Origin of the sequence: Bacillus sp. GBSW19, assembly GCF_002998655.1 — a bacterium.
Lineage (GTDB): Bacteria > Bacillota > Bacilli > Bacillales > Bacillaceae > Bacillus.
The window spans coordinates 230,686-287,710 of sequence record NZ_PVRF01000004.1; the positions used below are offsets into that span (position 1 = coordinate 230,686).

A 57,025-nucleotide genomic window follows, 5' to 3' on the forward strand; every position below is an offset into this window, starting at 1 on the left:
CTGGATCAGTTATCGGAAACTTACTGCTTGTGGCGGGGCTGTCTTTTTTCGTTGGCGGATTAAAATATAAGCGCCAAGTGTTCAATGTCCACGATGCAAGGCACAACTCGGGCTTGCTCATGTTTGCCATTATTGTGGCGTTTGTCATTCCAGAAGTGTTTTCGGTGGAGATGGCTGAGGATAAACAATTTGTTTTAAGCATTGGAATTAGCATTGTGATGATTTTGCTTTATGTCGCAGCGCTCTATTTCAAACTGGTCAGCCACCGCGGAGTCTATGTTGCCAAGCTGGAGAGCATGGACGTGGAAGCGGAGACGGAAGAAGAAACACCTGAATGGTCTGGTAAGTTTGCCACTGTGATTTTGCTGCTTGCGACGATTGCCGTTGCGTACATTTCAGAGCGCCTCGTCCATACATTTGATACGGTGGGAGAACAATTTGGCTGGAGTGAGCTGTTTATCGGAGTCATTATTGTGGCCATCGTCGGAAATGCCGCAGAACATGCCTCAGCTGTCATCATGGCGTATAAAAACAAAATGGATGTCGCGGTGGAAATTGCTTTTGGCTCAACGCTTCAGGTTGCCATGATGGTCGCGCCAATCCTTGTCATCAGCTCTCTTTTTTTCAATAAGCAGATGCCGCTCATTTTCTCTTTACCAGAGCTCATTGCGATGGCATCCGCTGTGTTACTCACGGTCATTTTATCAAATGATGGTGATACAAACTGGTTTGAAGGCGCCACATTACTTGCTGCCTATTTCATTATGGCGATTGGATTTTTCCTTTTATAATCTTTTGTGGATAAGGGACGTCTTTGCGGAAAATACTATGGAAAAATGAATGAGAAAGAGTGATGATATGAAAAAGATGCCCCGCATCATGTTTGTTGTTCTCTTATCCTTAAGTTTTCTATACAGCTTTCCAGCGAAGGCGGCGAAGCCATTTAAGGTGCCATCGTCTGTCGCTAGTATCTCAAAGGAGAATACGTATCCGAACGCGTCACAGGATCAGCCCCTGCTCCAGCCGAGCGAGCTGACAGCTGAATTGTTCAAAACAACGAATGTACCGATTGAAAATACCCATTTGATCAAAATGCTGAATGAATCCAGCATTTCAGGGACGCCATTAGCGGTTGGATACCGCGCGACCATTTTCCTTGGAAGATGGGCACTGAGCTACGATTCAAACGAAACGGTTGCCAACTGGGAATACAAAAAAGTGAATACGAACCACATTGATAATAGAGTCGGCAACAAAACTGCCATTGGAAAATACGTTCAAAAGCAGCAAGTGAAAGTGAGCGGCGGGCTCACAGCAAAGGTGCCAAACCCGGAAGATGTGAAAACATTGATGATGCAAAAAGCCATTCAAAAAACAAAGCTGCCCCTCGCTTTTGACACAGTGATTGGCGCAGGAACAAAACGAGATCAGTCGTACCATGTATCTCCGAAAAAAGCAGCTTCGCTTCATGCCTATGCACCAGCGATTAACGAAAAAGGAAAGGTGACATACGGAGAAGTGTACCTTGTGCTCAAAGGAAATAAACGCAAACTCGTCGTAAAAAACGTGACCTCACAAGGAATCGGCGCTTGGATTCCTGTGCAGGATCACCTGACGTTTGGATTTCAAGGGATGAATTAAAACAGTCGTCTCCTCTTATCAAGGGGAGATGACTGTTTTTTGCTAATTGGTTTTATCATTTTTCCCTTTCAATTCACTTTTGTAAAAGTCAAAGATGTTATATAAATACCATGCGATGAAGAGAAAGAAGAAAATTTTTGTTACTATCATGAAGTTGCTGAAAATAAAACTTAGCCCAAGAATAGGAATGATCATAAATCCATAATAAGAAAACCACCATGTTTTAAAAATGAAGCTCAGCTCCTTAAAGAGTTGTAGAAATTAACATTTTATTTATATATTACATGTTTTGAGAAAATAAAAAAGCCATAGCAGCAGTTGAATGAACCCAACCACTACTATGGCTTAAATTTTTATTCCCCTAAATCCACATTATGATAAACCTGCTGCACATCTTCAAGCTCTTCTAATACATCGATTAGTTTCTCGAATTGTTCTTTAGATTCATCATCTAATGTCACTTCATTTTGAGGAAGCATTGTGATTTCAGCGACAGTAAATTCTTCAACGCCGGCTTGTTTGAATGCTTCTTGTACTTGATGGAATTGATCTGGTTCAGCGTATACAATCACTGTTTCATCTTCTTCCATGATGTCACGTACATCAACGTCTGCTTCCATTAAAAGCTCAAGCGTTTCTTCTTCACTTTTTCCTTCGACACCGATGACAGCTGTTTGGTCAAACATATAAGCAACAGAGCCGCTTACGCCCATGTTTCCACCGTTTTTCCCAAATGCTGCTCGAACATCTGAAGCTGTGCGGTTGACGTTATTGGTGAGGGCATCAACGATCACCATTGATCCGTTTGGACCAAATCCTTCGTAGCGCAGCTCATCGAAATTCTCTTCCGCACCGCCTTTTGCTTTTTCAATGGCACGGTCTACAATGTGTTTTGGGACACTATATGTTTTTGCACGTTCTAGGACAAAACGAAGTGCTTGGTTTGATTCTGGGTTTGGCTCACCTTGTTTGGCAGCCACATAGATTTCACGCCCGAATTTTGCGTAAATACGACTTGTACTGGCATCCTTTGATGCTTTCTTTTCTTTAATGTTGTTCCACTTACGACCCATCTTATTCACTCTCTTTCACTTAGTAAATACACAGTATGAGGGTCCCCATGCTGCATGAAATCATTCTGCCTTCTATTATACATGAATCAGTCAAGAGGATAGAAGTAAGAGGGCTGAAATGAAGAGATTTCTCAGTTGATGTGTCCAAGCTGTTCAAGCGTTTCATGCTGCTTGTGAGATTTCGTCAGCTCGTCGCACCGAATGATCCTGCCATCTAATAACGTGAAAAGAGCCATGACATCAATTAAACCCCGGTCCCCGCTTGCGAGTTCCACATGTACAGTGTAACGAAAACACCCTTGCTGCGTATCTTCATCAAATAACACATCATGAAAAGCGGGGATCTCAAGCTTTTTTGTTATTCCTTTTAATGTGGATAGATGCTTTTTAAACTCATCAAGTGTCGAAACCTTTCCATCGGTCACTTGCTGATAGTCAGGTGAAAAATAAGCCTCCACTTTTTCTATATTGAATTTGATTAATACCTCTTCATACATCTCTTTAATAAATGATATCGCTTCTTTTTTTGTCATGAATCAACATCCTCTCTTTTTGTTAACCAGTTAACTATAATCCATTATAATTAACTGGTTAACAAAAAACAATCAAAAAAATAACCCCATCATAAATGAGGTTATTTTGCAGGCTGGGGATAAACGAGATCTTCAAGCAATTTGACATCATGCTGATGAAGTTGTTTGATCATTTCTTTTCGGACAGCGAGGGCAGCATCGAAGTATTTTTCGTCTTCGACCATTCCTTTCACTGTGATCTCAATCCCGCGGTTCAGCTTGTTCAGGCCCATAATGCCATGGACTTGAAACGGTTCAATGGCATGTTGAAATTCATCTTTTTTGAGAAAATCATGATGCATCTGATTTAAATGGTCACAGGCCGTTTCGAGTGCTTGAAAGGCTGTGTCTGGGTTTTGATTCGCACTAATTAATACAGACTCCGTAATCCGCATGTAGTGCATGTTATAGTTTTGAATTTGCCGGATGTCTCCGTTAGAAATGGTTAACAGCTTGCCGCTCCATTCTCTAATTTGCAGAGAGCGGAGACCAATCTCTTCAATCGTTCCATTAAAGAGGTTATTCACTGTCACATAATCCCCTTTATGAATCTGACGTTCATAGATCAGAAAAATGCCTGCTAAAATATCGCGAATCAGTGTCTGGGCGCCAAAACCGATGACGATCCCAGCAACACCAGCACCTGCAAGGATTTTTCCGAAATCATGAAAGAAGAGAGAAATGACATACATTACAAAGCAAATCGAAGCGGTGTATTTTGTAACAGATTTGACCAAGCTCTCGATCGTTTTTTTCTTCTTGTCCTCTATAAACTCCGTTCGTTTAAAGAAAATTTGAAGCGCTTTGTTAATCATAAAGACGGCAAGCCAAAGAACGAGTCCCACAAGGAGAATTTCAATGTATTTGTTCTTGACTATTGTCAGAAAAGTATCGTCCATCTATCGGTTACCCCCTGGCTGTACGAGAAGTAAAATCAACATCTTGATAATAGCTGTTTTTCACAAGAACATTCGGACCGAGGCATTGTACGCTTGGACAATGGCAATTCAGCTCTTTTGCTAATTTTGTGTCCATCCAGCGTGAATAAGCAGATTGCAATGTATCAGTAGCAATGTTTCCAAGCGGCGGTGTATCGCCAAAGTCTGTCACAATAATATTCCCATCAAAAATATTCACATTCAAACGTGAGCGGCCGTCAGGGTCATTTCGTACCGTGACATGTTTCTCCTGACGCAATCGCTTGAGGAGGCGCTGATCTTCTTCATCTGTGCTGCAAGAATAAAATGGCAAGGTGCCAAACAGCATCCATGTGTCTTGATCACGAATATCAAGCAGCTGATGAATCGCATCACGCATTTGCGGAAGCGTCAATGATTCAAGGGCGCTGGCAAAATCACTTGGGTACATTGGGTGAACTTCGTGGCGCTGGCATTTCATTTCCTCCACGATTTGCCGGTGGATGTGTTCAATATATGGAAGCGTGCGTTTATTAAGCATGGTTTCAGCAGATACGGTAACACCTGCTTTGACAAGTGCCCGGCTATTTTCAATCATGCGGTTAAATAATTTCTCGCGCTGCTCAAAGGTTGGTTTTCTGTCCATCATCGCAAAACCGACCGTTGCAAACTCTTCGACAGTTCCCCAGTTATGTGAGATGTGAAGGACATCTAAGTATGGAATAATTTCCTCATATCGCGCCAAATCAAGTGTTAAGTTTGAATTGATCTGTGTACGGACGCCGCGTTCATGGGCATACTTTAATAAAGGGACGACATATTCCCGCACAGATTTGAGAGAAAGCATAGGCTCTCCGCCTGTAATACTGATTGAGCGCAGAAGCGGAACTTCATCTAAACGGCGAAGCAGTAAATCAAGCGGCAGTGCATTCGGGTCCTTAGGCTGTAAGGTATAGCCGACCGCACAGTGCTCACATCTCATGTTACACAACGTCGTTGTTGTAAATTCGATATTTGTCAGCTTCATCTCTCCGTAATCCTGCACATCGAGATAGGCTTCCCAAGGGTCGTATGCAGGTGTAATCGGACGAAGTGCTGTTTTTTGGTTCATGGTATCTATCTCCTTTTCATTCGGGCAAACGTAGACCCGCCAACAGTTAATTTTAAGCCCCATCACCGTTATACGCAAGTGGGGCATCATTGATTTACAAGGGGAAAAAAGATAAGCTAGAAACAAATGCTAAAGGGAGTGTATCTATGGGCAAGGCAGCAGACAGCAAAGAGCAGCAGGTTGATTATTTAAAGAACCGATTAGATATGTTTATGAATGTGATTGATTCATTAGATCCTGAATCAACAGATGTTGAGGATATAGACAGACTGATCCAGATGATTGACGACCTAGAAGCGAAATATGAACGGTTTAAAAATGATTGGAAGGAAGAATAGCTCGCGCAGTGCGGGCTTTTTTCTTTAATTTGGCAGGTGAATCAGTGTATGAGTCTCGGTCTTATTCTGCACAATAGAAGAAAAACCGGGAAGTGACGTAAATGAAAAAATACATGCTCATCTGTTTATGTGCGCTTTTTGTATCCATGCCTCTCTCAGAAGCGGAAGCCGTGTCTAATAAGCCCGTCCACTGGGGATTTGCGAAAAGCAAAGAACACAAGCCAGCAGATGCGGGTAAAGAATTGAACGTCCTTTTAAAAAAGTATGATGCCTTTTATTTAGGAAACACGAAAAAGAAAGAGATTTATTTTACCTTCGACAATGGCTATGAAAATGGGTACACGCCGAAGATCTTAGATGTGCTGAAAAAACATCAAGTACCAGGCACCTTTTTTGTGACAGGGCACTTTGTAAAAGATCAGCCTGAGCTCGTCAAACGTATGGCAGAGGAAGGTCATATCATTGGCAACCACTCCTATCACCATCCAGATTTAACAACAAAGAGTACGAAAGAAATCAAAGAAGAGCTGGACCGTGTCAATGAAGCCGTGTACAAAATCACTGGAAAACAAGACAACCTCTATCTTCGTCCGCCGCGCGGTGTATTCAGTGAAAGAGTGCTGAAGGAAACAAAAGAGCTCGGCTACCAAACCGTTTTCTGGTCAGTAGCGTTTGTGGACTGGCATATTCATCATCAAAAAGGAAAACAGTATGCCTACGATCAAATGATGAAGCAGGCGCACCCAGGTGCCATTTACTTACTTCATACCGTCTCAAGGGACAATGCCGAGGCATTGGATGATGCCATCACGGCTCTGAAAAAACAAGGATATTCCTTTAAAAGCCTAGACGATCTCATGCTTGAAAAAGTATGGCATCTGCCTCAGCTATAGAAAAAAGCTTGCAGAAGACCTGCGAGCTTTTTCTTTATCCTTCTCTTATTTTACGCTGAAACAAAATCGGGTGATGACGCGTAAAAGAGTCAATCAAGCCCTCACCGAAAATCGTGATTGTTTGCTCCCAAGGATGTCCTAGCAAGCCCCAATGCATCTCCTTTGATAAAAAGAAATCATAATCCCCGTTAGGAAGCACAGGGACTCTCCATTCCCCAATTTCATCTTTTTCAAATGACCCGTATGGAGTGATCCAGTAGCATTCGTGCTGCCAATCGAGTGCCAGCATATATTCGTCTGTTCTCATATGCTCCTGAAAAGCAAGTAACGCTTTCTCTTCAAGGTCTTCCTCCGCATGTAGAAGGGAAGGGTCCTCAAAATAAACAGAGATATCATATGTAATATAAGGAGATGGTACGTGGAATGAGGGAAAACGAGAGATGCTTGGATTAAATTTGAAATCTCGATAGAGCGTCTCCCATACCAGCTTTAGTTCTTGATGAGTCAATGGAATCCAGTTTTCCACCTTAACCGCCCCCAAGCTATTCTCTCAACAAATTATTTGAAAATGCGGAACCACCCTTTATGCTTAAACCACAAAAGCATACCCGAGACGAGCAGACCCATGAAAATCAGCACCCCAAAATAGCCATACTTCCAGTGTAATTCAGGCATGTTATCAAAGTTCATTCCGTACACCCCAACAATAAAGGTGAGTGGGATAAAAATGGTCGACACAATGGTCAATGTCATCATGATCGCATTCATTCGATTGGAATTCAGCGTCTGATAGCTGTCTCGTAAATCGGCCGTCATATCACGGTTTGACTCGACGATCTCGGTTAGTTTCAAAAGGTGATCATAAATATCATTGAAATATGCTTGCCGGTTCGTATCGCTTCTCATCGTATTTGTGTTGACAATACGATATAAAAGGTCCCTCATCGGGATAATCGTTCTTCGCAGCTTGAGCAAATCGGATCGAATTCCGAATACTTCGTTCATCAGCGTTCCATATGTTTTATGACCTTCTTCATCCTCAATTTCATTCAGCCTGTCCTCAATTTGATAAATGATTGGGAAATAATCATCGGTAAGCTGATCAATCAGCATATAAGCAATATGCTCAGGTCCGCTATTTCGGGTTTTGTCAGATTCTTTGAGCTTTCGAATGACACGATCAATGTATGGTGCTTCCTTCAAATGAAAGGTCACGATATAATTGTCACCGACAAACAGATCGATTTCCTCAGATCGAAGCGTCTTTTGATTCAGGGCATGAAGCACGAAAAATAAATACCCTTCATAAAAATCAAGCTTCGGCCGCTGTAAATAATGGAAGCAATCCTCAATCGCAAGCGGATGGAACTGAAAGTATTCCTTCAAAAGCGCTGCTTCCTTTTCCGTTGGCGCATGGAAATCAATCCAGTACCAGGCGATATCGGGGCTTGAAAGCTGCTGTAATGTTGCATGTTCAATCAAGTCGCCGTTTTTTGTCACTGCAATTTTTTTCAGCATGTGCACCCCTCCAGACTTGCATTATATCATGAAGCAGCACCGGTGAACTTATACGTGTTCTGCATAAAAAAGCCGATCTCATTACTGAGATCGGTCCAATGTGCGTGTATGATTGATGGATAAAACCGAGAATTAAGGACGACGGAAGTTGACGAAACCACCGTTACGGTCGAACCAGCCTCTAAATGCCCAGTTGATGTAGCCGCCGTCACCTTTGTTTGTGAAAGATCCATTTTCAAATACCCAAACTCCGTAAGTAATGCTTCCGTATTTCACAGTAGCAAACGTTTTGACTCCGTTGAAACGAGTCTCATAACCTTGGCTTAAGTTAAATACCATGACATTGTATTTTGAGCCCGCAGCATAGAAAGCAGACTCCATTAGTCCTTTGACAAAGCCTTCACGGTTTGTGTTAGCATTTGCAGCATTGATTAATGCATTAGCTATACCAAGTACGTCAAAGTTAATATTAACGTTTCCTGCGGTTGTAGATGCTTTACTTTCAACAGCTTTGTTTAAAACAGTTTGCTGAACAGTAGTTGAAACTGGAGTAGTTTTTTGTTCAGCAGCGTCAGCGAATACTGGTAGTGTCGAAGAAACAGCAGTGGCAAGGGCAACAGAAAGAATGGTTTTTTTCATTGGTCGGATCTCCTTTGTTTTTAAATTTTGGGTCTTTCTTTTCGTAAAAAGTGAAACTAGGTGAAGCCGGTTATCAATGAGGTAAAATATGGTCCTGCAAGATAAAACAAATGATTGCCTAATCAGCTAATTCCTTTGTTCACCTCCTTGATATGTCATAATTATACAAATGTTTTCGGAATAGAAGATATCACCCAGAGGTTCTATTTCTAATTTAAGGTAAATGATCCTAAAATATTGAAGGATGCTGTCGAATTTTAGCTGAATTCGACTAAAAATGTTCCTTCATCCAAAAGGAAAATGACCGTAAATAAGGAAGATATAACTGATAAATTCTTGTACTCTTTATGTTTAAAAGTATTCAATATGGAGAATCATTCATGCAAAGTGAAACAATCGCATCTGCGTGTTTGCAGAAAGGAAGAGTAAAACATGTGGGAAAAAGAGCTGGTGGTGGAGCCGCCGTATCATTTCGATCAAGTGCTCAGACGCTTATCAAGTGATCCATTAAAAGCAGTCGATTTGAATAAACGAGAAATCAAAGTACCAATTAGGTTAGAACAAAAACCATACGTTGTCGTCGTTCAAGCCACCGGAACAAAAGAAGCGCCCACGTTTCGGGTGCAAGGAAAAGGTCCTGAGGAACCTCTCATATGTGAGGTGAAGCGGATATTTGGCATGAAGCATCAATTACACGCTGTGCATGAGCATTTTTCTCAAACGAATTTAGCGTCCATATTTGAGCGTCATGTCGGGACACCGCTCATGCTGGATTTTCACTTATATCATTGTTTGATGAAATGCATCATTCATCAGCAGCTCAATCTGGCGTTTGCTTATGAGCTCACGAAACGGTTTGTTCATACGTACGGTGAGCAAATAGAAGGTGTTTGGTTTGATCCTTTACCGGAAGCCATCGCCTCACTTGAAACAGAGGATTTGAGAAAGCTCCAATTTAGTCAGCGGAAAGCGGAATATGTCATCGATGTATCGAAGCGAATTGTGAGCGGCTCTCTTTGTTTAGAAGAATTACACGATTTAACTGATCTGGAGGTAGAAGAACGTCTGCTTCCGATTAGAGGGATTGGCCCTTGGACAGTTCAAAATGTGCTCATGAATGGGCTTGGAAGACCAAATCTCTTTCCGATGGCAGATATCGGTATTCAAAACGCCATCAAGCGGCACTTTGACCTGCCTGAAAAGCCGACAAAAGAAGAAATGGCAGCATTAAGCAAGGAGTGGACCCCGTATTTAAGCTACGCTTCTTTATATTTATGGAGAAGCATTGAGACAGATAAATAAATGAAAGGGATTTTCTCTCTTTGTCCAAGTCATGATATACTAATGAGATGGAATAAAATGAAGACAACCTATCAAGGGTTCAGATAGAACGGAGAGAATGAAGTGAAGGAAAAACAGCAAGGTGCCCTTTTACAAAAGGGACAGCAGTTCCCGCTTACCATTAAACGCCTTGGCATTAATGGGGAAGGGGTCGGTTATTTTAAAAAGCAAGTGGTCTTTGTCCCGGGTGCGCTTCCAGGCGAAGAAGTGGTTGTGGAAGCAACGAATGTCCAAGCAAAATATGCAGAAGGTACGGTTAGAAAAGTCCGAAAGCGCTCCGAGCATCGAGTGAAACCGCCATGCCCAGTATACGAGCAGTGCGGAGGCTGTCAGCTACAGCATTTGGCATACGAGCAGCAGCTAAAGGAAAAACGAGATATTGTCATTCAATCAATAGAACGACATACGAAGCTATCAGTTGAAAAACTAGATATTCGACCAACGATCGGTATGGAAGATCCGTGGCACTACCGGAACAAAAGCCAGTTCCAAGTAGGGCGTTCTCACAGCGGTGACATCATTGCTGGGCTTTATGGACTGAACTCTCATAAGCTTGTACCGATCAAGGAATGTATCGTGCAGCATCCAAATACGAACAAAACAACGGGCGTTGTCCGCAAAATCTTAGAGAAATTCGGTGTATCGGTCTACAATGAACGGACAAGAAAAGGCGACGTACGCTCAATTGTCGTGCGTGTCGGCTTTGAAACAGGGGAAGTACAAGTCGTCCTTGTCACATCGAAACCTGAATTTCCAAAGAAAAAAGAAATCGCCGAAGCCATTCAAAAACGTCTGCCAGAAGTGACGTCCATTATGCACAATGTCAACGGTGAAAAAACGTCGGTCATCTTTGGCCATAAGACATCTCACCTAGCTGGCAACATGGTCATTCAAGAATTTTTAGGAGACGTCTCCTTTGAACTGAGTGCACGTGCTTTCTTCCAATTGAATCCGAAGCAAACGCTAAAGCTTTACGACGAAGCGAAAAAAGCGGCCAAACTGACTGGCAAAGAAAAGGTTGTCGATGCGTATTGCGGCGTTGGAACGATTGGGATGTGGCTTTCAGATGGTGCCAAAGAAGTACGAGGAATGGATGTCATCAAAGAATCGATTGATGATGCCAAGAAAAATGCCAAAAAACACGGCATGAAAAACGCGACCTATGTGACAGGAACAGCGGAACATTGGCTGCCAAAATGGGTCAAAGAAGGCTTCCGTCCTGACGTCATCGTCGTGGACCCGCCAAGAACAGGCTGCGAGCGCACCTTCTTAGACACTGTCAAACAAGTCAAACCAAAACGTCTTGTCTACGTCTCTTGCAACCCATCCACACTAGCAAAAGACCTTGAATACATGTCAAAAGACTACAAAATCGAATACATGCAGCCAGTGGATATGTTTCCGCAAACGGCGCATGTGGAGACAGTTGTATCAATGGTTAGAGTATAAAAAGTGAAGTGAATAAAGACTGTCCGTGATTTGAATACTGGTGTCTAGCTGGTAGGATGATCACGGATTTTTTTATACTGATCCATAGGTGTCGATCAGAGTAAACCATATAAAGGAGATAGAGGAGGATGAAAATGAGTCAATTCGATATTCTAACAAAATACATACCGCTGCTTCAGGAAGATCATATTGGAGAATGGGTAATCGATCAAGAAAATGATGGCACAGCTGAACATCCGATTCAGATGCCCTTTGTGAATTATTCCGAAACGGTTCGTCACTTGATCGAAGATGTTTATACCTTTGCAAAACAACATCAAGAGCTGGAGCTTACCCGCTACAGAGAGATCCTCAAAGAAAATGGGATTGAAGGTGGACCGAACGATATGGAGAATGTGGACATTTCAAATTTAAATGCGCAGTGTGTGCTTGCTCTCATGATGGGGGTTGTAAGAGCCGAACGGTTTAGCGAGGGTGCCATATTCAATTTCTTTAAAAGTGGAGATATTGTAAAGTGCCTGAAAAGATTGGATTGTTTGGGGTAAATGAATAAATTCAAGGGGTGATGGCATGTGCTCCGCTCTTATCAGAAAGCATTCTTTTAAAAGTGAATCGAAAACCTTCGTTTTAGGCACTATTTGAAAATAGTGCTTTTTTGTTTCTACTGAAGCGAATCGACATTTTTAAATTCTTCAGTTGACCTTCCCCTTAACTGAAAGGTTTATACTTTGATCAGATCAACAAAACGGAGGAGATGCAGGATGTTCAAGATCGGCGATTTTTCTATGTTAAGTAAAGTGCCTGTTAAAACCTTAAGATATTATGACCAAATTGATTTATTAAAGCCTAAGCAGATTGATCAAGATTCGGGATACCGATATTACTCAGCTGAGCAGCTGCTTGAGGTCAATCGAATTTTTCTGTACAAGGAATTGGGCTTTACGTTAAAGCAAATGGCTCAGCTTCTTCGGGAAGATATTTCGGTAGAGCAGATTCAGGGCATGTTTCTGCTGAAAGAAAGTGAGATTCAGCAATTGATCGAGAGAGAACAACAGAAATTAGCGCGTATTAAGGAGCGGATGCACCTCATTAAACGAGAGGGGTGTGTTGAAAAAGAACAGGAGGTCATTATCAAATCTGTTGAAAGCAAAAGCATCATGTCTTTTCAATCCAACGGAACTGTTGACGAAATTCCTTCATTCTTTCAAACGTTTCATCATTTATTACTTAAAATTCAACAAGAATTGATCTCGGGACCACAAGTGGTGCTGTGGAGGGAATCAATGGAAAAAGAAAGTGAGTTCGAATTTGAGGTGGGGTATTCCGTCAAATCGTTAAGGGGCACTCTTCCTCAAGGAATCAAGATACGTACGTTACCTGCAGAAGAAACAATGGCGACACTGTTATTTCATTCACATTCTCCATCCGCACAAACTGCTTGTATTGACCTGGCGACATGGATTGAAAATAACGGATACCGCGTGAAAGAAGACCAGCCGGGCCGAGAGATTTATTACCCTTTGTCTGAAAATGAAGAAGGCAGACTCATTGAAATTCAAATTCCTATTATAGATGAAATCAAATCGTAAACATTGCCCAAAGGAGAAACGTCACGATGAAAAACAAAACCGTTGTCTATTTACTTGCTTTAGCAGCCTTTTTAATTGGAACGATTGAATATATCATTACAGGCATTATCCAGATGGTCGCAGATGATTTACATGTCACGACGTCTGCTGCTGGATTATTGGTCACGTCTTTAGCGCTCTCAGCAGCCATCGGCGCACCGATTGTCATTGCACTGACGATCAATATGGACCGCAGAAAAATATTATCATGGATGCTGATCATTTTTATTTTAAGTAATTTCATCACAAGTGTCAGCCATTCGTTTGAAATGGTGATGATGACAAGGATTTTACAAGGAATCAGTGGGGGGACGGCTATTGTAGTGGCAATGGCTGTTGCGACTCGTCTTGTAGAACGTGAAAAAAGAGGAACAGCCATTGGCATCATTTTAATGGGATTAAGCAGCTCCTTGGTTTTAGGTGTTCCAATCGGGACATTTCTAAGCAGTATGATTGGATGGAAAGCATTATTCGCAACCATTGGATTGATCACGCTTATTCCGCTGATTGTTGTGTATAGGCGAATTCCGTCTATGAAAGAACAAGAACCGGTGACACTTGGTATGCAATTATCGATTTTAAAAGATAAGCGAATATTACTTGCGGTGGCAGTGACGCTATTCTATGTAGGTGGATATTCCACGTTATTTACCTATTTAACGCCCTTCCTGCAAGCATCAGCAAACCTTAGTATCACAGAAATCAGTGGCATTTTATTACTAGCTGGAATATGCAGCTTTTTGGGCTCCAGCCTTGGAGGGATTGCAGCAGATAAAAAGGGCCCAATATTCACGATTTTCTCTGGAATCATTCTGCAAATCATCATGCTCATGCTGCTAGCATTTGTCACAGGGAATCTCGTGGTCATGGTGGCTGTCATCATGATATGGATGATCGCTACATGGAGCACATCACCAGCTCAGCAGCTATATCTTGTAACACTTGTACCAAAATCTCCTGATATCGCATTAAGTGTCAATACATCATTTATTCAATTCGGATTTGCCTTAGGCTCTGGTGTAGGAGGGATTGTGTTAAGCGAAACATCTATATTAAACCTAAGCTGGATCAGTGCTGGAACCGTTTTTCTCGCTTTACTCATGACCATTCTAATGGTGGCGTTTGACCGTTTTTCTCAGCATAAGAGTTTGAAGGTGATCGAACAAGGAAGCTAACTTAAATTCAATTTTGTATAGAAGGAACTACTTATTTCGGGTAGTTCCTTTTTGATTTGAAGAATGAACCAGTGAAGTTGTTTATTTGCTACAATAGGAGTCAATATCCAAAGAATGAAGGCATCAACAAATTTCTTTTAAAAACGATGAATGTCTAACAAAAGAACTGCTAGACGAGGAGAGAAAATAGAATGCAAATAAGTGAGGATATCATCAATCGAAAAGGCGCTCGAAAGGGGACTGATATCCCTCGTGACGTCTGGACCCTTTTGAATCAGGGAGAGATCGAAAGTGTGAATTTAACTGAATGGCTGGCTGTCAATCATATGACGCTAATACAGCATGTTTTGCCGTCCGTTGGTTTAGACCATTATATAGACGATATTTCATCTGAGATCACTAAACAAAAAGCTGAATCAGGAATGAAAGCAATTCGTCTCATCGGTCAATTGTTAGATGAAGTGCTACACGAAGAGAATGAGGAAAAACAAGCGGAAGTACTACAGGCATTTGCTCACCACGTATCTGATAGCGTTCGCTGTTGGGCTGCTTATATGAACAAACAACACTTATCAACTCTGGAAGAGAAACTTGCGTACATTAAGCCATTTGCAGCTGATCATCATTTTGGTGTACGAGAAATTGCGTGGATGTCAGTGAGAGAAAGCCTCAGTCATCAGCTTGATCAAAGTATAGAATATTTAACAGAATGGGCAAAAAGCGGGGATGAAAATATTCGCCGGTTCTCTGTAGAGTCGATCCGTCCTAGAGGGGTATGGACAAAGCATATTGAGTTATTAAAACAAGAGCCAGAGAGGGCACTGCCTATTCTAAATTTACTCAAATCCGATCCATCAACATATGTTCAAGATACTGTAGGAAACTGGCTCAATGACGCTAGTAAAACACAGCCAAATTGGGTCATGAACCTTTGCGAACAGTGGTCTAAGGAATCTGATACAAAAGCGACTAGCAGAATTATCAAGAAAGCGAAGAGAACGATTTGTGAAGGGGAATCTGTGAATAAGAGCTTGAACTGAAATCCTTTTTTGAGGGGATTTCTATCTATAAATCATTCAGAAAGAAAAGTCTCAAAGCGAGCTCAGTAAACAGATTGCCCCATTTCGTGGGATATAGTCTCTTCAATTCTGCATTCTATATATATCTTATCCTCTCATTGTCATACTTTTGAATGAAATTGACTCAATAGAATTGACGCAAGAGCCATGAATAGGTGAAGATGAAATAAACTGTAAGATAAAGGGAGACAAATGATGATACATATCGTATTTGGGGCAGCACCTGCCGGTAGTTTAAAACAAGCATTACGTGAAATGAAGCAAGATCAAGTAAATAATATTATCGCCTTTGATGACATTTATTCGATTGGACCCCTTTTGCATTTGCATGAACATGAAGGACAGGAGAAGCGTATAGAGTGGCTGCGTAACGTGATATCAAATGAATTTGGCTATTTTGATGACATGGTCAACGATCAGCATAGAATGCTTCAACAAATAAAAGATATAAAAGATGGTACGCGTATCCTCATCTGGACAGGCAGTAATGCACATGAGCAAATTGGTTTACGATATGCCATCTATTTATTAAAAGAGAAAAACATTGAATTGACTCTACTCAATACAACGACTGCATTTGATCAGCTGTTCAATACAAATACAAGACGAATGGATATTCGCCATGCCGGGGAAATTACAACTGAAAAATTGAAGGTTTTGTACAGATGTAAAGAGCACATTCACGCAGTATCAAAAGAAGAAAGAGAGAAATTACAAAACGAATGGCTTTCATTTGCTAAAGAAAATCATACGCTGCGGATATGGCAAAAAGGAAAAACGATCAGTGTACCAGAAGATGAATTTGATGCTTATTTAGTGAAAATGGCTAAGCGGCTTCATCAGTCCGAGCCAGAAGAGGAGTACATCGTAACTCCACGCTTAATAGGAGAAGTCATTGGTCATTTAGATCAGTATATCGGTGATGATTTTATCGAGTATCGGATAAAGAGATTAATTGATCAAGGCATTTTTGACATGATAGGACGACGAACTTCCATACGTTATTACTCAATTAAACTGACAGAATTCGGTCAGCACTTCAAAAAATGGGTGTGCTGCCGTGAATTTGAGGATCATCCTTTTGTGAAAATTGAAGGAGATTACGGTGGTGAACCTTTTCATTGTGGGTATTGTCAATGTCATCTAGAAAGAGATGATATACCAATGAGCGATACACTTTTCTCAAAGATTTGGAATTGGAACATACAGTATGGCCGCTGGTTTGACGAAGAGACAGATGATTTGGTGCCAAATGGCGCAGACATGGAAAAGAAATTCAATCAAGAAGGAGAGCGTATCACTGAAGAAGTGAAACGAGCCTTATCCCCTGCGTTTCAAATTGAATACAGCCCAAGTAAATACACGCAACACATCATTTAAAGAATGAATTTCAATTGCTCTGCACAAAATAAAGCTTTACATGTTCTATCATCATCATGTAAGATATGGAGAAATTAAAAGCGAAGAAAAGGACATGAGCCATTTTTACTGGTTACCAGAGAGGGAAGTCACGCTGAAATCTTCCTAACGCAGAAAAGTGTCTTACCACCTTTGAGCTGTATTGGGGAAATCATAGTATCCAATATCGTCTACGCCACGTTACGGCACCAGAGCCATAAAGCGAATACGCGTTATGGGAATTTGGGTGGAACCACGGATCACACATTCGTCCCTCTATGAGGGATGGGTGTGTTTTTTTGTTCACTCCTATATCATCATTGCTTTGAAAAGGACATGAGCAGCTTTTATCGGTTACTAGAGAGGGAAGTCACGCTGAAATCTTCCTAACGCAGAAAAGTTGTCTTACCACCTTTGAGCTGTATTGGGGAAAATTGAAGTATCCAATACCGACTATGCCACGTTACGGCACCAGAGCCATAAAGCGAAAATGCGTTATGGGAATTTGGGTGGAACCACGGATTACACATTCGTCCCTTTATGAGGGATGGGTGTGTTTTTTTATATCAAAAAATGAAAGGTGTGTCAGTCATGAAAGAAAACATGGTGAAGATTCAATTTCCAGATGGAAAGATAAAGGAGTTTTCTGCAGGTACGACTGTCGCAGGTGTTGCCTCCCATATTAGCCCGAGTTTAAGGAAAAGAGCAGTGGCAGGAAAGATCAATGATCAATTGGTCGATTTAAGTCACCAGCTGGACAACGATGCTGGGCTGTCTATTGTCACACTCGATTCAAAAGAAGGGCTTGAAGTGCTGCGCCATACATCTGCACACGTATTAGCCCAAGCGGTGAAAAGGTTATATGACAATGTCACACTTGGAATCGGACCTGTCATCGAAAATGGATTTTACTATGATATGAAGCTAAATCAAACATTAAGCGTAGAGGATTTGGCAGAGATTGAAAAAGAGATGGAAAAGATCATAAACGAGAATCATCTCATCCAAAGAAAGGAGGTCTCTTACAAAGAAGCTGAATCGTTGTTTGCACATGATCCATATAAGCTGGAGATTTTAAAACGACTCCCATCTGAAGAAGCCATCACAGTGTATCAGCAGGGTGAATTTATCGACTTATGCCGCGGGCCTCATTTACCTTCTACTGGGTTCGTAAAGTCATTTAAACTAACACGTGTTGCAGGTGCTTATTGGCGGGGTGACAGTCATCAAGATGTATTGCAGCGAGTGTATGGTGTAGCGTTTCAACATCCAAAATATCTAGCTGAGTATCTTCATTTCATGGAAGAAGCAAACAAGCGTGATCACCGGAAATTAGGGAAACAATTATCTCTGTTCATGTTTTCGGAAGAAGCGCCAGGTATGCCGTTTTATTTACCAAAAGGTCAGCTTGTCAAAAATGAATTAATGGCTTTTTCTAGAGAAGTGCGAGGCAAAGCGCAATATGAAGAAGTGAGCACACCGTTTATGATGAACCAAGAGCTTTGGGAAAAGTCGGGACATTGGGATCATTATCATGAAAATATGTATTTCTCAGAAGTAGACCATACAAGCTTTGCTTTAAAGCCTATGAATTGTCCAGGACATATGCTCATGTTTAAAAACAGCTTATTTTCATACAGAGACCTTCCGATCAGGATGGCTGAGTTTGGTCAGGTGCATCGTCATGAATTTAGCGGAGCATTAAATGGATTGTTCAGGGTCAGAACATTTTGCCAAGATGATGCCCATATTTTTTTGAGAGAAGATCAAATTGAAGCTGAAATCAAACGGATTTTCCAATTAGTTGATCATGTGTATCGGACATTTGGGTTTGAGTACTCTGTGGAACTATCCACTCGTCCTGAAAAAGCGTTAGGCGATGATGCCATTTGGGATATCTCTGAATCAGCGCTAAAGAATGTGCTTGATCGGCTAAAAGTCGATTATCAGCTAAATGAAGGAGATGGGGCATTTTATGGCCCGAAAATCGATTTTCATATAAAAGATGCCTTGCAGCGGAGCCATCAGTGCGCCACAATTCAGTTAGATTTTCAAATGCCTGAGAAATTTGATTTAACATATATCAATGAAAAGAATGAAAAGGTACGGCCAGTTGTCATTCATAGTGCCATTTTCGGTTCTCTGGATCGTTTCCTTGGCATTCTCATCGAGCATTTTGCAGGCGCCTTCCCGTTATGGCTGGCACCAGTACAAGTACAAATCATCCCTGTCTCAACGGTTCACCTTGATCACTGCCTTGAGGTGCAGCAGCAATTAAGAAAGATCGGAATAAGAGTGACAATCGATGAACGGGATGAAAAACTCGGCTATAAAATGAGAGAAGCACAAATGCAAAAAATCCCTTATATCGCTGTCATTGGCGATACAGAAATGGAAGAAAAAACACTGAACATCAGACAACATGGAGAAAAGACATCTAGACAGCTGTCTGTTAATGACTTTAAACACCTGGCAGCCCACCAAATAAAAAACAGATCAGCTGTTCAAATATGATGTGCTGATTTCATGAAGAAAGATAAGACGTTCATTGAATGATGGGCGTCTTTTCATTTTCGAAAAAAGCCGAATTGACAGTAGAAAGGGAAAATATTGAAACATTTTTTCGGTAAAATCGTAATAAAGATAGAGCGTTCAACAGAAACATTTAAAACGGAGAGGAGTATTACATGGAACAAGCTGCACTGAAAAAGATGAGGACGAAACAAATAGCTGTCTCTAATTTAATAGCCGCTATCATAATCGTCGCTTTTTTTATGTTGATCCAAATTGTTGAAATTCGATTTACACATTTCTTTCTTTGTTTAGGAATTTTAATGCTCCTTCAAAGCATTTATGGTTTTATTAAAAAAGGATCAACAAAGTCTTTCATTCCAATTTTCGAGCAGATAGCTATTTATGAAAAAGAAAAATTGGGGAAAGAGTGGGAGAAAGAACAGAAGATGGATAATGTTTGGAAACTGATATTGAGTGGGCTTATGTTCTTTCAGTCTTTTAGCTTCCAAGATGTATCGAACCCATTCTTTGATATCCAACCTTTATTTCTACTTTTCTTATTGATTATGGCTCTAGCTCTTATCAATATAAGCATGCTTTTTCGCTTTAGAAAAATCGACCGATCGACTGATGGAGAATTAACAGGCTATACAAAAGAGTCAAACATAATGGGAATTGCTTTAGGATTCTTGTCAGTAATCATCATCTTCATCTTTATCGTTATTTTTGTTCTTCCATAAAACTTAACCAATTTGAGGTGAATCCATTGAATGCAAACATACAACAACTGATTGATCAGACAAAGGCGAAATTTGGCTTAGATCTTTATCATCTAAAAAGACACAGCTTTCATCGTTACGTCAACATGTTTAATGAAACGATTTATAGATTCAATATGGAATGGTTCCCCTCTCATGAAACGGAACCTGAGGACGACGATTTAAACCCAGACGGCACAGCCATTATTGAAGTGAATTTGAATACGGGACAGGTGGAAACAGTTATTTTTGTCATGGACAAAACCTATGCGCAGCATGGTGTCACATTTAAGAGACCATATCCAGCTCATGTCATTCAATGGATCGAACAAGAAACAGGGTTAATCTATGGTGAGCATTTTCACATGCATCAGAAGGAGAAAGGGGGACTTTTTTTCGAAGAAGCAATAGATGGTGTGAAAGTGACGCCTTCAGGCAGAATTGAGGTGAAATGGGATGAACATGGACAGCTCATGTACTTTACACACCACGGACCATTTTTAGCCAAAACATTACTGAGAGCTGAGGAATATGTGCTTTCTATTGATAAGCTGGAGAACTTAGCCGAGCAGCAAGTGCAGCAGTTTCAATGGCCTTCCTTCGAGCACAATCGAATTCGAACAATTTATGCATTAGAAGAAATCTATGTCAAGAACGATGGAACAGGAACTATACCGTTTGAAATTGGGCGTGAAGAAACACTTTGTATACACATGAATGAGATCATTGAATGGAATGAACCGTTAAACAAAGCCTTTGAAAAAAAGGAAATGAATATCCATGAGGACATTTCAGCTGAACAAGCTTTCTCATTGGAGCCTTCACCGGATACCATCCCGATATCAAAAGAAGAGCAAACTGAGTGTATAAAAGCAGTCCGAACCTTTTTGGCGCAAAAATATTCAAAGGATACAGGAAAGTGGGTTCTGAAAACACTCCATCGTGATCATGGATACATCCATGCGATATTAAAAACGAACGGGCAAGAAGGCAGTGGATTTATGGACAAGATCAAGGTCTTCATTGACGCCAGCTCGTTTGAAGCCGTTAATTACATAGATAAAAAAGAAATGTTTCAAGTGTGCGGGATACTGAGTCCCTCTCAATCGGCAAGTGAAATTACTGTATCTCAGAAAGAAGCCTTTGAAAAATTGAGAGAACGTCTTGAACTGACACCTATCTACGTCTATGACGAAGTGCAAAAACAATATGTTCTATGCGGAAAGCTCGATTGCCATGATGGTATTGATTCAGAGAGCGGCGAAGTGTTTTCTTTGAAAGACCTCTCATAATGTCTGAAAGAACAGTGAGGAGCTGTTCTTTTTTGTCTCATTGCACCAATTTTTTGAAGAAATTTGGAATTTTGTAGCAGGAAGTTGTCGTTTCATCACGAAAGAAACAGATAAGAATATGATCATAGGTCCATCGGTTGGAATATAGTAGACGTCATACATAGTAAACACTCATGACAGTAAACATGATCTACAATGCTTTTTGAAGAAAAATGAAATCGTGTCTCTAGTAGTATACGACATTTGGTGGACTGACATCTTAGGATGACTTTGAATATGTTTGTTTTAGGTAAGCTTGAAGCCATGATAGAAGAAAGTGAGGATATCTACCTTGAGTACATTGGAAGTGTTTCGTCAGTTTTTGGTTGACCATTATCCTGCGTTACAAGATGAACTTTGGCTGAAAGATGTTGATACCCTTCGAATCTCTCCTATTCTTCATCCTTTTCTGAAAAGCAAGCTGCCAGAGGGGATCGAAAAATTCACTTGTGTACTATTCACGCAGCAGACAGATCAAACCGCTGCACCGCTCAAAGTATACCTTCTATTAGATGAATATGAGCAATCACTTTACGCCATTGATTTGATGAATGAACAAATCGTGCTTCATTAATACAGAAGCAAAAAGCTGCTTGAGAAGCTCTCAAGCAGCTTTTTTTGATGAACATTAGTCGATCATATCAACCAATCTTCGGTTCAAGTTGTCCAATTCTTTCTTTGTTGGAAAAGAGCTGATCAGCAGTGTATATCGTCCAAATTGAATAGGGAGCTCGGTATCGGTCACGATCATATCAATCCCAAGTTGATCCATCGTTACATCATTTAATGTATTTTCTGGACTTGTAAAAGTGTGAATGAGAGGAGGCACGCTTAATTTAATTAAATCTGCTATAAACAAACTATGATAATAGCCTAATGTTGAAATAACAAATATGTTCAACACGTTTCTTCGCTCCATTTCAAATTGAACAAGCCCTCTCCAGGTAGACGTAATGATACGGATCAATTCCCGTTCATTTTTCACAAAAGAAGCGAGTATATCGTCTGTTTTTAACTCTTGGATGATATGAGTAATCCTCGAATAGAAGTAAGGAAGCTGCTCTTTCACCTCTGATAAATAACTCGATTTCTTTTTGAAAAGGAATCCATCTCTCACGGTAATTTCCTTAGAATACACATAATATTGGAGAAGAATCAGTGTCATCACCTTGCGATTAGCCACCTCTTGATGATAAATCAACTCCAATTGATTGATAAATGAATGAATGGCTTCAAAGAGGTGTGGTGTATGCGATTGAAAGAACGTCAACTTTTCTTCGACAGATTCAATTGATTTAAAGTGGCCAATAGCTGGTTCGATCAATAGTAAAAAGACAAATTCGTGATGATCCAGTGTAATACCAAAAATGTCCTTTGTCATTTGGCAAATGTGCTCTTCCCAGTTTTTGATTTGATTATAGATACCTTTGGCTGTAGAGGTCTGTTTTTCTTCATTCATCGAGTACGTATAATTGCGTCGTATGGTAAAATTTTTCCTCACTCGGTGAATGGAAACACCGAGCCACAGGCAGTATTTATCTATAGCCACATCTGGTACATTGACTTCGAGCACCTGAAATAGCTCTTGTAATAAATCAACTGCGTCTTGCTTTTGAATATCATCGAATGGCCAAAGCCGGCTTCCATACACTTCAAACAAAAACTCAACAAAGAATTGACGAATCTCCTTCTCATTCCCATGGAACTGCATACTATCTGGGCGTAACTCGATGTCATAGGATGTAAGGATCGAATTGATTTTATGAATGGTGTTATACAATGTGGATCTACTAATATTAAGCGTGTCCATCCATTCATAGAAAGACCTGTTTTGTTCGAAAAAAATGCCGTCAATCAATCGAATTTCAATCGTATCTTTTAAAATTTCTTTGATATAGTAGTCTACTCGTATCGTCTGTGTATAACAAATGGATATGCCTTGTCTTGGCTTTATGTGGATTAACGGCTCTCCATTCTCTGTTTTGAACGATTTCATTTGTTCTAAATCGCTTTGAATGGCACGAACCGAACCGATATGTTCATTCGATATTTCTTGAAGGCTCCACCACTTATTTTTGGATACAAGCAGTTTTAAAATTTTTATCCATCTCTTTGATTTATTATCAATGAGCTCCATCAAACAACTAACTCCTTCCCTTGGCTTGCCTCTATATTATGAAGTTCACTTAAAGAACATTTGATTCTCAAAATAGGCATGAAATGATTGTAATGTTTAGGCTAAATCGTTTTGTCTTCACTTTTGATGATAAAAGAGAAAAAAATTAGACGAAAACAAATGTTATGCGCTGATTCTCCATATTTTTCTTTTAAAAGGTGATAAGTAAGCCATGAATCCTATAAAAATGGATCATTTTAGATATTTTGTTTATTTTTTTGCTGTTGAAACGGTAAATGTAAGAATAAAACGGAGAAGCTTTTTGATTACCATATGAAAGGGAGTAGAAAGGAATGCGATCTATATGATGCTGAACTGACTCACCATACATACCATATGATACATGCTTGTTTCATATGAACGAACCATATGTGAATATATGATTATATAAGCATGTAAACATCATTTATTGTTCATTCCAGTATAAATAGAAAATTCACATTTATTTTTTCATGATCCCTCTCACTATTCCCCATTTCTATAGACCCCTATCCAGTTACTATATCCACTACTCATGATTACCTTTCAAGCTCATGATTGATCATCTCATTTTATTCATAGGGTCTTAAGGTGCAATTTTTAGAAAATATTTGATTAGAAACGGAGTGGTTTATCAGACAAGATACAAATGGTTTTTTATCGTTGTTGAAAATTAATTTTAGAAAAGGGTGGATGTATTGAAAAGAATATTGTCATTGGCTCTCATCGCGGTGTTAGTCATACAGTCTAGTATATTAGGAATCTTGCCTCTGGCAGGGGCACAAGCCAAAGAAAGCCGAGAAAACATTTATGGGGATATTGAGTTTGCTGATAGCGAAGGAAACAAGTTATCAAACATGGAAGATCAGCAAGTAAGAAAGGCCACTGTCCATTGGTCTATAAAAGGAATTGATCTAAAAAAGCAATATCCGTATGTTCTCTCTCTTCCTTCAGCCATTCAGGTAGAGAAGGAGCAGAATGAACCAATTATTGTCAATGAAGTATCTGTTGGAGAGTATACCGTTTCAAAACAAAATGAAGTGACGGTCATATTTAAAGAAGATGTTGAGCTTGATCCAAATTTAGAAGGAGCAATAGACATCGATGTCACTAGTATATCTGAGCAAAAAGAGAAAACAAAGCAAAACGAGCGTGAAGAAAGCCTTCCAAAAGATGACACAACCTCAACTGAGAAAGACAAAGCAGCTAAGAATCAAGAAGCCGCTCAAACGAAACAAAGCGATGAGGATGAATTACTAAAAAACAAAGTGAGCATATCTAAGCGTGTAGGGCTGCAAAGTGTTTCAAAACAAATGCTGATACAAGAAAATCTCCTCACTGATGCGAAATTGATATTTGAAGATCAGGAAGGAAATTCAGTTGATAGGCCTGATATCAACTCGCTGATTTCCATTAACTATAAGTGGGCCATCCCGAATGGGCATAGCTATAATGGCGGTGATGAATTCCATTTCAAGGTTCCAGAGGAATTAGTGATTTACGAAAAAATCGATCGTCTCGAGATGAAATTTAATCAAGCAACCATTGGTTATTTTTCTGTAGATGAAAGTGGAAATGCCTCCATCGAATTCACTGACTTTATCAAACAATATTCAAATATCCATGGAACACTTCAAGTGTGGACGCAATTAGATAAAAAAACTGTCATTACTGAAGAAAAAGAAGTGGTCATTACTCCAATTGAAGGCAAAGATACGGTATCGATCCCGATTCAATACCTTCCAAATGGCCCAAATGTCTCTAAAAAGGGAAAACCCAATCGATCTTACAATGCTGAAACCATTCAATGGACAGTCGATTTTAATATGGACTTAGACGATGTGAAACAAGCGAGACTGTTAGATCCGATTCAAGAAGGTCAAGCGTTAAAGAAAGATTCAATCAAGCTTTACCGTGTTGATACAAAGCTAAATGGTGAAACATCGATTGGTCAGCTGCTTGACGAAAACCACTACACCATCGGCCAAACAGCAGATGGTCAAGATTTCACGATTGAATTTAAAGATGACGTGCATCTAGCTTACCGTTTAATGTATGAAACGGACATGACGAATCAAGATCAGTCTGCGTTTCGTAATAAAGCGTCCCTTGTCTCTGCTGATAAAGTGATTAGTTCAGCAGAAGGAACAGTGAATGTGACTAGAGGCAGCCCTTTAAATAAAAAAGCCGCCCACTACGACCCAGTCACACAGACGATTACCTGGGAAATTCGTTATAACTATAACGAAAAAACAATTGCTAAAAAGGATGCTTTGTTAGAAGACTTCTTTAATGGCACACAGGCGCTGATATCCGATTCATTTCAAGTCAAGGAAGTCACAATTGATCAGGATGGCAAAGAATCAGGAACAAAAGCGTTTGGAAATTATGTGGTTCAACCTCAAAAAAAGGATGAACAGAACGGGTTTACCTTGCAATTCAGTCAAGATATTCAATCGGCTTATCTCATCACATATCAAACAAAAGCAACCGAGCGGATTTTTGAAGCTGAAGAGATTATCAATACTGTAACAGCTGGCAAAGAGAGCAAACAAGGGAAGCAAAGAATTGACCAACAAATCCTAACGAAAAATCATGGAACACCGAATTACAAAAACAAGACCATTCCATGGCGTATCATCTTCAACAAAGATCAACAAACCATGAACAACCTGATATTAAAAGATACGTTTACAAACGAAGGATTGACGCTGCAAAAAGATAGTTTAAAAGTGACGACAGGAAATACAGTGCTTGAAGAAGGCACAGATTATCAAATAGTTGAACATGCAAATGGATTTGATATTCAATTTACGAAAGAAATAAAAACAGAACATGTAGTCACATATACAACGTCTTTTGATTATGAAAAAAGAGCAGATAAAGATCAAAAGAACTTGCGTAATCATGTAAAGCTTGAATGGGTAAATGAAGATGGCAAGGAATTGACGAAGGAAAATCAGTCTGTCTTCACGCCTGACACATATACGCAGTCAAATGGGTTCAAGAACGGAACATATGATGCAAAGAAAAAAGAGATCACCTGGAATATCGGTGTGAACTATAACTTGAAACATTTAGAAGAGGCGAAAATCGAGGATTTCATTCAAGGAAATCAGCGTTTGCTTAAAGATTCAATCACCATCTACTCGCTTGATTTACATGGCGGGGAAAATGGAGCGGAAGAAAAAGAGGTATTAGCGAAAGAACATTATGACATCAAATTCCTTGAAAATGAAAAGGGAGAATCAGGCTTCGAAGTCATTTTCAAAAATGCCATTGATTCCCCATACAAAATCACGTATCAAACAAGTGTTGAAGGAATGGATTTAGTACAGAAAACCTACGAAAATAAAGCGGCCCTTTATGATGGAAAGACGAAAGAATCAGATGTGAACGCTGTAGTGTCCATTCCAAATGGAGGGAAATACACGAGCAAATCAGGAAATCAGCAAGGGAAGGTCATTGATTGGAAACTGAATATCAATTTTGGTCAATCAACAGTCCAAGATGCGACGATTATAGACCATCCGAGCAGTAACCAAGCCATAATAGAAAACTCATTTCATCTCTATTCGACGACAATAGATGAAAAGGGGCAAGTGACCAAAAAGGAAGAGCTGGAAAAAGGGAAGAATTATGAGCTAGACCTTGAATTCGATCCAGACTCTTTTCAAATCAAATTTAAAGAAGACATCACCAGACCATATATTTTAGAATATCAATCTCTCATTTTAGATAAGGTGGGAAGTACACTTCAAAACGAAGTAACGTTTAGAGGTGAAAATGTAAAAGAAATAAAAAAGGAATCCGAAGCCTCAATTGTGGTAAAACGCACCGCTGGCATGGGAGATGGCACGGGAGCGATTGGCGCTTTAACCATTAAAAAGGTAGATGCGAGTAGTGGAAAAGTGCTAAAAGGAGCAAGCTTTTCTCTGACAGATGCTGCGAGCGGTATCGTCATTGGAACAAAGGCAACAGATGAAGAAGGAGCTCTTCGATTTGATCGTCTCTTGTATGGTGACTATATAGTGACAGAAGTGAAAGCACCTGATGGTTATATGAAGACCAAAGAACCGATCCATGTAACGATTGATCAGCCTTACGAATCAGGAGATCAAGCGAAAACAGGAAATAGCATGACGGTGCAGAACCAAGAAATCCGCCAGCATGTCAAGTTAACAAAAAAAGACAAAGAGACGGGTGCAGCATTAGAAAATGCAGAATTTGAACTAAGAAATGAATCTGGAGATACCGTCCAAACCCATTTGAAAACGGATGAAAAAGGAGAAATTCTTTTCAAACATCTTGAGCCAGGTTCCTATTATTTCGTTGAGACAAACGCACCGAAAGGCTATCAATTAAATCAGCAAAAATGGCCGTTCACAATTAAAGAGAATCAAACAGAAACAACGACTGTAACCGCAGTAAATGACATGATAAAAGGCTCTGCAGAATTGAGCAAAATAGGCGAAGGCGGAGAGAGACTAGAAGGTGCACAATTCAAGCTCTTAGATCAAGATGGGCATGAGCTAAATGGTTCGCTTGTCACAGGAGAAAATGGCAAGGTCACGATAAATGAACTAAGGCCGGGTACGTATCAGCTCATTGAAACAAAAGCACCTGATGGTTATGTATTAGATGAAACGCCAATCAAATTTGAAGTACCACTCGATCCAAAGGAACCAGTCATCATTTCGAAAAAGAACCTCTATGAAACAAGTGCATTAGAAGTGATGAAAGAAGGGGAAGATGGCAAGAAGCTTCAAGGTGTTCGATTTGAAATCACGGATCAAAATGACGAAGTTGTACGTAAAGATTTGACAACAGATGAAAATGGGAAGCTTTTGGTCGACAACCTCAAACCGGGCAAATATCAGCTCGTGGAGACAGAGAGTATTGATGGTTACCAAAAGAAAAATAAACCTTATCCTTTTACCATCGAAATTGCACAAAAAACTCAGGCAGAGATCAAAGTAATCAATGATCTTAAAACTGGAGCTGTCCAGCTCACGAAGCTCGGTGAAAAGAATGATGTGCTTAAAGGAGCAGAATTCAAGCTTTTAGATGCAAATGGAAAAGAGATTGAAACGGGTCTCGTCTCAGATCAGAACGGGCAGATCACAATCAGCGATCTGAAACCTGGAACCTATCAGTTTGTTGAAACGAAGGCTCCATTCGGTCATGAGCTTGACGAAACACCTGTCACTTTTGCTATTCCATTTAACCCTGAGAAGCTGGTCAGTGTGACAAAAGAAAATAGCCGCACTACAGGCGGAGTGCTGCTGCACAAAAAAGGCGAAGATGGGAAATCATTAGAAGGAGTTGTCTTCGACCTATCTGATGCCAAAGGAAAGATAGTGGCAGGAGGAGAAGGGGTTACAACCAATCAGGATGGAAAGATCACCTTCACAGGGCTAAAACCTGGAACCTATCAATTTGTTGAAAGAAAGAGTCTTGAAGGCTATGAATTGAATGCGAAACCAATTGTCTTTCAAGTTGAATTAGGTCAAAAAGAGTTGATTCAAGTGGAGGCCATCAATCAGCTCAAAAAAGGTGCTGTAGAACTAACAAAAATAGGGGAAGAAAAAGAGAGATTGAAAGGCGCAGAATTTACCCTTTTCAATGACGATGGCAAAGAATTGATGTCGGGTTTAACAACAAACGAGAAAGGCATCATCACTGTCAACGATTTGAAACCAGGCGCTTACCAATTGGTTGAAACGAAGGCTCCTTTTGGACACAAACTTGATGCAGAACCAGTAGACTTTAAGATTGAATTCAACCCAAATCAACTGGTGAAAGTGACAAAAGAAAATATTCGGACGACAAGTGCTGTGAAGCTTCAGAAAAAAGGGGAGGATGGACAGTTGCTCGCTGGGGTGACCTTTGACCTGATTGATGAGCATGATCAGCGTATTCAGAAAGACTTAAAGACAGACAAAAACGGTCAACTGACAGTCGATCAACTGAAACCAGGAACCTATCAATTTGTCGAAACAGCAAGCATTGCCGGCTATGAATTGGATCAGACACCTGTCTCATTTATGATTCGTTTAGGTCAAGACAAACCAGCAAAAGTAGAAATGATCAACAAACTGACGCCGGGGGCAGTGGAACTGACCAAAGTGGATGATGAGGGATATACGCTGGAAAATGCAGAGTTTGCTCTTCTGAGTAAAGAAGGGAAAACGTTGAAGACATCACTTGTAACGGACCAAAAAGGAAAGCTCCACATCAACCATCTAAAACCGGGAGAATATCAATTCGTTGAAACGAAAGCACCTCACGGCTATCAATTGGATGATCAGCCGATCCCGTTTACAATTGAGAAAAATCAGCAGAAGCCACTTCAATTAACAGCGAAGAATCACTTGATCTTAGGAAGTCTGCGTATCATAAAGGTAGACCAGCAGACAGATAGAACCTTAAAAGGTGCAGCCTTTGACATTCGTACAAAAGCTGGGAAAACCATAAAATCTGTGACAACAGGAAAAGACGGAGAAGCCATTGTAAAAGGGCTTAAACCTGGTGAGTATATACTCACAGAGACGAAAGCTCCAAATGGTTATGTAGCTTTAAAGAAACCGCTCATCTTTACAATTCAAATGGGAGAAGTGGAGATCAAGACAATGATTGTGAAAAATGCACCAGTGAAGAATGAAGAGGAACACACGAATCCTCCAGCCTCATCTAAATGGGATCAATATCCGCCTCATGACTCAAACGGTGAGCTGCCAAAGACTGGAGAAGAATGGCTGCGTTATTTGATGTATGCAGGGATTTTACTAGTAGCTTCTGGAACTGTTCTTCTTGTTGTCAGAAGAAGAACCATTCAGTAAAAGGAAGGAACGAGTGTATTGATGAAAAAAAGAACCTTATTAGGCAGCTTTTTGGTGTTCACAGGGCTGATGCTCATCTCCATTCCTTTTATATATGAGTGGCGAACTTCTCAAGAGACAGCGGCAATGGAACAGGCATTAAAGATGATTGAAGAAAATGACAGTGATGCCCTTTCTTCTATTCCACATTTAACTGTGTCAGAGGAAGACCTACGAGATGTGATGGGGCTAGAGATCCCGTCAATTGATTTAAACGAAAAAGTGCTTCCAGTTACATCAAAAGAAAATTTAGGTATTGCACTGACTCAAATCAAATCTCATCAAATGCCAGGTAAAGGGAATTTCACGATTGCAGGGCATAGAGGGTATAGAGGTGATCGTCTTTTCAGGCAGCTGCCAGAGGTGCCGAAAGGAGAAAAAGTCGTCTTACATCATCAAGCGGAAACATATGAATATAAAATTGTCAGCTCAGCTACGATTGAACCGACGGATGTTGATGTACTAAAGGATCGCGGGAAAAATGAACTGACATTGATCACTTGTACTCTTGATGGTCAGAAACGATTTGTCTTAAAAGGAATACGAGTCAATGCTTCAAAGGGTGAGCAACCGTCGGATGTATAACACCAACATAATAGATGATGGGTACAATGGAAAAGCAGCGCTCACGACCGACATGTTACACCAATTGTTATCAGAGCATTATCCAACATTAAAAAACGAACTTTGGGATGTTGATGTAGATACAATTCGGACTTCGCCTATTCTTCATCCTATATTAAAAAGAAAGCTTCCAATTGGTATCGAAAAATTCACCTGTGTTTTGTTCACGCAGCAAACAGCAGCTTTTGGAGAGCCTTTGATTGTGTACTTTTTATTAGATGAAAAAGGCGAATCGATTTACGCAATGGATCTCTTGCTCGAGCAGCATGATCCACATTAAACGAGAAATAAAAAAGGAAGGGGCTTTGACTCCCTTCCTTTTTTGTCATTCAATTATGCAAACAACTTCAGCCCGACCACACCAATCACGATCAGCAGCAAGCTGAGTATACGAATCATGTTTTTCGGCTCTTTAAATAGAATCATATTAAACAAGACAGAGCCCGCCGTTCCAAGTCCAATCCAGACCGTATAGGCAACGGATACTTGAACGGAAGAGAACGAGGCGTATAAAAACAAAAAGGATAAGGCAAATCCGCCAACAAATAAAATGCCTGTCGTGATTTGCTTTTTCTTACTAAACATATTGAGGCCAATGGTTCCGCCAATTTCACAGGCAGAGGCTAACAGTACAAAAAACCAGCCCATTTATACCGCTTCTCCTTTCTGCTCATGTGCATCCCCATCAGACACTTTCAGTCCAATAATTCCGAGAATTAAAATGCCCATAAATAAGAGCTTTTCTAATGAAAATGAACCGCCAAACAGCGCATAATCCATCAAAGACGTACCAATCGTTCCAACTCCGGCAAACACGGCGTACACGGTCCCTGTCGGCAGCTTCTCGCAGGCTTTCATTAAAAAGTAAAAATCAACTGGGATCAGGCATATAATGATCGCCCACTCCCACACAGCATCAGCTTTATTTAAACCAAACACCCAAAGTAATTCGAATAAACAAGTGAGTGCGACATACATCCAGCTTTTTTTCATCCTATTTCCTCCTAAAACTGACGATTCGTCATTTTGAAACCAAAAAAGAGCGTACAGCAAGTGCTGTACTAAGTTAAGGTGTCTCTATGCCAAGTGCGTAAAGAAGAAATTGCTTCACCTCTCGCTTTTGAATCAGAACCTCTTCTGTATCTGTTTCTGTAAATAAGTACATTTGCTCAGCAGACGATTCAAGTAAACCGATAATGAATTTGGCTGCATATTGACAGTTCAAATTCGCACGGACTCTTTTGTCTTGCTTTGCTTTTTCTAAAAAAGCAGCGACCCATTTGTAAATCGGCTCATAAATATCTTCCCATTCCTTTAAATGCTCCGTGGCAGCTAAACCTGAGTAGGTCAGAGCAAGGACATCACGGTATTGTCTTGTAAAAGAGAAGATGAATTCAACAAGCGCATCTGCTTGATCGAGGACATCCGCATGCTGAGTTAATTCCTTTTCAATAGCGGGGACCATCTGTGAGATCAGATATTCTGCGATAGCAGGCATGACAGACAGCTTTGAAGGAAAATATAAATAATACGTCCCTTGCGCCACTCCTGCTGCTTTCACAATATCCGATATGGTCGTCTTTTCAATTCCTTTTTCTTTAAACGCGTCAATGGCAGCAAGCATAATCTTTTCTCGTTTCGACACATCTTCACCGACCTTAAATGACTGAATGTCAGTCAGTTTAGCTGAAAAATGACGATTTGTCAATATGGTATTCTCGTCATTGAATATGAGAATAAGTGATGAATAGATGCGGGGAGGCCTGAATAAGCTGTAAATATGGTCAAGCATCATGTGAGAAAGGGGCAGCTCTCCGTATGACTTCCAGTGCTATAGTTTCCATTGCTTATTTTCTCCTGCTCGTCCCGCTCTATCTACATATGAGATACAGACAGGCGAAAAAGCAAAAACGATTTATCTATTTACGTACAGAATTAGTTCTTGCCTGTCTATTTATTTATACGAATGTTTTATTATATTTGACGGTCTTTCCAAATCGTTTTTCCGCACCAAGGGATCAGGTGAGTGTCAACCTCATGCCTTTGCAGTCCATTTATCAAAATCTTCACGCCTACCATCACGGCTATCCCAATCTTGTTTTTTTAAATCTGGCAGGGAACATTTTGTTATTTGTGCCACTTGGTTTTTTTCTATATCAAGCATTTCGTATCATGCGCTGGCAAAAGGCGATTCTTGCTGGCTTTTTCTTGTCAACAATGATTGAAGTGCTTCAATGGATGTTCTCGCAATCTGGTATCATTACAAGAAGCAGCGATATTGATGATATCCTCTTAAATACACTTGGCACAGCGCTAGGTTGTATCTTGTATCGGATGTATCGACGAAGGAAGGAGAAAATCAAGTGAAGCGAGTTTGTATCATTCCATGTGGGGCGAAGAAAATTTGGGACGTCCATCCAGAGGCAGGGAGCCAGCCGGCGAATCTTGTTTATTTAAGTCCGCTGCATCAGTGCACGAAAAGCTATGCCCAAACGTTCTTTTCAGACTGGCTGATCTTATCAGCGAAGCATGGATTCTTAAAGGCAGATGAGATCATTCATGAAAATTATGATGTGGCTTTTGGTACACCGCATGCTGATCAAATGACACGAGAAGCACTAAGGCAACAATTTAATGAAAAACATCTCACTGCATATGATGAACTAGTGATTCTAGGTGGAAAGAAATATCGAAAGGTGATCGATCCTTTGTTACTTCCTCATCAAACAGCGATTTATCCGCTGGCTCCATATAAAGGAATTGGCTACATGCTTCAGGCGTTAAAGCAAGCCGTTGAGACAAAAGTAGAACTTCCGCCGCATATTTAAACCATTCACATCTACTGGTAGGCAGGGTTTTGATCATCAAAAAGAGAATGAATGAAGTAGCGATGCTGATTGTTTCATATCTTTTCAGCAGCCACTAGGATGTCCGCATCGCTTAGAAGAGGTGGCTATTTGAAAAAGGGGGCGTATGAACATGACAACCATCTATTTAGCTGGTGATTCAACCGTTTCATCTTACCCAGACCGTCCTGTTCAAGGAGGATGGGGAGAGTTTTTACATCGCTATACAGCGCAAGGCGTGAGCGTCGAAAACCGTGCAATCGGTGGAAGAAGCTCAAAAACATTCATTGAAGAAGGACGGCTTGATGACATATTGGCTGACATTCAGCCAGGGGATTGGCTGTTCACACAAATGGGGCACAATGATGCTTCAACGGAGAAGCCCGAGCGGCATACAGATCCTTTCACGACGTATAAAAGCTATTTGTCTCAATATATTCATGGAGCAAGAGCGAAAGGAGCAACACCGCTTTTATTAACGCCAGTCGGCCGCTTTCATGAAAAAGACGGTGAATATATCAATGATTTCCCTGATTACTGTGCCGCTATGAAAGAACTAGCCGATGAAGAAGAGGTCCTGCTCGTTGATTTGAATACGGCAAGCCTTCAGTTTTATCAAATTTCCGGCATAGAGAAAACGACCTCTTACTTTATGCTATCAACAGGCATAGAGGATCGCACGCACTTTACAAAAGAAGGAGCAGATGCGATCGCACGACTTGTTTCGCTTGAATTAAAAGACCTTGGATTAACGATTGTGTGATGGATGACAGGACGAGTAAGCGCTCGTCCTGTTCTTTTTTGCAGAAAGCTATTGATTCCTTTCACTAGAGTAGACTACAATAGATACATATGATAATGAGAATCAATATCACTGGCAAATAGATCAATCGATGAAAAACTGGAGGGACTCAAATGACAGAGCAGCTTGAATTGTTTGACGTCACCATTATTGGCGGCGGTCCAGCAGGAATGTACACCGCCTTTTATAGTGGGATGCGAGACTTAAAGACCAAGGTACTTGAATACAACGAAAGCCTTGGTGGAAAAATCCTTCTGTATCCTGAAAAAGTCATTTGGGATGTAGGGGGTTTGCCGCCAACAAGAGGAGAACAGCTGATTCAGCAGCTGGAAACGCAGGCGAAAACATTTGAACCAGAGATTGCACTGAATCAGAAAATCACGTCTTTTGAACGAGATGAACATCATCACATCTTGCTGACGGCTGAAAATGGTGATCGCCATTTGACGAAGACCCTCATTTTAGCGATGGGCCACGGCATTCCTGTCCAGCGGAAACTTGAAATCGAGCATGCAGACCGCTATGAAGTGACAAACCTTTATTACACAGTGCAGGAGCTTAAGACATTTGCAGGAAAGCGGGTTGTTATCTCTGGAGGCGGCGACTCAGCGGTTGACTGGGCAAATGCGCTTGTTCCGATTGCTGAAAGTGTGACCGTCGTGCATCGCCGTGACATGTTTGGCGGACATGAGAAAAACGTCGCCAACATGAAGGCATCTTGCACACGAATTTTAACCCCGCATGAACTGACAGAACTTCATGGTCAAGGCGATAAAATTGATGCTGTCACCATCCAAAACATAGAGACAGGTGAAATCGAACGAATGGAAACAGACGCTGTCATCGTCAATCACGGCATGAAAGGTGATTTAAGTGTATTATCAGAATGGGGACTCAAGCAAGGTGAATGGGGACTGATCGAGGTCAATGAAAAAATGGAAACCAATTTACCGGGTGTCTATGCGGTAGGTGATTTATGTACACATAAAAGCAAGGTCCGCTTAATAGCTGGGACATTTGTTGACGGAGTCAATGCGCTCAATAGCGCAAAGCTTTATATCGAACCAGAAGCCGAAAAAGTGGCGTACGTGTCCTCACATAATGAACGCTTTAAAGAGAAAAACAAAGAATTGCAAACGGCTGGAGCTCGTTAAATCATTCAAATCACATCATAAAAGTGCTGCCCGCATGTGGCAGCACTTTTTATGTGGGACTATGAACTGCGGGGCGCAAATAACATCACACTGACCCCGGCTAAACAGATCAAAGCACCTATCCAGTCGTAAGAAAAAGGAAACTTTTTGGCAAATGAAACGTAGTACATATGGAGGTGAAACAGATGAAATCATACATAGAAAAAGAACTATTTCTCTTATCAGTCAGACACGCATGTATTGCATGTTATTTTTTGGTATTTCCGTTTGCTGCACAAGTCCTTTATACCCCATCACCTTTATTGATCGCCCTCATCGCTCTTTTTATGACTCATAACTTAGTAGAATGTATCATTTGGTTTTACAAATCGAGAAAGATCAGGAAGCACCAGTCTGGTGATCTATCGAAACGAGGACATGTCTTTACTCAGCTCATGCAAAGGCTGGAACAGCTGATCATGATCGGTTTTGTTGTTTTCTTTATCACTGAATGGATGCAGGGAGCGGCTGATCTCCAAACTCTTTCACTAGCTGTTTTTCTATTGATGATTTTTTTCCTACAGCACATTCAGTTTTATTACGTCCAGCTATTCTTTAAATCCAAAAGCTGGTTCTCCTATGTTCCTTCATTGCAAAAGGCACGTCCTTCTTATATAGCGAGGGAGCGAAAGGCTTTGAAGAGATCCTAAATGTGCAACCTATCCAAAAACATCAGAAAATTATGATAAAATGTGGAAAAGAAGCATGGAGAAAGGGAGTGCGAGCGAGTGAAAGCCGTTGGACTATTGGAGTACTTACCGATTGAGCATGAGCAAAGCCTGATGGATCAGGAAGTAGAAAAGCCTAAAGCAATGGGCAGGGATATACTGGTGAAGGTAGAGGCAGTCTCAGTGAATCCAGTTGATACAAAGGTGAGATCACCGAAGGATCAGAAGGAAGAAAAACTGAAAATTCTTGGCTACGATGCAAGCGGCACGGTTGTTGAAGTCGGTGAAGCGTGTACATTATTTCAGCCTGGTGACCACGTGTACTATGCGGGAGATATCACGCGTCAAGGCTCAAATAGTGAGTATCAGCTTGTGGATGAACGTATTGTGGCGAAAAAGCCTGCCAATCTCTCCTTTGCAGAAGCAGCCGCGATGCCTCTTACGACGATTACGGCATATGAAGCGTTATTTGACCGGATGCATATGAAGCGAAATGCAGAAGGGGCAACACTGCTCATCATCGGTGGTGCAGGCGGGGTAGGTTCTATCGCCATTCAACTAGCCAAATTAGCGAATGCCACTGTGATCGCCACCGCATCAAGACCTGAAACAAAAGAGTGGTGTCTGTCATTAGGTGCCGATCATATCATTGATCATCATCAGCCGCTTCTCGCGCAGCTTCAGGAAAAAGGAATAGGCGAAGTGGATTTTATTTTATGCTTAAATGACACAGATGGACATTTCAAAGGCATGGCAGAAGCCATAAAACCTCAAGGCACGATCTGTACCATTGTCGAGAACCAGCACAACCTAGACATTCAATTACTCAAAAATAAAAGTGCTGCATTTGTATGGGAGTTCATGTTCACACGCCCTATGTACAAAACAGCGGACATGATCAAACAGCATGAGCTTTTAACAGAGGCAGCTGAGTCATTTGAACAGGGGACATTGACGCATACATTAACAAAGGTTCTCCGTCCGATCAATGCCGCTCATTTGAAGCAGGCACATCAAACCCTTGAACAAGGAAAGATGATTGGCAAATTTGTGCTAGAAGGATTTTAAGAGAGGGGAGAGCGTATGACGTCATTACAATATCCGATTGGCTTATATGAACCGGTTGAAGAAAAAACGAAAGAACAGCTTGAGGCATGGATTGATCAGTTGGCTGCGATTCCACAAGAATATGAAACGGTCACCAATCAATTGACAGATGCTCAGCTGGATACACCCTATCGGCCTGGAGGATGGACCGTCCGTCAGCTCATTCATCACGTAGCAGACAGTCATCTGAATGCATACTTACGATTCAAGCTTGCACTCACAGAAGAAACACCGCACATACGTCCATATGATCAGGCGGGATTCGCCGAGCTTCCAGACACCAAAGCGCCCATCAGCCTATCACTGCCCTTAATCAGCAGTCTGCATCGCAGGTGGGTTACATTACTTCGAGGGATGTCAGAGGAAGACTTCACTGCGTCCTATTATCACCCAGCCGATCAACAAATGGTGTCCTTATATGATGCAACAGGAATGTACGTCTGGCATTCAAAGCATCACCTTGCCCATATCACGGAATTAATGAAAAAAAATCACTGGAATTAAAGGAGTCATCACATGTCTGGTAGAAGAATTGTCGGCGCCATGTTTATTTGCATGGCGGCATTGTTTTATCTAGCGAAATACGTACTTTTCGAGATTCACTATTCTGGAACGAGTTTCGCTGAGGATGTAAATGAATTCCAACTTCTTGAAGAGGTGCTGCCTGGCGGTACGTGGATCAGCATCCTTTTTCTCATCATCGGTTTAGCCTATCTTTTATGGGATGACAGGGGAGTTATTCAAAAAACGTTTATCCTCTCAGATAAACAAGTAGAAGAAGAAATAAAAAAGACGGACCTCAAGTGACCGTCTTTTTTCCTTTTCATGTTTAGCCGCGTTCAGGACGCAGTGCTTTTTCTAAAATAGCCAGACCTTCGTTGACTTTTTCTTTTTCCTCGTCATTGAGCCGTTGCAGGGAATTTTTGATTTTTTCGTGTCCTTTTTGATAAATGCTTCTGAAAATATTTTTCGCTTCCTCCGTTAGTTCTACCACAATGATTCTCCGGTCGCGCTCAGAGTGCTTTCGTTCAACAAATTTAGACTGTTCTAACCGATCAAGCAGACCTGTCATATTGGACAAAGAAGCGCCCATTTTTTCGGCGATTTCGGATACCTTGAGAGAGCCATGGTTATTGAGCAGCATGAGTACCTTCATTTGAGGCATACTCATATCGAGCTTCATCCATTCTGAAACATCTCCAAGACCTGCAGCTGTGAGTACTTTCATATAAAGCACCCATGTCTTTTTTTCCTCTGGAGATAGAATCTCTTCTTTTAATACAGTGGTGTCATGAATATTATATTCCACGCTTGTTCACTTCCTTTAAGCGGCTCTTTTCTCTATACTACTGATTTTTACTTCTAATTGAAAGGTTCGTCAAGCTTTTGAATGTTAAACTGCATGAATCAAGTGGTATTTGTTGTATAATAATGTTCAGTCTAAATAAATGAAGCAACCTAGAAAGTTGGGGAAAACATGTGGAACAAAAAAACGGGTATGACGATCTTAAAAATGCTTTTTCCGATCGTGATCATCCTTGTCTTAATTTTTGTCGCCAAGCAGGAGCTGAGCGGCCTTTCCATTAAAAAGACGTTTTATATTATTGACAGCTTGAATCGAATGGACTTGTTTATTCTTGTCTTTCTTGGACTTGTCGCAGTGTTATCGATGTCCTTATATGATTTTATTTTACGAAGAAGCCTTAATATGCCCATCAGCGGCTGGAAAACGATTCGCATTTCTTGGATTGCGAACTCCTTTAACAGTGTCCTTGGGTTCGGCGGTCTATCAGGAGCAGGGCTTAGAACGCTTCTATACAAGGAGTACATAACCGATACGAAAAAACTGCTGAAAGGCATTGCCCTTTTGACTTCCTCGGTCCTTTTGGGCTTATCTATTTTCAGTGATCTGATCTTGGTGAGGGTGCTTCCTGTTGAAAGTATTATCAGCCAAGAGCCGTGGCTATGGGCCTTTGTTATCATCTTTGCCTGTATTGTACCGATATATATCATCATGGCATCAATTCGAAAAAGCTCGATTGAGAGCGGTGAAAATGGACTGAAGCATCCAATTTACGCTTATATCGGTGCATCGTTTTTAGAATGGCTGGCAGCTGGTCTTGTCATGTACATGGCTGTCGTCTCTATGGGGATGAATGTCGATGTCCGGATTGTATTAGGCGTATTTGCGATTGCGTCAATCGGTGGTTTAATCAGTATGGTTCCGGGCGGATTTGGTTCGTTTGATCTCATCTTTTTACTCAGCATGCAGTACATTGGGTTTGATAAAGAGATGGTGCTGACGGCGCTCGTTTTGTACCGCTTCGTGTACTCGATTTTCCCGTTTATCCTTGGGCTTTGTCTAGCTGCTTACGATTTAACGGGAACGACGCTTAGACGTCTTGAAGGCAATCCGAGAATGGCACCTGCCATAGAAACAACGAACGTCTTAATTGTGTTGCACCGTGCTTTATTAATCCGTTTATTGTACGGATCATTATCAATTTTAACCTTCGGAAGCGGCTTGCTCATCATGGCGTCTGTTGTGCTTCCTGTCGATCGATTAGGCGTGATTACCAGCATTCCACGCTTTCTGTTATCAGGATTTAATGGTCTTTCTCTAATGTTCGGAATCATTCTGATGATATTGTCCATTGAAGTGTATAAACGAACAAAAAGATCGTACGTGCTGACGATGATCGCCCTAGCAGGCGGCTTTGTGTTTACTTTGTTAAAAGGATTTAACCTGAGTCTCATCTTTATTCTGCCAGTCATCATGGCTGTATTTTTCTCTCTTCGAAATCAATTTGTGAAGCAGCAGGCCCCTTATTCGTTGTATCAGTTTGTGGCGGCCGCCGCTGGATATTTACTCGTGCTGTTTAACTATAATGTCATCGGCAACTTTATTTGGACAAAAATTGGGCATTTCTTGAGTAAGGATTACCTGGTGCATAATGAACGGCATATCACGATGACGAGCATGATTGCTCTCATCGGTGTACCACTTTTCTTTTTCATTAGTAAATTGATTTTTAATAAAAAAGCATTTCCTATTGGAGAAATAGCAGATGAGGAAAAATTAAAAACGTTTTTAGAGGAAAAGGGCGGAAATGCCCTCAGTCATCTTGGCTTTTTAGGCGATAAAAAATTATTTTTCTCAAGTGATGGAGAGGCGATGCTTCAATTTGGACGAATTGGCCGCTGCGTCATTGTGCTCGGAGATCCCTCTGGACGTAAAGCGTCCTATCCACTTGTGCTTGAGGAGTTTTTACAGCAGACCGAAAAAGCAGGCTATCGTGTCGCTTTTTATCAAGTAGAACGGGAAGGGATGGCGCTTTATCATGACTTAGGCTTTCATTTCTTTAAGCTTGGAGAAGAAGCCATGGTCGATTTAGAAACGTTCTCTCTCTCCGGTAAGAAAAAATCAAATTTACGGGCTGTGGCCAATAAGTTTGAACGAGAAGGCTATACGTTTGAAATGCTGGAACCGCCTTTTTCAGATGAGTTCATTTCAACCTTAAAACAGATTTCTGACAGCTGGCTCGGAAAGAAAAAAGAAAAAGGATTTTCGCTCGGCTATTTTCAAGAAGATTATCTTCAAAAAGCACCGGTTGCGATTCTGAAGGATGAACAAGGGGAGATCATTTCTTTTGTGTCACTAATGCCGATGTATCAAGAAGGGGAGATTTCCATCGACTTAATGCGTCATATGCATGATGCACCGAACGGGATGATGGATGCGCTGTTTATCCACCTTTTTCAATGGGCGAAAGAAAAAGGCTACAAATCCTTTAACATGGGAATGGCGCCTTTATCAAATGTAGGGACGTTTCATCAGTCCTTCCTCACGGAGCGTTTGGCGAGTGTCATTTTCAACAACGTCAGATTTATGTACAGCTTCAGCGGATTAAGGTCGTTTAAACAGAAATATAAACCCGAGTGGCGCGGAAAATATTTAGCGTATAAAAAGAATACATCATTACCTGTCACAATGGTGCTTGTCACCAAGCTGATTGGGATGGACCCAAATCGCAACCGGCGTCCATAGATCCAAAACCTTTACCTTTCACTAGGTGAAGGTTTTTTTAGACAAAAGAATAGCAAAAGTGGTAAAGTTGAAGGGTAAGGGGGATGTAAATATGACATTAAATGAATGGTTTACAAAGGGATTAACTGAACGTACATATGTACACAACATGGAGAAAAACCGAGAAAATCTGCTCACGGTGTACAATCAGTACGCAATTCATCAAAAAGAAAAAGAGCTGCTTCAAAAGCTGCAAAAGAAAAAGCTCAGAGCGCTTGTCATCACAGCGGATTGGTGCGGGGATGCGATGGTCAATGTACCAATTTTCATGCGTATCGCGAGTGAAGCACTCATTGATGCGCGCTATTTCATTCGGGACGAGCATCTAGACCTGATGGATCAGTATTTAACGAACGGGACCGCAAGATCGATTCCGATTATCGTGATCATTGATCAGGACGGGAATGAAGTAGGAAAATGGGGGCCACGCTCAACAGAAGCACAGCGCTTTGTTGATGAGAAAAAACCAGACAAGGATGCACCTGATTTTGAAGAAGCTTTTCAAGTATTTGCGAAAGAAGCCGCACATCACTATACGACAGATCGTTACTTATGGAAAGATATTGAGAAAGAAATAGTAGAAGTTTTGGAAAAAATATAAACCAAAAGACTACTTCGCCGCAACGGGAAGTAGTCTTTTTTTATCTTGTTTTTGCGTCTCACCTACAAAACACCGCATAAAGATGTAGAAAAACCGCAGAATTCTACAAAAAACCGCAGAAAACCGCAAAGCATCACGATTTTCCCAACCATTTTTAGTTGAAAAACCTCATATGTGCCATGAAAACCTCAATTTTGCCCTTATCTAAAGGCTCATATAACGCACGTTGGTTTGCTTTTTCCCAATACAAGAGGCCCAGCAACTATAGTAATCTAGTTGTAATCTCCTTTGAACGAACTAAAAAACAAATGACGGAAAAGGGCTGGCGATCAATCTATGAAAAAAATCATTTATCTCGATCAAGAAAAAAAGAAGCTCGCTGAATCGAAAAAAAGAGAACAGCGTTCCATCAAATCACTTAGGCTGCTTGTGTTTTATGACGGGCAAAGTCCTTCATGTGCAAAAGCGATTGACTTGTTGAAAGCTCTCGATTGGAAGAACCGTATTCATTTTGAATCCTTTAGGCATTCGCAACTGCTCAAGCTGAACAAAATAAGTGAAGAGAAGGCAGAAAAACGAATCGTGTCTATTTCCTTAGCCAAAAACCAAAAAAATTCGGGGATCTATACGTGGCTGCGAATTGCCTGCAATATCCCTGCATTATGGGGAACGGTCCCATTCATCGTGCTCAGCATTTGGTTAGGCTTTGGACAGCATGCGTATGATTATTTTGCGAGAAAACGGTACATTCATTCTGTCAAACAAGTCACTCGTCCTGGTACAGATCAACAGAAGACCATTTAATGAATTGGAAAAGCATGACCTTCGATCGGCAGAAGGTCATGCTTTTTTGTAATAGGGAACATATGATGCTAAGTGATCAAGCAGCGTTCTCGTATAGGACATATATGCACGTTCGTCAAGCTCAGAAGCCGCATAGGAAAGCAAGGTTCTAAGAGCAAACAAGTACTCACTGTGCAGCTCATTTTGTTTAAAGTAAGGAAGGGCTGCTTCGATCAAATAGGTTTTCAAATCAAGAGGGTTTTCCTCAATCATCAATTTATAGATTTTGATCATATATAAACAATTTGGCTGAATACGAGGTTGTTTTAAGAGCTCGTGTATGTAGGGAAGTGCCTTTTTGCGGTCGTATTCAGCATATAATGTCGCAATTTCATACAATGTTTCACAGTAACGGTCTTCTATCTGTTCTTGATTAAAGTAATTGAGTGAATCTAGTAAATAAGGCACAGCTGAAGAGAAATCGCCTTCACGTTTTAAGAGCACCCCGTAATAAAAATAAGCCGTCATTTTAATATAGGCATCAGGATAAAGGGACGTGTGCATAATCACTTCTTTTAAATATTTCTTCGCCGTTTGAAAGGCTTTTAGTTCCAGTGAGATCACGCCATGAATGAGTGTACAGTGAATAATCCGCTTGAAATTGTTCTTTTGTCTATATAAATCCATCGCTTGATGTGTCGCTTCAAGCGCATCACCAAGATGTCCCATATTTCCGAGTGCTTTTGCATAGTGATAATATAGGTCACTTTGTTCAACAGACGCGTAAGAAAAGCAGCTCTCAAGTTTTTTTAAGCCTTCTTCAAGCTGACCATTTTTTATTAGATGAATGCCATCTAAATATTCGAAAATTTCTTTTTCTGTTTCAATAAAGGTTTTTTCAAACTTTTTAAGCACGCGGTGTGTTTTTAAGGCAAGCGGCTGTTTGTCCGTTAATAAATAAAATTGAAATAAGGACAGATGATACTGAATGCCTAAATCCAGCGAAAAGAACTGTTCCTCGTGCTGAATGATCATTTCTGCATTTTGTTCTGCCTGATCGAGTGCATAGAAATACATATTCATTTGAAACTCGTCCAAGAGTGACAGCAGGTGACGCGCCTTTTGTGACAGCGTTTCTTGACTGATGCCCAGCCGTTCAAGCAGTAAATTGATGGTATCTTGATTGGCCTCCTTTGAGCCATTTTCGATTTTACTTAAATGAGAGACAGAACAAATTCCTTCTGCCAATTCAGATTGGGTCATATTTTGTTTATAACGGTAGAGCTTGATGATTTGCCCGATATTGATTTTCATTCCATCCAGAAGCCTCCCTTCCAATCATGGGTTGAAAGCCTTTTGACAAAATAACCGAATCAGACAAAATGGGAATACCTGAAACCATTTCATCATCCTGGTTTTTTTATCAAAATTTGTTTAAAACGTAATATGATTGTAACATTACTTGAAAAAGTCAAACAACTTTTTAGCAGACAGGAAGGGAAACACCATTTGCAAATTACCCTAAATGATGTTTATAATGTGAATGAGAATCAATTTCAATTAAGATTGATTGAAAGGATGACAGATATGCCAGAAATCAAACAACAAACAGAAGCGTTAACGATTCGAGACGCTGTCAGATATAGACGATCCATTCGAAAATTCAAAGAGACGCCGGTGACCATTGAGCAGCTTCAGCCGTTATTAGAGGATGCAGTCTATGCACCGAACCATAAAATCACGGAGCCATGGCGCTTTCTATATGCGGTGACGGATGAGGCCAAAGCAACTTTTGTTGATCGCTTCATTGCGTTCTTTCAGCGCAACAACCCAGATGCAAAGGAAGAAAAGATCAATCAATATAGAGATTACTTTTCTAAGGTCCCAGCGCTTTTACTTGTCGTGCTAAAAGAAGACGAGAACCCTGTGGTGAGAAATGATGATTTTGCCGCCGTGAGTGCGCTTATTCAAAACTTCCAGCTGCTTGCGTGGGATCAAGGGATCGGTATGGTCTGGAAGAGCGGCCGCATTTTATATGACAAAGGCTTTCAACAAGACATGGGCTTAAAGGAAAACGAGCGTTTTGCTGCGATCCTTCACATTGGTTATCCAGAAGAGGTGCCTGAGGTAAAATCACGTCAGAAAGCATCAAGTCTTTTAACTGAAATTCAATAAAAGAAAAGCAGACCGCTACTAAAGGGTCTGCTTTTTTACTTATTGTTTTTTGGCGCGCTGGTCGGCTGCTTTCATACGTGCCATTGCTTTTACGTCATTCGGATCTGCAAGTTCTTTGGAAAATTCAACATATTCGCCATCCGTCTCTTGTGCTGCAAGCTCATGATTGGATTTTTGGTGTTGGTCTTTTTTCAAAGCCTTTCCCTCCTTTACAAGATCACTTTAGTTATGTGCTTGTTGGAGTGGAATATCCATCTTATTTGTTTCTTTTTTCTGCTGCTCTTTCCGCTTTTTTGAATTCCTGCTGATACAGGACTTCCTGGGTTTTCTTCAGCTTTGAAGTTGGCTGGTGTTCTTTTTTCTTCATCAAAATTGCCCCCTCATCTCATTTCTAATAGGATGGGTGTTTTTGACAAAATTTATTCCTCTGAATGCAAAATGGTTTCTTTTAATTCAGGATGCAAAAAGTCATAAGAAGAAAGCAATGCCTTTTTCGGCAGCGCACGCTGGCCTTCTAAAACAAGTAATGACATTTCGCCAAGTGCCGTTTGAATGACAAAGGATGGGACCTTCAGCCAGTGGGGGCGGTGAAGGGCAGACGCAATCGTTTGTCCGAGCTGCTTCATTTGCACAGGATTCGGTGATGTGACATTGAGTGGACCTGAGATGTCGTCATGGTGTATCGCATAAGCAATAAGGTGTGCCACATCTTCGACATGAACCCATGAAACCCATTGCGAACCAGAGCCGATCGTCCCGCCGGCAAACAGCTTATATGGCAGAGTCATCAGTGGCAGTGTACCATTTTCTCCTAACACGACACCAAAGCGTGTGTAGACGGTACGAATGCCAAGTGCTTCAATCTTTTGCCCCTCAGCTTCCCAACGCTTTGAGGTATGACTTAAGAAATCAGTATCCGCAGGAGGTGATTCCTCCGTAAAATCTCCTGTTTGAGACGTGCCATAAATTCCGACAGCACTAGCTTGAATGAGCACAGATGGTTTCGATTCCTGCGCTTCTATAATGCGTCTCACTTCTTGTGTGGATTGAATACGGCTAGAGAGGATGCCTTCTTTTGCCTTGTCTGTCCAGCGGGTGAAAATGGATTTTCCAGCAAGGTTAATCCAGACATCAATGGCAGGCAGTTCATGCTCAGGCGCAGCACCTTCTGTCAGCCACTGCACATAGTGTAAATGATTTTGTTCGGATTCCTTTGGATTTCTTGTTAAAATATATAGATGATGTCCTTCAGCAGCGAGCACTTTTGTGACGTGCTGGCCGATAAAACCGGTTCCTCCGGTGATGGCGATATTCAATTGACATCTCTCCTCTCATATACATACCTATACCTTTCACGATTTTGAATCAGAAGAAACATCCTGACTGTATTAAAAAAGGAGTGATCACAGGATGCCCTATATTACAAAAATCTCCGCTCAGAAAAACAATACAGAGCGGGTGAACATCTTTCTTGATGAAAAGTACGCCTTTAGCGTTGATCTAGATGTGCTCGTCCAGCACGACTTAAAAAAAGGGAAAGAGCTGGACGAAGCAGATATCATTGAAATTCAATTCGGTGATGCTGTGAAAAAAGGATTTCAGCAGGCCGTCGATTATTTATCCTACCGAATGAGATCGGTGAAAGAAGTGACCGATTATTTGACGAAAAAAGAAATTCCAGCGCCTGCTATTAGTGAAATTATACACAAATTAAAGCATTACAAGTATGTAAATGATCTTGAATTTGCGGAAGCCTATGTAAGCACCCACCGTAAAACGAACAGCAAAGGGCCGTCCGTCCTGAAAAAAGAGTTAAAGCTTAAAGGGATAGACGATGACACCATTGAACAAGCGCTATCGCAATATCCTGATGACTTACAGCTGGAGGAAGCCGTCAATCAGGTTCTCAAGCTTGTGAGAAAAGAAAAGAATCGTTCTGCAAAAGAGATCGAGCAGCGCATCAAGCTTCAGCTTCAGCGAAAGGGATTTTCGTTTGCGATCATTGATAAAGCCCTTCAAGAAGCCTATGATGGACAAGAAGAGGAAAAGGAAGAAGAAGCCCTCCTCTATATGCTGGAGAAGGCAAAACGCAAGGTAGGATATGACGGATCATTTGAAAAGAAGATGAAAGTGAAGCAGTTTTTATTCAGAAAAGGCTTTGATCTCGATACAATTGATCACGTTTTAGACAAAGGGGAATGACAGATGGAAAAACGTTATAGTGAGATGACGGAATACGAATTGAAGCAGGAAATTGCCTCTCTTTCTGAAAAAGCACGAAAGGCTGAGCAGCTTGGCATTGTCAATGAATATGCCGTCTTAGAACGGAAAATCGATATGGCCAAAGCCTACTTATTAGATCCCGCCCTCATTCAAACCAAAACGACTTATCAAATCAAAGATACAGACGAGCAATTTTACGTGGAATATTTAAATGGCGTATTTGCGTGGGGATACAGAGTATCGGCTCCAAATAAGGAAGATGCCCTGCCGATTTCAATGCTTACGAAAAAGGACTGATCCAGCTGTAGGCAAACCCTCGCATTCGGTGTCAGGTCTGTACGCCGGTGCTCGTCCTTCCTAGGGCTGCAAAGGTTTTCTATCACGCTGAAAAGAAGACAAAGGACTGATCCTAGAGATCAGTCCTTTTCTTTACTTCGAACGCTGTTTACGGACGTTGTTCTGAAGTACGATGTCGTGCTGCGTTTGCTGCGTTTCTCCGTTGACCTGAGAGGCAGAATGCTTTGCATTCGCCCATGGTTGAGGGTAAGCGGTTGTCCTTAATTGAACAAAGTCTTCCATATACGATTTCCCATTTGAACTCATATCTCAAGCACTCCCTTTGGAAAAATTAGCGTTTCCCTGATGCCCTCATACGTTCCTGTGGACGTGTATTCGTCTCACCATTCGGCCTTTTAGACGCATAAGCATCTGTGGCGCCTGGTTCGCCTTCAAATTTGTGATTCACTTGATTTGGAAAGCCTTTTGCTTTATTACGCATATCGATTCCCTCCAAACAATACAAATCATTTGCGTCTTTTGAAGACGTAAGGGTAGTATATGAAAAAAGAGGTTTTTTTAAAAAGGCACTTTCTGCTAGATGAAGGAGGAACCGACATGGAACAATACTTTGAGCGACTAACAGAACAACTCATGGAAAAAAACAATATGCTGACATATGAAGAAGCACGTACATGGGTAGAGCTGCTTTGGAGTGATTTTGAAACGACCTATGCAAAGGCTGGCCGCAAGTATAAAGGACAGGAAACAACAGAACGGATTGTCCAAGAATGGATTGAGAGCTACGGTGCACAGCTGCATTTATTTCAAAATAAACAATCAAAGGCAAACGAGCATCTGCAAGGGCAGAACAAAGGGCTGCTTCATTAAAAGAAGTGCCCGCTCATCTTTTTCAATAAATAGGAAAATATATAAATAAGCAAACAATTTTATGATGCAATACCCAGTCTGTGATCGAAATTACAGGCTTTTTACAATGGTTAAACTTAAAATTACATTAAATTCATCTTACTGAAAATCACTGGAAATAAAACTTTGATATAATGGAACGATTAAAGAGACATGTAATTTATGGATAATAAAAAAGGGTTTCGTTTTCTGACAAAAAAGGAATAATGAACATAACAGACTATGTGAAAAAAGTGAAGAGAAGGTGCGATATGGAACGAGAATTGCTCTCTGTTATAATTCCTTCTTACAATGAAGGTGAAAACATCAGACGAATCTTTGAGGCACTCGAGGAAGAGTTTCGCGATTTTCATTATAACTTTGAAATCATCTTTGTGAATGATGGAAGCAAGGACAACACACTTCAATACATGAGAGAGCTCTCTCGCAAAAGTGCAAAGGTCAAATACATTTCCTTCTCGCGTAACTTTGGGAAGGAAGCCGCTATTCTGGCAGGACTTGAATATGCGAAGGGAGTAGCTGCGATCATAATGGACGCCGACCTGCAGCACCCAACGTATTTGATTCAGGATTTTGTCAGAGGGTATGAAGAAGGCTATCATCAAGTCATTGCCAAACGGAACCGTAAAGGAGACAGCAAGCTCCGCTCTTACTTAGCATCCATGTACTATAAAGTGATGAACAAGGTAGTAGAAGTGGACTTGCGTGATGGCGTCGGGGATTTCCGTTTAATTTCACGCCAAGCAATCGATGCATTGCTTCAGCTGAAAGAGGGAAATCGTTTTTCAAAAGGGCTTTTTTGCTGGATTGGGTTTGAAGAAAAGGTCATCTATTATGAAAATGTAGAAAGACAGCATGGTGATACAAAATGGTCACTGAAGAAGTTATTTAACTATGGCATAGATGGCGTCATTTCTTTTAACAACCGCCCGCTGCGTATTTGTTTTTATACTGGCATACTGATCTTATTCCTCTCTTTGATTTACATCGTGGCCACCTTTATTCAAATTGTCAGAACGGGCGTGATGGTACCGGGTTATTTCACTTTAATATCGGCTGTGCTTTTCCTCGGAGGTGTCCAGCTTTTGAGTCTAGGTGTGATTGGAGAATATATTGGCCGTATCTATTATGAAACGAAAAAGAGGCCGCATTATTTGATCCAAGAATCAAATGTCATGCAGCAAGAGACAAGTTCAAAGGAACAAGACCGAGTGTTAACACAGTTATTTAAATAACGTGGAGTCAAATAACCGGCAAGCACGAATCGCTTGCTGGGTTGTTTTGTTTCAAAGAACAGTGGATCTTTTGTGGAAAGGATTTAGATGATGAAACGTAGATGGATAATCATTGGAATGTGCCTCATTCTTGCTTTATTAGGACACTCCTTTTTCTTATATGAATATACGCAAGGCCGGTACATGACAGGAGATGGGGACGGTATCTCGCAAATGCTCCCATTTAAAAAGCTGCTTTACGACGAATATGTCAAAGGGAATTTCTTTTATTCCTATCAATTCGGTCTAGGCGGCGGTACATACACGCAATTAGGGTATTATTTCACAACGTCGACGGTCTTTATGGTGACAGTCGCTGTCGTCTGGCTGATGAATACGCTTCATTTCATACAGTCAACGGACATTCATTTCTGGGCACATGCTGTGATTTGGCTGAGCGTGATCAAGCTGACGCTCATTCTAATCATCGCTTACCGTGTGCTTCTTTCAATGGTTCAAAATAGACTAAGTGCATTGACAGGTGCCGCAATTTACGGACTGTCTATTGTGTATTTTCGGCATCAAACATTTTGGGAGTTTTTTACCGACAGCATGATGTGGCTTCCGCTGCTTGTGCTTGGGGTTGAACGGATATTCAAAACGGGTAAGCCGGCTTGGTTTATTTTGGCGTGCAGCCTGATGCTCATCAACAACTTTTACTTTGCTTATATTCATTTTATCTTTTTAGCGATCTATCTTGTTTTCAGATATATGATCAAGCTGCGAAGTGAGGAGCGCGGGTGGAAGGTGTTCTGGACGCTTGCGATCTCTACGCTGTTATCCTTTGGGATCAGTGCCGCTTTTTTTATCCCGTCTGTTTATGGCTTTCTCAATAATGTAAGACCACCGTATGATCAATCTATACCTTGGTTTGATCTGCATGATCATCTGCTGTTTATGAGCAGGGTATATTTATTACCCGTGATTTTTCTGATTTGTCTGTTCCTCGTTCCGCTTTACCGGAACAGATGGTTTTTCATGTTCACATCCATCAGTATCCTGCTCATTATTTTTCACTTTAGCCCAAAGATGGCGAGCGTGTTTAATGGTTTTTCGGCACCGCAGTACAGATTTGAATACATTCTTGCCTTTACAGTTGGAGCGGTTGTTGCCATCATGATCAAGCATTTCTCACAAATCGAGTGGAAGTGGAAAAAGCGTGCGGTCTTAGGCGCTTGGATCGTGTTCCTTCTCGCAGTCGCTCTTTCAGAACGAGCAAAGGGAAACATGGATGTCGTTGTGTTTACAGGCATAGGACTGCTTGTGATCAGCTTGTTCTTCCTATGGATGCATGCGGAAAAACGTCAGCACCTTCGTCTCTTTTCAGCTGTGCTTCTTGCCATTAGCCTACTGACAGCAGGCGTGTATCAGCAGGAATACTTATCTGAAAGAAGCAATATAAAGAGCGTATCAGATACGTATCTGAATAGTGAGGCATATGCAGGACATGAGCAAATGAAGCTCATTCAGCAGATTCAAAGCCACTCAAAAGATCCGCTTGCCCGGATTGATTGGATGAACGGCGTGCGCAACAACACCCCGTTATTTGAAGGCTTTCAAGGCATGAGTGCGTATTCAAGTATATTGAATCAGCATTTGCTCAATTTCTACTGGAATGACCTGCAAATCGATATGGGACGGGAAAGTGTCAGCCGGTATGCAACAATGGGAGACAGGGCGAATTTATACAGCCTGACCTACGGAAAGTATTATATGAGAAACAACATGATGCCTTACTCACCACCAGCTTATTTTAAGCCAATTTTGAAAAGTGAGCATTATGAGGTATATGAAAATACTCGGCCGCTGCCATTTGCAAGAACAACGAGCACCATTTATTCAGAACAATCCTTAAAGGATGCCTCAGCACTTGATAAAGAACATGCGATGTTGCAAGGCGTCATTTTAGACAAAAAAGGAAACGCTGAAATCGAGCGTGCAGCAGATCGAGTCAAAGATACGAATATTCATACGGAACAAGCTGTATACGAACATGGCGTGCTTGATGTATACGGAGAAACAGGCGGCCTGAATATCACACTGCCAGATGATATGGCCCGTTCAGGGGATGTGTATGTGAGCTTTTATGTGAAGCGGACCGACCGTAACGCAGGGTTTCAGTTATCCGTTGACGACTACGTCACCTCACGAAAAAGCAATACATCCATCTACAAAACAGGCGTAAATGAAGTGACGATTCGAGTCCCTGCGGAAAAGATCCTCTCCATTCGAGTACCAAAAGGGACATATGAGCTCAATCAACTGAAGCTGTATCAAGAACCTTACCGCGTCCTAGAAAAAGCATATGAAAAAGAAAAACAGGATGATGGCAGCCAAAAAGTAAAGCTTAAAAATAACCGCTTTACGATTTCATATGATAACAAGCGCGGCGATAATTATATGATTCTGCCTGTTCCATATGAAAAAGGCTGGGAGCTCACGGTGAACGGACACAAAACCGATATTGAAAAAGCCAACTACACTTTTATTGGTTTTCCAATAGAAAAAGGAAAAAACGAGATTGTGCTAACCTACTATCCGCCTTATATCAGAATTCTCGCATTGATTTCATTGATCAGTTTGATTGGTGCGATCCTCTATGCACGGAGAAAACACAAGAAACACCACTTTTCATCATAAGTGGTGTTTTTTTATCTTTCTCAAAATTGATACAATCAACATAAAAGCATGAGAATGGGGGAAAACGATTTGACGTTAAACAAAGAATCCATTACTGATCATTATGAACACACCCTTGAATGGGTACAGTCACTAGCGGAAATAACAGACGAAGAATGGCGCAGAGCCATTGCTGATGGAAAGTGGAGCATTGCTGAGATCATCGCACATTTCGTTCCATGGGATGAATTTATTTTACACGATCGTCTAAAGGAATTTTGGAACAATCAAGCGTTACCGCAGGCACCTGATGTGCATGAAATGAATCGACAGTCAGCCGAAAGGGCGAGACACGAAGAGAGAAGCGAGACGATTGGGCGATTTATTGCTGTCAGAACAGAATTGCTTCAAGAAATGAAGAAAATCGAAGCATCTCGCTGGAATACATCCTTTTTGATCGGTCAATCCGAGCTGACGTTATCAAGTTATGTTCAAGGACTGATTGATCACGACATCCATCATATGAAGCAGATCAAAGAAGCGCTCTCTCCAGAAAGACGATAGAGAGTCATGAAGCTTCTTTCTCAAACGGAAACGTCGCATAATCAAACAAAAAATGAAACAACCAAAGACTAAGGGCAAAAAGAATTTCCTCAGAAGTAGACAGCCAAATGCCGTCAACCAATTCGTCTGATAAATAAACAGCACCCCAAATAAACAAAAGGTGAAATAAAATGGCAAAGAAAACGATGGATCGTTTTTTAGACCGGCACTTTCGAACAAATTGCATGAGCACGTGCTCCAGATGTTCAAAAGAGATCCCGAGTACAACATAGATGCCCATAAACAGTAGTAGCGATAAAATTGATTGATAAAAAGCACCCGTCAAATGAAAGAACAGCACACAAAACAACAAAAATATGTAACAGACAACCGATATCGCCATCAGCCACTTCACCCCTTGCCATAAAGCGTGAACAGATTGCTGCATGGATAAACAACACTCCTTTACATGAAGATACCTGCAAAAAGGACAGCCTTTTTGCAGGAAGTCATACGTTAATCCTCTTTTTTAGGTGCAGCGATGACAGGATGTTTTTCTGTATCAAGCAGTTTTAAGAAATCTTCACCTTGATCTAAATGATCAAGAACAAGCTGTTTCGGTGTGACCGCAAGCCACTGATTGAGTGAAATGTCTGCATAATGGTCGCTCTTAAAGATTTCTAAGAAATAAAGCGGTTCGTCGCCTGTATTCTCTACATAATGCCCCATTGCAAATGGCACATATCCAACGTCTCCCGCCTGATAGTTGAAGGTTCTCGCATGTCCATCAGAAGCAAATACGGTCATTCGTGCCTTTCCAGAAATGAAATATTGCCATTCATCCGTATTTGGATGCCAGTGCAGCTCACGAATGGCGCCTGGATCGACTTTCACAAGAGCAGAGGCAATTGTTTTAGATGCTTTAAAATTGGTAGAATCCGCAATCCACACTTGTCCACCGCTTGACGTAATCGGCTCTTGTTTTAACAGCTCATATTTAAAGGAATTCGGGACCTCTCCTTGCTCTGTTTTCACCTTGTCACATTCAAGGGAACCAGGAATTCCTTTTTGGAAAATATACTTTTCTTTCTCTGGCAGCTTGTCAAACTGCTCCTTTGTCATACCGAAGTTCTTGAGCACGACTTCCTCTGGCGTATGGGCAAGCCAATCCGTTACTTGGAACGTACTATTTTCTGAGAATGACCCATCATCAAACACAAGCAAGAATTCAGCTCCCGGCTCAAGTGCTTGAATAGAGTGCGGCAAGCCAGAAGGGAAGTACCACAAATCACCCTCAGTCACATCCTCTGTAAAATTGCGCCCCTCTGCATCAACCGATGTAATCCGAGCTTCCCCATAAATCATGTACGCCCATTCCGCTTCCTTATGCCAGTGCAGTTCACGAATCGCACCAGGCTTTAGCCGCATATTAACAGAGGCAAGACTTTTAGAGATCGGCAGTTCACGTACCGTTACCTCGCGGGCGTAGCCGCCTTTTTCTAAACGATTGTGTGTATCAGAAAAAGAATATTTCATGTTGGAGACCGTTCCATGATCGGTTTCTGGCGGCGTGAGCATATCTGGATTTTGTCTGTCCCGCTCGAGATTACGTGGAATTTTGACCGTTGCTCCTTTTTCTCCTCGAATCGGCTGCGGTACACCATTTTGCTTTTCACTCATGATAAAATCCCCTTTCAACATCGTATTGTGTGAGGTGACAAAAGGCCTTTCATTTCGCCCTCGTTTTCATAAGGTGAAACGAATCAAGAAGATGTCAATCTGATTCATCATTTTTTTGAACAGCGACCAATCGTTGGATGAGCTTGCTTAATTCATCAAACTTTCGTTCAAAGCGTGTCAGCAAGTAAACCGTCAAAATGGCAGGGAAGCCAGCCTGACCGAGCTGCTTCAGCCATTCCTCTGAAAAAAAGGTCTCCATTTGTCTCACCTCCCAGCGGATGCTCGTCTTCTATATAAGTGGTATGAAAGAAAAAAAAGGAAAGCAGAGGGGGATAAAATGAACCATTAGACCCGTTTCACGAAGTTTACTTTTTTTAACTTTTGTCCACTTAATGCTAGTAGAGGGAACAAAGGGGAGGATGCACATGGATTATCGGCTGTTATTGAAAGCAAAATGGAAGGAAATCATTGATCACCCGCTCATTCAGCAGTTTTTAAGCAACCCGAAAAACGAGCAGCTGCTCAAACAAGTCATGGAAGAGCCAAACGAGGAAAATGCCAAAAAACTAGATTCCGAGTTCAAACAGTTCTATCAGAAAATCCGCATCATCAAGTATATCTCCACAATGATACGCATCTTTTCAGTCGACTTTGACAAACGAGTAAAAAAGAAGCAGCAGCGTTTTCCGCTCATACTCGATCATTCTGATACGCAAGAAGTGAAAGACCCTGTTCAAACAGATACGTATGAAGCCGTGCTCTTCAACCAGCAAGACCTAGGGGAGCATCTGCAAGATCAAACATTGTACAAGGCCTACCAGCAGCTCACAGACAAACAAAAAATGGTCTTAACCCAAATCTATGTCGAAGGCCAAACGATGAAGGAAATAGCCGACCGGCTAGGCGAAACGAGACAAAATATCTCAAACATACACAAAAAAGCGCTCAACAAACTAAAAGAAGAAACAGGGGGAGATGTCCGTGAACGAAGAAAAAATGACCAGTGGGGAAATGGAAGAACTCATTGAAACCTTCACACCCATGATCAAAAAGAAACTACAAAACACGGCATATCAAGAAAGAGAAGACCTCGAACAAGAACTCTATATCAAACTCATCGAAAAAGTAGACTGGCTGATTTACCAAGAGGGACCTGGCTTTTGGGAGTTTATTGTGGAATATATGACGAAGTTGTAAGATAGTTAAACACAAAAAAAGACTCGCTCACACAGAGCCGAGTCTTAATTTTTTTTGCAGTTTTTCTTCACTGAAAATCCAGCCGGTATAGGAATTTTTGATTTGGTGGTCCATGTCGATATGGCAGATCGCGACAAAAGGGTAGTGACCTTTGCTGCGGTAGCGCAAATCAATGAACCGTACCTCGTAATGATCCTTGTATTTATCCACTTCCCACCGGTAGACAGGGGAGAAGGAGAGAAAGGCTGAGATGTTTTCGTCTTGTTTGGCAATTTTCATAATCTCTGTATCAGGGACCGGCACACGGTTAAAGGTGTCTAAAATGACGATTTCCCCATTCATGCTGCGCCCAACATGGAAAGAAGATTTACATTTCACGGCAATGCGCCATTGTCTGAACTTCATTGTAGGCGAAATAATAATCTCTTCAATTTCATCGAATTGTGCACGCAGCTGATGTTTAATCTGAAGCTGCATGATCACCCTGACGATATAGTAACAGAAAATCACGGCATACAGCGAGATGAACGTATAGCCGGGATGACCGCCAATGGCCCAAACGACAATGGCGACAAGGTGTGTAAAAAAGATGAAAGGATCAAACGTGTTAATGATCCCAAGCGCTACCCATTTCTTTGAAAATGGACGAATGGCCTGTGTGCCGTATGCATTGAATATATCCACAAACACATGGAGCACAACGGCTAATAGTGTCCATAACCAAAGGTGAAGTAAATCTGCCCCCGGCACAAATGGGAAAATCACAGCCGGAATCAGCAATGACCAAAACAGTACAGCAGGAATGGAATGTGTAAATCCTCGGTGATTTCTTATATAAACCGCATTATTTTTTAGTTTTAGCACAGTATCAATGTCTGGTGCTTGGGAGCCGGCGATGGTCGCGATCATCACGGCGTGTGCCATGTGTGGATCTGCGCTGACGGCTGGATCTAAAAGTGCAAGTCCCCCAAGAGAAATGCCCATTA

The 57,025-nt window shown here is 41.1% G+C and carries 60 protein-coding genes, 1 pseudogene and 2 other annotated features (2 of these 63 running past the window's edge); of the genes and pseudogenes, 38 read left to right on the forward strand and 23 right to left on the reverse strand.

All coding sequences use genetic code 11. The features are described from left to right. Window positions 1-791 carry the 3' portion of a calcium/proton exchanger gene (gene cax, locus C6344_RS17405; protein ID WP_106073149.1) on the forward strand. The gene continues 277 nt to the left of window position 1, outside the view, so 791 of the gene's 1,068 nt are visible here — the last part of the coding sequence; its start codon lies off the left edge, out of view; the stop codon is at window positions 789-791. Between the two features lie 67 nt (window positions 792-858). After that, a complete protein-coding gene (locus C6344_RS17410) occupies window positions 859-1,641 on the forward strand; it encodes a YfkD famly protein (protein WP_106073150.1) in 783 nt (260 codons plus the stop codon). A gap of 353 nt (window positions 1,642-1,994) precedes the next feature. On the opposite strand, the gene C6344_RS17415 is transcribed toward C6344_RS17410, so the two are convergent. The 4 genes from C6344_RS17415 to yfkAB all read right to left on the reverse strand — a co-directional run bounded on the left by C6344_RS17415 (window position 1,995) and on the right by yfkAB (window position 5,314). Beyond that, window positions 1,995-2,714, reverse strand: a complete 720-nt coding sequence (locus C6344_RS17415) for a YebC/PmpR family DNA-binding transcriptional regulator (protein WP_012009270.1) — start codon at window positions 2,712-2,714, stop codon at window positions 1,995-1,997. Window positions 2,715-2,845: 131 nt separating this feature from the next. Then, entirely contained in the window at window positions 2,846-3,247 is a 402-nt protein-coding gene (locus C6344_RS17420; RefSeq protein WP_106073151.1) for a nuclear transport factor 2 family protein, read from the reverse strand. 101 nt (window positions 3,248-3,348) lie between these two features. Further along, entirely contained in the window at window positions 3,349-4,185 is an 837-nt protein-coding gene (locus C6344_RS17425) for a mechanosensitive ion channel family protein (protein WP_106048686.1), read from the reverse strand. Window positions 4,186-4,192: 7 nt separating this feature from the next. Next, the gene (yfkAB, locus tag C6344_RS17430; protein ID WP_106031334.1) at window positions 4,193-5,314 is read right to left on the reverse strand and encodes a radical SAM/CxCxxxxC motif protein YfkAB; all 1,122 of its coding nucleotides are present in this window, start codon (window positions 5,312-5,314) and stop codon (window positions 4,193-4,195) included. A 146-nt stretch (window positions 5,315-5,460) separates the two neighbouring features. Between yfkAB and C6344_RS17435 the strand changes: the two genes are divergently transcribed. Both C6344_RS17435 and pdaA read left to right on the forward strand, forming a co-directional pair. Next, window positions 5,461-5,652 (forward strand): SE1561 family protein, encoded by a 192-nt coding sequence (locus C6344_RS17435; RefSeq protein ID WP_012009274.1) that lies wholly within the window; start codon window positions 5,461-5,463, stop codon window positions 5,650-5,652. A 101-nt stretch (window positions 5,653-5,753) separates the two neighbouring features. Next, window positions 5,754-6,545: a delta-lactam-biosynthetic de-N-acetylase gene (gene pdaA, locus C6344_RS17440; RefSeq protein WP_095286087.1), complete on the forward strand. Its 792-nt coding sequence runs from the start codon at window positions 5,754-5,756 to the stop codon at window positions 6,543-6,545. Window positions 6,546-6,579: 34 nt separating this feature from the next. Here pdaA and C6344_RS17445 read toward each other — a convergent pair whose 3' ends face one another. The 3 genes from C6344_RS17445 to C6344_RS17455 all read right to left on the reverse strand — a co-directional run bounded on the left by C6344_RS17445 (window position 6,580) and on the right by C6344_RS17455 (window position 8,702). Continuing rightward, window positions 6,580-7,071, reverse strand: a complete 492-nt coding sequence (locus C6344_RS17445) for a DUF2716 domain-containing protein (protein WP_106073152.1) — start codon at window positions 7,069-7,071, stop codon at window positions 6,580-6,582. 32 nt (window positions 7,072-7,103) lie between these two features. Then, window positions 7,104-8,063, reverse strand: coding sequence for a magnesium/cobalt transporter CorA (gene corA, locus C6344_RS17450; protein ID WP_060595785.1), 960 nt, complete (start codon window positions 8,061-8,063; stop codon window positions 7,104-7,106). Between the two features lie 132 nt (window positions 8,064-8,195). Next, window positions 8,196-8,702: a hypothetical protein gene (locus tag C6344_RS17455; RefSeq protein WP_060595786.1), complete on the reverse strand. Its 507-nt coding sequence runs from the start codon at window positions 8,700-8,702 to the stop codon at window positions 8,196-8,198. Between the two features lie 432 nt (window positions 8,703-9,134). On the opposite strand from C6344_RS17455, the gene C6344_RS17460 reads away from it, so the two are divergent. The 11 genes from C6344_RS17460 (at window position 9,135) to C6344_RS17510 (ending at window position 21,949) form a co-directional block, all read left to right on the forward strand. Further along, complete coding sequence (locus tag C6344_RS17460; protein WP_106031331.1) at window positions 9,135-10,004, forward strand: DNA-3-methyladenine glycosylase family protein; 870 nt, start codon at window positions 9,135-9,137, stop codon at window positions 10,002-10,004. Window positions 10,005-10,106: 102 nt separating this feature from the next. Beyond that, window positions 10,107-11,492: a 23S rRNA (uracil(1939)-C(5))-methyltransferase RlmD gene (gene rlmD, locus C6344_RS17465; RefSeq protein ID WP_060595788.1), complete on the forward strand. Its 1,386-nt coding sequence runs from the start codon at window positions 10,107-10,109 to the stop codon at window positions 11,490-11,492. A 134-nt stretch (window positions 11,493-11,626) separates the two neighbouring features. Next, window positions 11,627-12,037, forward strand: a complete 411-nt coding sequence (locus C6344_RS17470; protein ID WP_060595789.1) for a DUF6508 domain-containing protein — start codon at window positions 11,627-11,629, stop codon at window positions 12,035-12,037. A gap of 216 nt (window positions 12,038-12,253) precedes the next feature. Continuing rightward, window positions 12,254-13,081 (forward strand): MerR family transcriptional regulator, encoded by an 828-nt coding sequence (locus C6344_RS17475; RefSeq protein ID WP_106039438.1) that lies wholly within the window; start codon window positions 12,254-12,256, stop codon window positions 13,079-13,081. Between the two features lie 26 nt (window positions 13,082-13,107). After that, complete coding sequence (locus tag C6344_RS17480) at window positions 13,108-14,295, forward strand: MFS transporter (RefSeq protein ID WP_066031157.1); 1,188 nt, start codon at window positions 13,108-13,110, stop codon at window positions 14,293-14,295. A 191-nt stretch (window positions 14,296-14,486) separates the two neighbouring features. Beyond that, window positions 14,487-15,335, forward strand: coding sequence for a DNA alkylation repair protein (locus C6344_RS17485; RefSeq protein WP_106073153.1), 849 nt, complete (start codon window positions 14,487-14,489; stop codon window positions 15,333-15,335). Between the two features lie 234 nt (window positions 15,336-15,569). Beyond that, on the forward strand, window positions 15,570-16,754 hold the full coding sequence (locus tag C6344_RS17490) for a DUF1835 domain-containing protein (protein WP_106073154.1): 1,185 nt from the start codon (window positions 15,570-15,572) through the stop codon (window positions 16,752-16,754). A gap of 74 nt (window positions 16,755-16,828) precedes the next feature. After that, window positions 16,829-17,051 (forward strand) — a binding site (T-box leader). Between the two features lie 37 nt (window positions 17,052-17,088). Next, window positions 17,089-17,313: a binding site (T-box leader), on the forward strand. Between the two features lie 50 nt (window positions 17,314-17,363). Next, window positions 17,364-19,286, forward strand: coding sequence for a threonine--tRNA ligase (thrS, locus tag C6344_RS17495; RefSeq protein WP_106073167.1), 1,923 nt, complete (start codon window positions 17,364-17,366; stop codon window positions 19,284-19,286). 173 nt (window positions 19,287-19,459) lie between these two features. Continuing rightward, the gene (locus C6344_RS17500) at window positions 19,460-20,026 is read left to right on the forward strand and encodes a hypothetical protein (RefSeq protein WP_106072569.1); all 567 of its coding nucleotides are present in this window, start codon (window positions 19,460-19,462) and stop codon (window positions 20,024-20,026) included. Window positions 20,027-20,043: 17 nt separating this feature from the next. Then, entirely contained in the window at window positions 20,044-21,336 is a 1,293-nt protein-coding gene (locus C6344_RS17505) for a hypothetical protein (protein WP_223254345.1), read from the forward strand. 331 nt (window positions 21,337-21,667) lie between these two features. Beyond that, window positions 21,668-21,949: a hypothetical protein gene (locus C6344_RS17510; RefSeq protein WP_003217864.1), complete on the forward strand. Its 282-nt coding sequence runs from the start codon at window positions 21,668-21,670 to the stop codon at window positions 21,947-21,949. 54 nt (window positions 21,950-22,003) lie between these two features. Here the strand turns inward: C6344_RS17510 and C6344_RS17515 are convergent, their stop codons facing one another. Next, window positions 22,004-23,512, reverse strand: a complete 1,509-nt coding sequence (locus C6344_RS17515; protein ID WP_060595796.1) for an AcpB/EbpR/MafR family transcriptional regulator — start codon at window positions 23,510-23,512, stop codon at window positions 22,004-22,006. 707 nt (window positions 23,513-24,219) lie between these two features. Here C6344_RS17515 and C6344_RS17520 point away from each other — a divergent pair. Genes C6344_RS17520 through C6344_RS17530 form a run of 3 tightly spaced genes read left to right on the forward strand, consistent with a single transcriptional unit; the run spans window position 24,220 to window position 31,315 of the window. Continuing rightward, window positions 24,220-30,372, forward strand: coding sequence for a SpaA isopeptide-forming pilin-related protein (locus tag C6344_RS17520; RefSeq protein ID WP_223254346.1), 6,153 nt, complete (start codon window positions 24,220-24,222; stop codon window positions 30,370-30,372). 21 nt (window positions 30,373-30,393) lie between these two features. After that, the gene (locus tag C6344_RS17525; protein ID WP_066031777.1) at window positions 30,394-30,996 is read left to right on the forward strand and encodes a class D sortase; all 603 of its coding nucleotides are present in this window, start codon (window positions 30,394-30,396) and stop codon (window positions 30,994-30,996) included. Further along, complete coding sequence (locus C6344_RS17530; protein WP_066031151.1) at window positions 30,989-31,315, forward strand: hypothetical protein; 327 nt, start codon at window positions 30,989-30,991, stop codon at window positions 31,313-31,315. Before C6344_RS17525 ends, C6344_RS17530 begins: the two co-directional genes overlap by 8 nt. A gap of 53 nt (window positions 31,316-31,368) precedes the next feature. Here the strand turns inward: C6344_RS17530 and C6344_RS17535 are convergent, their stop codons facing one another. The 3 genes from C6344_RS17535 to C6344_RS17545 form a co-directional block, all read right to left on the reverse strand. Beyond that, window positions 31,369-31,683: a DMT family transporter gene (locus tag C6344_RS17535; RefSeq protein WP_003217878.1), complete on the reverse strand. Its 315-nt coding sequence runs from the start codon at window positions 31,681-31,683 to the stop codon at window positions 31,369-31,371. Next, on the reverse strand, window positions 31,684-32,028 hold the full coding sequence (locus C6344_RS17540; RefSeq protein ID WP_017358819.1) for a DMT family transporter: 345 nt from the start codon (window positions 32,026-32,028) through the stop codon (window positions 31,684-31,686). Between the two features lie 73 nt (window positions 32,029-32,101). Continuing rightward, window positions 32,102-32,680, reverse strand: a complete 579-nt coding sequence (locus C6344_RS17545; RefSeq protein ID WP_060595824.1) for a TetR/AcrR family transcriptional regulator — start codon at window positions 32,678-32,680, stop codon at window positions 32,102-32,104. Window positions 32,681-32,853: 173 nt separating this feature from the next. On the opposite strand from C6344_RS17545, the gene C6344_RS17550 reads away from it, so the two are divergent. The 4 genes from C6344_RS17550 to C6344_RS17565 all read left to right on the forward strand — a co-directional run bounded on the left by C6344_RS17550 (window position 32,854) and on the right by C6344_RS17565 (window position 35,837). Beyond that, window positions 32,854-33,402 carry a VanZ family protein gene (locus tag C6344_RS17550; RefSeq protein ID WP_106039433.1) on the forward strand — a complete coding sequence of 183 codons (549 nt, stop codon included), beginning with the start codon at window positions 32,854-32,856 and terminating at the stop codon, window positions 33,400-33,402. Next, the gene (locus C6344_RS17555; RefSeq protein ID WP_106039432.1) at window positions 33,399-33,863 is read left to right on the forward strand and encodes a DUF6884 domain-containing protein; all 465 of its coding nucleotides are present in this window, start codon (window positions 33,399-33,401) and stop codon (window positions 33,861-33,863) included. Before C6344_RS17550 ends, C6344_RS17555 begins: the two co-directional genes overlap by 4 nt. Window positions 33,864-34,014: 151 nt before the next feature. Further along, a complete protein-coding gene (locus C6344_RS17560) occupies window positions 34,015-34,644 on the forward strand; it encodes a rhamnogalacturonan acetylesterase (RefSeq protein ID WP_034665049.1) in 630 nt (209 codons plus the stop codon). Between the two features lie 152 nt (window positions 34,645-34,796). Beyond that, window positions 34,797-35,837, forward strand: coding sequence for an NAD(P)/FAD-dependent oxidoreductase (locus tag C6344_RS17565; RefSeq protein ID WP_060595800.1), 1,041 nt, complete (start codon window positions 34,797-34,799; stop codon window positions 35,835-35,837). Window positions 35,838-35,896: 59 nt separating this feature from the next. Here C6344_RS17565 and C6344_RS19270 read toward each other — a convergent pair. Beyond that, a pseudogene (locus tag C6344_RS19270) lies at window positions 35,897-35,986 on the reverse strand (YnfA family protein); the annotation flags it as partial. A 36-nt stretch (window positions 35,987-36,022) separates the two neighbouring features. Between C6344_RS19270 and C6344_RS17575 the strand changes: the two are divergent. From C6344_RS17575 to C6344_RS17590, 4 genes are all read left to right on the forward strand, one after another. Continuing rightward, window positions 36,023-36,526, forward strand: coding sequence for a hypothetical protein (locus C6344_RS17575; RefSeq protein WP_106037170.1), 504 nt, complete (start codon window positions 36,023-36,025; stop codon window positions 36,524-36,526). Between the two features lie 78 nt (window positions 36,527-36,604). Beyond that, window positions 36,605-37,612, forward strand: coding sequence for a zinc-binding alcohol dehydrogenase family protein (locus tag C6344_RS17580; protein WP_106073157.1), 1,008 nt, complete (start codon window positions 36,605-36,607; stop codon window positions 37,610-37,612). A gap of 15 nt (window positions 37,613-37,627) precedes the next feature. Then, window positions 37,628-38,155, forward strand: coding sequence for a YfiT family bacillithiol transferase (locus C6344_RS17585; protein ID WP_106073158.1), 528 nt, complete (start codon window positions 37,628-37,630; stop codon window positions 38,153-38,155). A 12-nt stretch (window positions 38,156-38,167) separates the two neighbouring features. Next, on the forward strand, window positions 38,168-38,458 hold the full coding sequence (locus C6344_RS17590) for a hypothetical protein (RefSeq protein ID WP_060595804.1): 291 nt from the start codon (window positions 38,168-38,170) through the stop codon (window positions 38,456-38,458). Window positions 38,459-38,480: 22 nt separating this feature from the next. Here C6344_RS17590 and C6344_RS17595 read toward each other — a convergent pair whose 3' ends face one another. After that, a complete protein-coding gene (locus C6344_RS17595; RefSeq protein WP_088001677.1) occupies window positions 38,481-38,960 on the reverse strand; it encodes a MarR family transcriptional regulator in 480 nt (159 codons plus the stop codon). A 168-nt stretch (window positions 38,961-39,128) separates the two neighbouring features. Between C6344_RS17595 and mprF the strand changes: the two genes are divergently transcribed. From mprF to C6344_RS17610, 3 genes are all read left to right on the forward strand, one after another. After that, the gene (gene mprF, locus C6344_RS17600; RefSeq protein WP_034665032.1) at window positions 39,129-41,699 is read left to right on the forward strand and encodes a bifunctional lysylphosphatidylglycerol flippase/synthetase MprF; all 2,571 of its coding nucleotides are present in this window, start codon (window positions 39,129-39,131) and stop codon (window positions 41,697-41,699) included. 91 nt (window positions 41,700-41,790) lie between these two features. Next, window positions 41,791-42,339, forward strand: a complete 549-nt coding sequence (locus C6344_RS17605; protein ID WP_034665029.1) for a thioredoxin family protein — start codon at window positions 41,791-41,793, stop codon at window positions 42,337-42,339. Window positions 42,340-42,675: 336 nt separating this feature from the next. Beyond that, a complete protein-coding gene (locus tag C6344_RS17610) occupies window positions 42,676-43,143 on the forward strand; it encodes a thiol-disulfide oxidoreductase DCC family protein (protein WP_066031146.1) in 468 nt (155 codons plus the stop codon). A gap of 36 nt (window positions 43,144-43,179) precedes the next feature. On the opposite strand, the gene C6344_RS17615 is transcribed toward C6344_RS17610, so the two are convergent. Continuing rightward, on the reverse strand, window positions 43,180-44,436 hold the full coding sequence (locus C6344_RS17615) for a transcriptional regulator (protein ID WP_066031145.1): 1,257 nt from the start codon (window positions 44,434-44,436) through the stop codon (window positions 43,180-43,182). Window positions 44,437-44,709: 273 nt separating this feature from the next. On the opposite strand from C6344_RS17615, the gene C6344_RS17620 reads away from it, so the two are divergent. Further along, complete coding sequence (locus C6344_RS17620; protein ID WP_060595825.1) at window positions 44,710-45,297, forward strand: nitroreductase family protein; 588 nt, start codon at window positions 44,710-44,712, stop codon at window positions 45,295-45,297. 39 nt (window positions 45,298-45,336) lie between these two features. On the opposite strand, the gene C6344_RS17625 is transcribed toward C6344_RS17620, so the two are convergent. From C6344_RS17625 to C6344_RS17635, 3 genes are all read right to left on the reverse strand, one after another. After that, complete coding sequence (locus C6344_RS17625; RefSeq protein ID WP_034665021.1) at window positions 45,337-45,492, reverse strand: YfhD family protein; 156 nt, start codon at window positions 45,490-45,492, stop codon at window positions 45,337-45,339. A gap of 61 nt (window positions 45,493-45,553) precedes the next feature. Continuing rightward, window positions 45,554-45,664: a YfhE family protein gene (locus C6344_RS17630; RefSeq protein WP_017358836.1), complete on the reverse strand. Its 111-nt coding sequence runs from the start codon at window positions 45,662-45,664 to the stop codon at window positions 45,554-45,556. Window positions 45,665-45,716: 52 nt separating this feature from the next. Continuing rightward, window positions 45,717-46,613 (reverse strand): TIGR01777 family oxidoreductase, encoded by an 897-nt coding sequence (locus C6344_RS17635; protein WP_060595805.1) that lies wholly within the window; start codon window positions 46,611-46,613, stop codon window positions 45,717-45,719. 94 nt (window positions 46,614-46,707) lie between these two features. Here C6344_RS17635 and recX point away from each other — a divergent pair, with 94 nt between their 5' ends. Beyond that, window positions 46,708-47,499, forward strand: coding sequence for a recombination regulator RecX (gene recX / locus C6344_RS17640; RefSeq protein ID WP_060595806.1), 792 nt, complete (start codon window positions 46,708-46,710; stop codon window positions 47,497-47,499). A 3-nt stretch (window positions 47,500-47,502) separates the two neighbouring features. Next, the gene (locus tag C6344_RS17645; protein ID WP_060595807.1) at window positions 47,503-47,817 is read left to right on the forward strand and encodes a YfhH family protein; all 315 of its coding nucleotides are present in this window, start codon (window positions 47,503-47,505) and stop codon (window positions 47,815-47,817) included. A 132-nt stretch (window positions 47,818-47,949) separates the two neighbouring features. Here C6344_RS17645 and C6344_RS17650 read toward each other — a convergent pair whose 3' ends face one another. Both C6344_RS17650 and C6344_RS17655 read right to left on the reverse strand, forming a co-directional pair. Continuing rightward, on the reverse strand, window positions 47,950-48,123 hold the full coding sequence (locus C6344_RS17650) for a YpzG family protein (protein ID WP_003217811.1): 174 nt from the start codon (window positions 48,121-48,123) through the stop codon (window positions 47,950-47,952). 25 nt (window positions 48,124-48,148) lie between these two features. Then, window positions 48,149-48,298 (reverse strand): small, acid-soluble spore protein K, encoded by a 150-nt coding sequence (locus C6344_RS17655; protein WP_003217849.1) that lies wholly within the window; start codon window positions 48,296-48,298, stop codon window positions 48,149-48,151. A gap of 116 nt (window positions 48,299-48,414) precedes the next feature. Between C6344_RS17655 and C6344_RS17660 the strand changes: the two genes are divergently transcribed. The 4 genes from C6344_RS17660 to C6344_RS17675 all read left to right on the forward strand — a co-directional run bounded on the left by C6344_RS17660 (window position 48,415) and on the right by C6344_RS17675 (window position 53,183). After that, window positions 48,415-48,687 (forward strand): YfhJ family protein, encoded by a 273-nt coding sequence (locus C6344_RS17660; RefSeq protein ID WP_034665009.1) that lies wholly within the window; start codon window positions 48,415-48,417, stop codon window positions 48,685-48,687. A 290-nt stretch (window positions 48,688-48,977) separates the two neighbouring features. After that, a complete protein-coding gene (locus C6344_RS17665; RefSeq protein ID WP_034665005.1) occupies window positions 48,978-49,961 on the forward strand; it encodes a glycosyltransferase family 2 protein in 984 nt (327 codons plus the stop codon). A gap of 87 nt (window positions 49,962-50,048) precedes the next feature. Then, window positions 50,049-52,640 carry a YfhO family protein gene (locus C6344_RS17670; RefSeq protein ID WP_106073159.1) on the forward strand — a complete coding sequence of 864 codons (2,592 nt, stop codon included), beginning with the start codon at window positions 50,049-50,051 and terminating at the stop codon, window positions 52,638-52,640. Between the two features lie 48 nt (window positions 52,641-52,688). Then, entirely contained in the window at window positions 52,689-53,183 is a 495-nt protein-coding gene (locus C6344_RS17675) for a DinB family protein (RefSeq protein ID WP_106073160.1), read from the forward strand. A gap of 4 nt (window positions 53,184-53,187) precedes the next feature. Here C6344_RS17675 and C6344_RS17680 read toward each other — a convergent pair whose 3' ends face one another. The 3 genes from C6344_RS17680 to C6344_RS17690 form a co-directional block, all read right to left on the reverse strand. After that, window positions 53,188-53,610, reverse strand: a complete 423-nt coding sequence (locus tag C6344_RS17680) for a regulatory YrvL family protein (RefSeq protein ID WP_106072575.1) — start codon at window positions 53,608-53,610, stop codon at window positions 53,188-53,190. Window positions 53,611-53,678: 68 nt separating this feature from the next. After that, window positions 53,679-54,842, reverse strand: a complete 1,164-nt coding sequence (locus C6344_RS17685) for an oxalate decarboxylase family bicupin (protein ID WP_106061986.1) — start codon at window positions 54,840-54,842, stop codon at window positions 53,679-53,681. Between the two features lie 94 nt (window positions 54,843-54,936). Next, window positions 54,937-55,101: a YvrJ family protein gene (locus C6344_RS17690; protein ID WP_003217819.1), complete on the reverse strand. Its 165-nt coding sequence runs from the start codon at window positions 55,099-55,101 to the stop codon at window positions 54,937-54,939. Between the two features lie 166 nt (window positions 55,102-55,267). Here C6344_RS17690 and C6344_RS17695 point away from each other — a divergent pair, with 166 nt between their 5' ends. Continuing rightward, a complete protein-coding gene (locus tag C6344_RS17695; RefSeq protein ID WP_106073161.1) occupies window positions 55,268-55,870 on the forward strand; it encodes a sigma-70 family RNA polymerase sigma factor in 603 nt (200 codons plus the stop codon). Beyond that, window positions 55,818-56,039 (forward strand): sigma-O factor regulator RsoA, encoded by a 222-nt coding sequence (gene rsoA / locus C6344_RS17700; RefSeq protein WP_189313046.1) that lies wholly within the window; start codon window positions 55,818-55,820, stop codon window positions 56,037-56,039. Before C6344_RS17695 ends, rsoA begins: the two co-directional genes overlap by 53 nt. Window positions 56,040-56,066: 27 nt before the next feature. On the opposite strand, the gene C6344_RS17705 is transcribed toward rsoA, so the two are convergent. Further along, window positions 56,067-57,025 carry the 3' portion of a metal-dependent hydrolase gene (locus C6344_RS17705; protein WP_106073163.1) on the reverse strand. The gene runs 22 nt beyond the window's last position, so the window shows 959 of its 981 coding nt (coding positions 23-981); its start codon lies beyond the right edge, outside the window; it ends in the stop codon at window positions 56,067-56,069.

What these genes read in the sequence shown, in the direction of transcription:
- C6344_RS17410 (WP_106073150.1), top strand. Translation starts at nt 859, where the DNA reads ATGAAAAAGATGCCCCGCATCATGTTTGTTGTTCTCTTATCCTTAAGT.
- C6344_RS17415 (WP_012009270.1), bottom strand. Translation starts at nt 2,714, where the DNA reads ATGGGTCGTAAGTGGAACAACATTAAAGAAAAGAAAGCATCAAAGGAT.
- C6344_RS17420 (WP_106073151.1), bottom strand. Translation starts at nt 3,247, where the DNA reads ATGACAAAAAAAGAAGCGATATCATTTATTAAAGAGATGTATGAAGAG.
- C6344_RS17425 (WP_106048686.1), bottom strand. Translation starts at nt 4,185, where the DNA reads ATGGACGATACTTTTCTGACAATAGTCAAGAACAAATACATTGAAATT.
- yfkAB (WP_106031334.1), bottom strand. Translation starts at nt 5,314, where the DNA reads ATGAACCAAAAAACAGCACTTCGTCCGATTACACCTGCATACGACCCT.
- C6344_RS17435 (WP_012009274.1), top strand. Translation starts at nt 5,461, where the DNA reads ATGGGCAAGGCAGCAGACAGCAAAGAGCAGCAGGTTGATTATTTAAAG.
- pdaA (WP_095286087.1), top strand. Translation starts at nt 5,754, where the DNA reads ATGAAAAAATACATGCTCATCTGTTTATGTGCGCTTTTTGTATCCATG.
- corA (WP_060595785.1), bottom strand. Translation starts at nt 8,063, where the DNA reads ATGCTGAAAAAAATTGCAGTGACAAAAAACGGCGACTTGATTGAACAT.
- C6344_RS17455 (WP_060595786.1), bottom strand. Translation starts at nt 8,702, where the DNA reads ATGAAAAAAACCATTCTTTCTGTTGCCCTTGCCACTGCTGTTTCTTCG.
- C6344_RS17460 (WP_106031331.1), top strand. Translation starts at nt 9,135, where the DNA reads ATGTGGGAAAAAGAGCTGGTGGTGGAGCCGCCGTATCATTTCGATCAA.
- C6344_RS17470 (WP_060595789.1), top strand. Translation starts at nt 11,627, where the DNA reads ATGAGTCAATTCGATATTCTAACAAAATACATACCGCTGCTTCAGGAA.
- C6344_RS17475 (WP_106039438.1), top strand. Translation starts at nt 12,254, where the DNA reads ATGTTCAAGATCGGCGATTTTTCTATGTTAAGTAAAGTGCCTGTTAAA.
- C6344_RS17480 (WP_066031157.1), top strand. Translation starts at nt 13,108, where the DNA reads ATGAAAAACAAAACCGTTGTCTATTTACTTGCTTTAGCAGCCTTTTTA.
- C6344_RS17485 (WP_106073153.1), top strand. Translation starts at nt 14,487, where the DNA reads ATGCAAATAAGTGAGGATATCATCAATCGAAAAGGCGCTCGAAAGGGG.
- C6344_RS17490 (WP_106073154.1), top strand. Translation starts at nt 15,570, where the DNA reads ATGATACATATCGTATTTGGGGCAGCACCTGCCGGTAGTTTAAAACAA.
- thrS (WP_106073167.1), top strand. Translation starts at nt 17,364, where the DNA reads ATGAAAGAAAACATGGTGAAGATTCAATTTCCAGATGGAAAGATAAAG.
- C6344_RS17500 (WP_106072569.1), top strand. Translation starts at nt 19,460, where the DNA reads ATGGAACAAGCTGCACTGAAAAAGATGAGGACGAAACAAATAGCTGTC.
- C6344_RS17515 (WP_060595796.1), bottom strand. Translation starts at nt 23,512, where the DNA reads ATGGAGCTCATTGATAATAAATCAAAGAGATGGATAAAAATTTTAAAA.
- C6344_RS17525 (WP_066031777.1), top strand. Translation starts at nt 30,394, where the DNA reads ATGAAAAAAAGAACCTTATTAGGCAGCTTTTTGGTGTTCACAGGGCTG.
- C6344_RS17530 (WP_066031151.1), top strand. Translation starts at nt 30,989, where the DNA reads ATGTATAACACCAACATAATAGATGATGGGTACAATGGAAAAGCAGCG.
- C6344_RS17535 (WP_003217878.1), bottom strand. Translation starts at nt 31,683, where the DNA reads ATGGGCTGGTTTTTTGTACTGTTAGCCTCTGCCTGTGAAATTGGCGGA.
- C6344_RS17540 (WP_017358819.1), bottom strand. Translation starts at nt 32,028, where the DNA reads ATGAAAAAAAGCTGGATGTATGTCGCACTCACTTGTTTATTCGAATTA.
- C6344_RS17550 (WP_106039433.1), top strand. Translation starts at nt 32,854, where the DNA reads ATGACTTCCAGTGCTATAGTTTCCATTGCTTATTTTCTCCTGCTCGTC.
- C6344_RS17560 (WP_034665049.1), top strand. Translation starts at nt 34,015, where the DNA reads ATGACAACCATCTATTTAGCTGGTGATTCAACCGTTTCATCTTACCCA.
- C6344_RS17565 (WP_060595800.1), top strand. Translation starts at nt 34,797, where the DNA reads ATGACAGAGCAGCTTGAATTGTTTGACGTCACCATTATTGGCGGCGGT.
- C6344_RS17575 (WP_106037170.1), top strand. Translation starts at nt 36,023, where the DNA reads ATGAAATCATACATAGAAAAAGAACTATTTCTCTTATCAGTCAGACAC.
- C6344_RS17585 (WP_106073158.1), top strand. Translation starts at nt 37,628, where the DNA reads ATGACGTCATTACAATATCCGATTGGCTTATATGAACCGGTTGAAGAA.
- C6344_RS17590 (WP_060595804.1), top strand. Translation starts at nt 38,168, where the DNA reads ATGTCTGGTAGAAGAATTGTCGGCGCCATGTTTATTTGCATGGCGGCA.
- mprF (WP_034665032.1), top strand. Translation starts at nt 39,129, where the DNA reads ATGTGGAACAAAAAAACGGGTATGACGATCTTAAAAATGCTTTTTCCG.
- C6344_RS17605 (WP_034665029.1), top strand. Translation starts at nt 41,791, where the DNA reads ATGACATTAAATGAATGGTTTACAAAGGGATTAACTGAACGTACATAT.
- C6344_RS17610 (WP_066031146.1), top strand. Translation starts at nt 42,676, where the DNA reads ATGAAAAAAATCATTTATCTCGATCAAGAAAAAAAGAAGCTCGCTGAA.
- C6344_RS17615 (WP_066031145.1), bottom strand. Translation starts at nt 44,436, where the DNA reads ATGAAAATCAATATCGGGCAAATCATCAAGCTCTACCGTTATAAACAA.
- C6344_RS17620 (WP_060595825.1), top strand. Translation starts at nt 44,710, where the DNA reads ATGCCAGAAATCAAACAACAAACAGAAGCGTTAACGATTCGAGACGCT.
- C6344_RS17630 (WP_017358836.1), bottom strand. Translation starts at nt 45,664, where the DNA reads ATGAAGAAAAAAGAACACCAGCCAACTTCAAAGCTGAAGAAAACCCAG.
- recX (WP_060595806.1), top strand. Translation starts at nt 46,708, where the DNA reads ATGCCCTATATTACAAAAATCTCCGCTCAGAAAAACAATACAGAGCGG.
- C6344_RS17645 (WP_060595807.1), top strand. Translation starts at nt 47,503, where the DNA reads ATGGAAAAACGTTATAGTGAGATGACGGAATACGAATTGAAGCAGGAA.
- C6344_RS17650 (WP_003217811.1), bottom strand. Translation starts at nt 48,123, where the DNA reads ATGAGTTCAAATGGGAAATCGTATATGGAAGACTTTGTTCAATTAAGG.
- C6344_RS17655 (WP_003217849.1), bottom strand. Translation starts at nt 48,298, where the DNA reads ATGCGTAATAAAGCAAAAGGCTTTCCAAATCAAGTGAATCACAAATTT.
- C6344_RS17660 (WP_034665009.1), top strand. Translation starts at nt 48,415, where the DNA reads ATGGAACAATACTTTGAGCGACTAACAGAACAACTCATGGAAAAAAAC.
- C6344_RS17665 (WP_034665005.1), top strand. Translation starts at nt 48,978, where the DNA reads ATGGAACGAGAATTGCTCTCTGTTATAATTCCTTCTTACAATGAAGGT.
- C6344_RS17670 (WP_106073159.1), top strand. Translation starts at nt 50,049, where the DNA reads ATGATGAAACGTAGATGGATAATCATTGGAATGTGCCTCATTCTTGCT.
- C6344_RS17675 (WP_106073160.1), top strand. Translation starts at nt 52,689, where the DNA reads ATGAGAATGGGGGAAAACGATTTGACGTTAAACAAAGAATCCATTACT.
- C6344_RS17680 (WP_106072575.1), bottom strand. Translation starts at nt 53,610, where the DNA reads ATGCAGCAATCTGTTCACGCTTTATGGCAAGGGGTGAAGTGGCTGATG.
- C6344_RS17685 (WP_106061986.1), bottom strand. Translation starts at nt 54,842, where the DNA reads ATGAGTGAAAAGCAAAATGGTGTACCGCAGCCGATTCGAGGAGAAAAA.
- C6344_RS17690 (WP_003217819.1), bottom strand. Translation starts at nt 55,101, where the DNA reads ATGGAGACCTTTTTTTCAGAGGAATGGCTGAAGCAGCTCGGTCAGGCT.
- C6344_RS17695 (WP_106073161.1), top strand. Translation starts at nt 55,268, where the DNA reads ATGGATTATCGGCTGTTATTGAAAGCAAAATGGAAGGAAATCATTGAT.
- rsoA (WP_189313046.1), top strand. Translation starts at nt 55,818, where the DNA reads ATGTCCGTGAACGAAGAAAAAATGACCAGTGGGGAAATGGAAGAACTC.